Source organism: Xanthomonas sp. NCPPB 3959, assembly GCF_056675575.1.
Genome location: NZ_JBWWVR010000005.1, coordinates 1 through 57671, shown reverse-complemented (window position 1 = coordinate 57671; position 57671 = coordinate 1). Strand labels below are relative to the sequence as shown.

Below are 57671 nucleotides of genomic sequence, written 5' to 3'. Positions count from 1 at the left end.
AGCCATCCAGATCATCGACCTTGATCGCCACATTGCGGCACTTGGCCTCGGTGGCGGTGCCGGCATTGCCCGGCGCCACGAGGACCTCGCTCACGCGCGCGGACTGCGCGATCTTCCAGGCCAGGGCGTGTTCACGGCCGCCGGAGCCGATGACAAGGATTTTCATGTGAGTGCCGAGATTGGGGAGTCGTGATTGGGGATTTGTTGAAGCAAGGCGGAGACCGGAAACAGGAGAGACCAGAGCGACGTTGCCACTCCCGAATCCCCACTCCCGAATCCCGGCACGTCAGTGCCTGAAATGCCGCACGCCGGTAAACACCATCGCGATGCCATGCTCGTCGGCGGCGGCGATCACTTCGCCGTCGCGCATCGAGCCGCCGGGCTGGATCACCGCCTTGATGCCGGCAGCGGCGGCGGCGTCGATGCCGTCGCGGAACGGGAAGAATGCATCCGAGGCCATCACCGAGCCGGCCACCGTGAGCTTGGCTTCCTCGGCCTTGAGCGCGGCGATCTTGGCGCTGACCACGCGGCTCATCTGCCCGGCGCCCACACCGATGGTGCGGCTGTCCTTGGCATAGACAATGGCGTTGGATTTGACGTACTTGGCCACGCGCCAGGCGAACAGCAGATCGCCCAGCTCGGCCTCGCTGGGCGCGCGCTGGGTGACCACGCTCAGTTCGCCCAGCGACATGCCGCGGTTGTCGGACGATTGCATCAGCAGGCCCGAGCCGATGCGCTTGGTGTCGTAGTTGTTGAGGCCGTTGCCGTGCGGGATCTTGAGCACGCGCACATTGGCTTTTTTGGTTGCGTACTCGAGCGCGCCGGGCTCGTAGTCCGGCGCGATCAGCACCTCGACGAACTGGCGATCCAGGATGGCTTTCGCCGTCGCTGCATCGAGGGTCTTGTTGAAGGCCAGGATGCCGCCGAAGGCGCTGGTCGGGTCGGTCGCATAGGCCAGCTCATAGGCATCGCCGCAGGCCGCGCCCACCGCCACGCCGCAGGGGTTGGCGTGTTTGACGATCACGCAAGCCGGCGCATCGAACTGGCGCACGCATTCCCATGCCGCATCCGCATCCGCCAGGTTGTTGTAGCTCAGCTCCTTGCCCTGCAACTGCTGGAAGGTGGCCAAGGTGCCCGGCACCGGATACAGGTCGCGGTAGAACGCGCCGGACTGGTGCGGGTTTTCGCCGTAGCGCAGGTCCATCACCTTGATGAAATTGGAATTGATCTGCGCCGGGAACGGGCTGCGCGTAGGCACACTTTCGGCGCTATCGGCCACTGCCGAGAGATAGTTGCTGATCGCCGCGTCGTACTGCGCCACGCGGTTGAACGCAGCCACCGACAACGCAAAGCGCTTGGCCGCCGACAATTGACCGTCGTTGGCATCGAGTTCGGCCAGCAACTCGGCGTACTGCGCCGGGTCGGTGGCCACCGCCACGCGGGCGAAGTTCTTCGCCGCCGAGCGCAGCATTGCCGGGCCGCCGATGTCGATGTTTTCCACCGCATCGGCCAGTGTGCAATCGGCCTTGGCGGTCACCGACTCGAACGGATACAGGTTCAGCACCAGCAGGTCGATCGGCACGATGCCGTGTGCGGCCATCACCGCTTCATCGATGCCGGCGCGGCCGAGCAGGCCGCCGTGCACCAGCGGGTGCAGGGTCTTGACGCGGCCGTCCATCATCTCCGGGAAACCGGTCAGATCGGCGACGTCGGTGACCGGCAAACCGGCCTCGCGGATCGCCTTGGCGGTGCCGCCGGTGGACAGCAGCGCGACGTGACGCGCCACCAGCGCGCGGGCCAGGTCGATCAGGCCGGTCTTGTCGGAAACGGAGAGCAGGGCCCGGCGCACGGGCAGGAAATCAGAGGCCATCGGTGGGGGATGTCATTGCGGGGCAGCCGATATTGTAGGCCGCGACAGCGCGCGATGGGCTCAACACCTTCGCGATCGCCTTGATCTGCGTGCTGGCGGCGAGCTTCCAGGCGCTGCTACACGGACGCAGGGTTGGTGGGCGCTAGAGCGCAACGGGCATCTGGCGACAGCAGGTGACGACCACGTGCCGCTCGGTCGAGTTGTTCGGTCGCCAGACATGATCACGCAGGCGTCGGCGAAGCGATCGCTCCACCCAAGGCTGTCTGGCACTCGGCGAGATACCGGCAATCGAACGGCCACCTGCGGTGGTGTCGTGTGCTGACTGCAGCTGATGTCAGTCATGGCAGCGCGCTGACGGCTTGCCGTAAATGCGGCAGCCGCCGCGCATGACCGACCCGGCAGGGACGAAGTGCGCGCTGATGCAGGAGATAAAGTCCGCGTCACAAACGCCAAATGACGGAGCGCACATCCGAAAAGCGACATTCGACCATCGGGTTTAAATTGATTTAGTGAGCCAATTCACCAATAAATCAGGCGTTAATCACGAAAATATGCCGCTGTAAAAAATCAGTGGGCTGCTGGGTTACTCGAAAGCGAGCGATTCGCCGAATGACATAATCAACACCAGTTCGCATATTTAGAAAAAAAGTTGGAAATCTCGGCGCAATGTGCGTTTCGCGCTTCGGTATCGGAAACATGTTTTCTGCTGCGGCGACATCTGCCACGTGCTGCTGAATCACGATCTGGACTCGCTGATCTGTTGAGTTCCCTAACGTTCAAAGGCAACGACGCTGTCGGCGAGGCGTCCACCACTACTTGCTGCAAGGGCTGCCGCGCAGGAGCCAGCCTTGCCCTCACCCCTAGCTGCGTCTTGCCGTCACGGCGATCCATGACCCTGCGATTCAAGCAAGACACCCCAGCGCACTTCGCGCCCTAGGGCGCTCCCGAAGGACCACCATTGCCGTTCCGACGCAGTCCTTGCCAGCGGGAGGATGCGTTTCGCCCGCATGGGCGACGCTCCCATCTTTCTATCGGCGATGGCATGAACCTGACTTGCGCGGCTGTTTTAGAAAATTCAGATGAGATTATCTTATGAATCGTGAAAAAGTTTTGGCATTACGCACATGCACAAACAACATGTCCGATCATTGCGGATTGATCTGGCCGAAAAGCGGTCCGGTCGAATGCAGGCATTGGCAGCCTAGCGTCAAGCAGGAAAATGGCTTGACCGGTTTGTTGTGGGGGCAGGGAACCAATGCGCATCTGAACATGCATGCCGATGCGCACTGGGTGGTGTGCATGGTGGAGACCGCCGATATCATCTGGTTGGGCGAAGAGGGAATGATCAAGTTCCCCAAGGCCGACGTGGTCTACGCCGGTAACCGTGCGGGCGCGATGAGCTGCATCGCCGCCGGCATCGAGCAACACGCGCCACCCAAACCCGACTTGCCTGTCGACACCGTCATGGCTGCGGAATTCACGCCCAAGGCACCGCACGCGCAGTTCACCGCGCCGGCTGTTGAAAGCGGTCCGCATTCCACCGCGCCACTTCCATCACCGCCTAACGGCACCGACCCACAAGCCGCGCAGCTGTCAAATGCGATCCTTCGCACACGCGAAATCGCCACCTATGGCAGCACGCTCACCGGCGCCGATCAGAGTCAGCTGATCGCAGGCTATGGAAGTACCGAGACCGCGGGTAACGGCAGTGAGTTGATCGCCGGCTATGGCAGCACCGGCGTGGCCGGATCCGACAGCACCATCGTGGCCGGCTATGGCAGTTCCCAGACCGCCGGCGGGGGCAGCACGCTCACTGCCGGCTATGGCAGCACCCAGACCGCTCGCCAGGGCAGCGAGCTGACGGCAGGTTACGGCAGTACCGAAACTGCCGGTGCCGACAGCTCGCTGATCGCCGGCTATGGCAGCACGCAAACCTCCGGCGGCGACAGCTCGTTGACTGCCGGCTACGGCAGCACCCAAACCGCGCAGAACGGCAGCGACCTCACCGCAGGCTACGGCAGCACCAGCACGGCGGGCACCGATAGCTCGCTGATCGCCGGCTACGGCAGCACCCAGACCTCGGGTGGAGAAAGCTCACTCACTGCCGGCTATGGCAGCACGCAGACAGCGCAGGACGGCAGTGACCTCACCGCCGGCTACGGCAGCACGGGCACCGCCGGTGCCGATAGCTCCCTGATCGCCGGTTATGGCAGTACGCAGACATCGGGCAACGACAGCTCGCTGACGGCAGGCTATGGCAGCACGCAAACCGCCCGTACCGGCAGCGACCTCACTGCGGGTTACGGCAGCACCTCCACCGCCGGTGCCGACAGCACGCTGATCGCCGGCTATGGCAGCACCCAGACCTCCGGCGGGGACAGTTCGCTCACTGCAGGCTACGGCAGTACGCAAACCGCGCGCAAAGGCAGCGATCTGACCGCCGGCTATGGCAGCACCGCAACCGCCGGTGCAGATAGCACCTTGATTGCCGGTTATGGCAGCACCCAGACCTCCGGTGGCGACAGTTCGCTGACCGCCGGCTACGGCAGCACGCAGACCGCCCGCAAAGGCAGCGATCTGACCGCCGGCTACGGCAGTACCTCGACGGCCGGTGGTGACAGCACCTTGATTGCCGGTTACGGCAGCACGCAAACCTCTGGTGGCGACAGTTCGCTGACTGCCGGCTACGGCAGCACGCAGACCGCCCGCAAAGGCAGCGATCTGACCGCCGGCTACGGCAGTACCTCGACGGCCGGTGGTGACAGCACCTTGATTGCCGGTTACGGCAGCACGCAAACCTCTGGTGGCGACAGTTCGCTGACCGCCGGCTACGGCAGCACGCAGACCGCACGCAGCGGCAGCGACCTGACAACCGGCTATGGCAGCACCTCCACTGCCGGCGCCGACAGCACCTTGGTTGCAGGCTACGGCAGCACGCAAACCGCTGGTGGCGAAAGTTCGCTCACCGCCGGCTATGGCAGCACGCAAACCGCACGCAAGGGCAGCGATCTCACCACCGGCTACGGCAGCACCTCCACAGCCGGCGCCGACAGCACCTTGATCGCCGGTTATGGCAGCACGCAGACCTCCGGCGGCGAAAGCTCGCTGACTGCCGGTTATGGAAGCACCCAGACGGCGCGCAGCGGTAGTGACCTGACCACCGGCTACGGCAGTACCTCCACGGCCGGCGCCGACAGTACCTTGATTGCCGGTTACGGCAGCACCCAGACATCGGGCGGCGACAGCTCGCTCACTGCGGGCTACGGCAGCACGCAAACCGCGCGCAAGGGCAGCGACCTCACCACTGGCTACGGCAGCACCTCCACGGCGGGCGCCGACAGCACCTTGATTGCAGGGTACGGAAGTACCCAGACCTCCGGCGGGGAAAGTTCGCTCACTGCAGGCTATGGCAGCACGCAAACGGCGCGCAAAGGCAGCGACCTCACCACCGGCTATGGCAGCACGTCGACCGCCGGTGCCGACAGCACGCTGATCGCCGGTTATGGCAGCACCCAGACCTCCGGGGGCGACAGCTCGCTCACTGCCGGCTACGGCAGCACGCAAACCGCACGTAAGGGCAGTGACCTCACCACCGGCTATGGCAGCACGTCGACTGCCGGTGCCGACAGCACGCTGATCGCCGGCTATGGCAGCACCCAGACCTCCGGGGGCGACAGCTCGCTCACTGCCGGCTATGGCAGTACGCAAACTGCACGTAAGGGCAGTGACCTCACCGCCGGTTACGGCAGCACCTCAACCGCGGGTTCTGACAGTTCGCTGATCGCCGGCTATGGCAGCACGCAGACGGCCGGCTTCAAAAGCATCCTGACCACCGGCTACGGCAGCACCCAGACCGCGCAAGAAGGCAGCATGCTCACTGCCGGCTATGGCAGTTCGTCCACTGCCGGCTCCGACAGCTCGCTGATCGCCGGCTACGGCAGCACCCAGACCGCCGGCTTCAAAAGCATTCTCACCGCCGGCTACGGCAGCACCCAGACCGCGCAGGAGCGCAGCACGCTCACCACCGGTTACGGCAGTACATCGACCGCCGGCCACGACAGTACGCTGATTGCCGGCTATGGCAGTACCCAGACCGCCGGTTACAAGAGCATTCTCACCACCGGCTATGGCAGCACCCAGACCGCGCAGGAAAGCAGTTCGCTAATCGCCGGCTACGGCAGTACGTCCACCGCCAGCTTCCAGAGTTCGTTGATTGCCGGCTATGGCAGCACGCAGACGGCCGGCTACGAAAGTACCTTGACCGCTGGCTACGGCAGCACCCAGACGGCGCAGGAAATCAGTTGGCTCACCACCGGCTACGGCAGCACGCAAACGGCCGGCCATGGCAGCATCCTGACCGCCGGTTACGGCAGCAATTCCACCGCAGGTTACGAAAGCACCCTGATCGCGGGGTATGGCAGCACCCAGACCGCCGGTTACGAAAGCACCCTGACCGCCGGTTATGGCAGCACCCTGACCGCGCTGGAAAACAGCTCGCTGACCGCCGGCTACGGCAGTACCGAAATCGCCGGGTTTTCCAGCACGCTGATCGCCGGCTACGGCAGCAGCCAGACCGCCGGTGGCGACAGCACGCTGACCGCTGGCTACGGCAGCACTCTGATGGCGCTGGACAACAGCACGCTGACGGCAGGCTACGGCAGCACCGAGACCGCAGGACAGGACAGCTCGCTGATCGCCGGTTATGGCAGCACCTTGACCAGTGGCGTGCGCAGCTATCTGACCGCTGGCTATGGCAGCAACCAGATCGCAAGCTACGGAAGCTCGTTGATCGCAGGACACGAAAGTACCCAGATTGCCGGTCATCGCAGCATGTTGATCGCCGGCAAGCTGAGTTCGCAGACGGCGGGCTCGCGCAGCACGCTGATCGCCGGCAGGGGCAGCATCCAGACCGCAGGCGACCGCAGCAAGCTGATCGCCGGCGCCGACAGCACCCAGATCGCCGGCGATCGCAGCAAGTTGCTGGCCGGCAGCAACAGCTTCCTCACCGCCGGGGACCGCAGCAAACTCACCGCAGGCGACGATTGCACGCTGATGGCAGGCGACCGCAGCAAGTTGACCGCCGGCAAGAACAGCATCCTGACCGCGGGCGCCAACAGCCGATTGATCGGTAGCCTGGGCTCCACCCTCACCGGTGGCGAAGACTCGGTGCTGATCTTCCGATGCTGGGACGGCAAGCGCTATACCAACATCATTGCCAAGACCGGCGAGGAGGGCGTCGAGGCCGACACCGCCTATCAGGTCGACGACGACAAGAACGTGGTCGAAAAATTCGACGATCCGTTCGACACGATCGACACCATCGTGCTCGAGCATGGCGGCGGGCCGGCGTCTGCAGCCGATCACGCGCCTGATGCGCATGCACCCCACTGAGCAAGCAACGCACGCAGGCGATCTGCGGCGTTGATCAGCGGCTGCGGCCAACTGCCCGATGAGCGGCAGTTGGCCTGATCTGCTCAAACACGCATTGCGGTGACCCCGATGACTGCCGCCCGCCTGGCGTCGCCAGTCCCTGGAGCGGGTCACGAAGAGTGAAACGCGCATGTCGGCCCTGGATCCGCATCGGCAGAGCGAGGCATCCAGAAGACGCTCCATGCATCAGCGCGCAGAGCGGCTTGGCTCCGTCAACCACGGCAGTGGAGCGCACTGAACAGCCAGCGACGCAGCACCGCGCTTACGATTCCCTAATCCCTAATCCCGGCGTTAGGTCAGCCCGTATTCTTTCAGCTTCTTGCGCAACGTCGCCCGATGGATGCCCAGCATCGCCGCGGCGCGGCTCTGGTTGCCTTCACAGTGGTTGAGCACTTCGACGAACAACGGGATCTCCATCTCGCGCAGCACGATTTCATACACATCATCGGCGTCGCTGCCGTCCAGGTCGCGCAGATAACGGCGGACGGACTGGGCCACGTGTTCGCGCAGCGGCGACTTCGGGGCGCCACGACTGGTGTCAGGACGAGCGGGGGCTGCGTTCAAAGGAGGTTTCCCAGTGTCACGAAGCCGGGATGCGTGGCCGGCGAGGGGGAGTGAGTCTAGCGCGTGACCTCATCGCTCGCCACGCCCGTGTGGCCATCGGTGGCCGGTCGCGTCCGTTCAACGGAAATCGAAACTGAAGGCGGCGGTGCTGGCGGCCGGTTCGCGCACGCGAAACGCCACCTGCACCGCCTGGCCTGGCGCGAGCGTGTCCTGCGCGCCCGGGCGTTGGCCCAGATACTCCTGCGGCGCCAGCACGCGCGTGCCGATCACCCGGCCGTCGGCATCCGACAGCGACAGCTGCAGCCACGGCCAGGCCTGCGCCCAACGCGCGTCGTTGCGGAAGCTGGCCTGGATCTGCAGCACGCCGGGGTTGGTGGGCAGCGGCCGCACGTCGCGGTTGAGCAGGGTCAGCGCGGCCGGTTCGCGCCAGGCCGGTAACGTGCACCGCAGCACCTCGCAGGCCGCGCCGACCAGCGGCCGCCAGCGCGCGTCCGCGGCCAGGTGCGCGCGGTCGGCGATGACGATCTGCAGCGCTAACAAACCGACCAAGCCGATCAACAGCGCCCATTGCCGCCCGCTGGCGCGCAGACGCGGCCGGGTGAAGCCGCGGCGGGCGAAGGCGGGCGCGGGTTGGGCTGCGGCTGGGAGTGGTTGGAAGTGTGCGGCGGTGGTGGTGCCGGCGTGGCCCGCATTGCTGAGGGTTGCCTTGGTGGCTGGTTGCGGAGCGGTCTCGGATGCCGGGGCGGCGGCGGTGTCGGGTGTGGTATCGCGATCGACATCGAAATTGAGATGTTGATCGGCATCGGCATCGGCATCGAGATCGGTCTCCCGGCCTGCGTCCGCGATGCTGCCGACAACTGCGCCAGTCGAATGCGTGCCGGCGTAACTAGAGATCGCATCGCGGTTGTCATCAGCGCCGAGCGTTGTGTCTTCCTCGGTATCGCCGGGGACGTCGCGCGTGCTGGAGGTGTTCCACCCCAATCGATCCGGATTGGCGTTGCCTGCTGCAGTTTGGCGGTCATCGCTGCGTGGGGTGGTGGTGGCCGCGCGTGCCGTGTCGGCGCGCGGCGCTGTCACCAGCGGCGCCACCGGCGGTGGAACGACCGCGGCCTGCGGCGCGGCGGCCGGCTCTGCCAATGGCGCGGGCGGCAACTGGCGCGTCGGTACCGGCAGCGGCTGCTCGGGCGGCTCGGCAGGTGGCACGGCCGGCGTGGGAATCAGCGATGGGGCAGCCGGCGTCGCACGCAGGAACGTGGCCAGGGGGCGGCGCGGTGGCGGAGTCTCGGACATCGGCAGACGTGCAGCGGGAAGACCCCTATTCAACCACGCGCACGCCAATGGGCGAACCGGAGTGCTTCAGCAGGTGTGCCTTGCATGAAGCGCGCGCGGCAGTGGCGTTGACTGCATCTTCGCAACACCTCTGGCTGCGGCGGACACGCGCCAAGGCGCGGCAGCAGCAGACCAGGCGGGCTCAGAGCGAGCTCCCAATGCGAATCTCGAATCGCAGCGTCAACACTCAGCGGTCCTTGTCGGCATGGCTTGCCTGGTCAAACGCAGACAAGCAAGCTCGTCCCGATTCCCGATTCCCGATTCCCGATTCCCGATTCCCGATTCCCGAATCACCGCCGCCGACGCGTCTTGGTCTCGGCCAGCAATAGATCGAGCAAGCCACTGCGCTGACGCGGTGCCAGCGTATCGAAGCGCGACAGCAGTACGCGCTGCTGGTCGTCCAGGCGACGGTATTGGGCGGGTTCTTCGGCGATCGCCGAGACCGGCGGGCCGAATGTCCGCTCGCCGCGCCCGGTGGCCAGGTATTCGAACGCCATGCCACTGCGCTTGGCCAGGCCGATCAGATTCTCCACCGAAGGCGCGGTGCCTTCGGCCATTTCCCATTGAGCGACGGCGCTGCGGGTGACCCCCAGTTCGCCGGCCAGGGCTTCCTGGGTCAGCTTGGTGAAGCTGCGGGCTTCGCGTACTCGCTCGTACAGCTTGCTCACACGGCACCGATGAATGGCAGACAGGGCCGGGAGATATAGCTCTAGCAGCGCCGGGGGATAGTTCGTATAACTTTCATATCGCCATATGTTTGCGATACTGTCTACGTGTCGATGACGACGACATCACAGCGAACTCAAGGAAGGTGTTCATGGTCGAGCCAGCCGCTCCCAAATCCGATCCAGCGCGACGGGATTCAGCACCGTCGGCACCACCTGAGGTGGCGCCCTGGCCTGCGCATTCGCCATTGGATCCCGCTGTTGCGCACTTTCGCGGCGCGCCGTGTTACCAGATCTGGCAGCGCGGTGCGCACTGGACGGCAGTGCGCGAAGGCGTGCATTGGTCGGCCGGACTGGCGCCGCGCGCGTGGGCGCTGCGCTACCGGCAATGGCGGTTGCTGGCGCTGGGCCTGTCGATCGTGGGCCTGGCTGGCGGCCTGGCCATGATCGGTGCACAGGCGTGGGTATCGTCCATTGCCTGGGCGGTGGTGTTGCTGGCCGACGCATTACTCCGCGTGCGCGTGGCCAGACACGCCGGGCGCTGGCGCAACGAAGCGCTGCAGCGCGATGGTTGGCAGGCCGTGACCCGGTTGCGCGCGATCAGCGTTGCCGACGCGTTGACCACCGCGCAGATCCGCGCCGGCCGGCCCCCGCGGTAAACCCGGGATGCGTCAGGCGCGGCGGATGCCGTCGATGCGCATCCAGTCTTCGTCGCGTTCGCAGCGCAGTTGCTCGAACCACGGCGCGTAGCGTTGCAGCAGCTCGTCTTCCTGGCCGTGCAGGATGCCTGACAGTGCGATCCGTCCGCCGGGTGCCACGCGCGCGGCCAGGGTCTCGGCCAGGGTATCCAGCGCCGAGGCCAGGATATTGGCGACCACCACCGGGTAGGTCTGCACCGGCTCGTCCTGTGGCAGATACACCGCCAACTGCGCTTGCACGGCGTTGCGCTCGGCATTGTCGGCGGTGGCAAGGACCGCCTGCGGGTCGTAGTCCACGCCCACCGCGCTGGCGGCACCCAGCTTCAGCGCGGCGACGGCCAGAATGCCCGAGCCGCAGCCGAAATCGAGCACGCGGCGGCCCTGCAGTTCGCCGCTGCCGGCCAGGCTGTCCAGCCAGCGCAGACACAGCGCGGTGGTCTGGTGCGTGCCCGAGCCGAAGGCCAGGCCCGGATCCAGCCGCACCACCGCAGCGTCGGGCGCTTGCGCGGCCTCGGGCAGGTCGTGATTCCAGGGCACGATGAAGGTGCGCGCGCCGAACTGCATTGGCTTGAACTGATCCATCCAGGCGCGTTCCCAATCGGTGTCTTCGACCGTGCGGAATCCGACCTGGCTCCAGTCCAGCCCGGGATCGAACGCCTCCAGTGCAGCGAGCAGCACCAGCGCATCGCTGTCGCCGTCGAACAGCGCGTTCAGCACAATCGTGTTCCACATCGGCGTTTCGCCAACGCCGGGTTCGAGAATGGCGCGCTCGTTGCTGGTATCGGCATTGGCGTCGAGCAGGGTCACCGCCAGCGCGCCGATATCGTCCAGCGCATTCTGGTAACGGGGCTGGGTGGCATCGGAGCAGGGCAGGGTCAGTTCAAGAAACGGCATCGTGGCAGTTGGGCAATTCGAAAGCGTGCATCGTAGACCATTCGTGCAGGCGGGCTCTTGCGCGAAGCTGCGGAAGGGGCGGTCTGGGCAATCGGTGCGCAATGACGATGCGGAGGTTGAAGATCGATGTCGAGACGTGGCAGCGGCATCGACGAGGCAGCGCATCAAGCGCCGGTGGTGCGGTGCTCGGCGCTTCAGTGCATTCGGCGGCGCGTGTCCTGCTGCAGGGCGTGCCGCACGCTTGCGTCTCGGCAACCAAATCGCCACGGCGCGTCACTCACTTCAAACTCGCGCGCAGACCATCATTCCATGCATTGCCCTTCCCGCAGTTTGCGCAGGCAGCGCCCGCTTGCGCACCGCGGCGTGCGAAAGGCGGGTGCTAGACTCCGCGCCGTCGCTGCGGGGCTTTCCCGCGCCAGGGTCGCTGCCGTTCATGCCGCTTGCTCGTGCCCGCCATCTTTGGTTGTTGCTCGCACCTGCTGCGCTGGCAGCGGCAGCGTGGTGGCATGTGCGTGCGCAACCGACCGAGTCGCCCGCTGCAGCGATAGCGGCCCCGGCAAGCAGCACGCAGGCAAGCTTGTTTGCGCCAGCGCTACACGCGCCTGCCGAACGCAGCACCGCCTTGCAGTTGCCCTATCGCGATACCGTGGATGCGCAAACGGATCTGTATCGCTACGCGCAGCAATTGCAGCAGCAGGTGCGTGCCGGCGATGCGCAGGCCGGTTGGCGCTTGAGCCGGGTCTACGACTACTGCGCGCCGTACGCGGCCAGCCCGGCCGGCTACGCTGCCGACAGCGAATGGATCGCCGCGCAACACACCCCCGGCGTGGTGGCGATGCACGCGGCACGCGAGCGCGTGGCGCAGCGTTGCGCAGGCTTTGCGCCCAGCGATGGCGTGAGCCCGCAGTTGGTTGCGCAGCAACGTCAGGCCGCCGCGCGCGCCGGCAACCTGGCTGCCGAGGCGGCATTGCTTGCGCTGGGCGAGCCCTTGCAGACATCGCCGACCTACAAGCGCGCGCTGGTGCAGCGCGTGCTGGTCTCGCGCGACCCGGAAGCCTATCTGGCGCTTGCCCCGGCCATGGGTGCGCGTGCCAGTGGCGACGACAGTCTGCAGGGCTATGTGGCCGGCGATCAGTTCGCCGAACTGGCCTGGCAGGTCGCTGCATGCCGGCTGGGCCTGGATTGCAGCGCCGAAAGCACCTTGGTTACCAGTTATTGCGCCAACGCGGGCATCTGCTCGCGCGATAGCGCACAGGATTTTGTGTCATTCGTATTCGACGCCGCGGTGCCGCGGCAGGGAGCAGACAGGGTGGATGAGATGGTCGATACACTGGTGTCCGAGCCGGGAGCGCAGTCATGAATTACCGTCGGTTGGCGCATGGCGCCAAGTTCTGGTTCTGGGTCGCGTTGTTCGTGGCGTATTCGGCAGCGGCCGTTGGCATCGTGATGATCGATACCGCCGATCACCGTTACCAGCCGCTGTCGGTCAAGTCGACCACGGTCACTGCCGACGAACAGCAGCGACGGCATGGCGCCAGCCAGGTGGCAGCGGTGTATCGCGCCAGCAGCGCGATGCCGTTTTCGGCATTGCCGGCCGGGGCGACCTTCCAGGTGGTGTGGCCGGATGGGTCCACCGAAACCATGACCGTGGTCGACCCGTCCTCGTCCAGCGGCATCGTGCCGGTGCCGGGTAGCCAGCAGCCGGCGGCGCCGCGGCGTGAGTGATGCGCGGTGTCTGTGCGTCAACAGCGTGAACTACGAAAAAGCCCGGTTTCCCGGGCTTTTTCGTTATCTGCGTGCGTCGATCAAACCAGCGCGATCGACTTGTTCTTGCGCTCGGCCAGACGCTTTTCCAGATAGTGGATGTTCTGCCCACCGGCCTGGAAGCCCTTGTCGCGCATGATGCGCTGCTGCAGCGGGATGTTGGTCTTGATGCCGTCCACCACCATCTCGCTCAGCGCCACGCGCATGCGCGCGATCGCGGTTTCGCGATCCGGGCCGTGCACGATCAACTTGCCGATCATCGAGTCGTAATTGGGCGGCACCTTGTAGCCGGCGTAGATGTGCGTATCCACGCGCACACCCGGGCCACCGGGCGGATGGAACGCGGTGATCAGACCCGGGTTGGGCATGAAGGTTTCCGGGTCCTCGGCATTGATGCGGCATTCGATCGCATGCCCGCGCAGCACGATGTCGCTCTGTTTGATGGTCAGCTTCTGCCCGGCGGCAATGCGCAATTGCTCGCAGACCAGATCGATGCCGGTAATGCGCTCGGTGACCGGATGCTCCACCTGGATGCGCGTGTTCATTTCGATGAAGTAAAAACGCCCGTCTTCGAACAGGAATTCGAAGGTGCCGGCGCCGCGGTAGCCGATGCGGATGCAGGCATCCACGCAGACCTTGCCGATCTCGTTGCGCAGTTCTTCGGTGATGCCCGGTGCCGGCGCTTCTTCCACCACTTTCTGGTGGCGGCGCTGCATCGAGCAATCGCGTTCGCCCAGATGGATCGCACCGCCCTGGCCATCGGCAAGCACCTGGATTTCCACGTGACGCGGATTTTCCAGGAACTTCTCCATGTAGACCTGATCGTTGCTGAAAGCGGCCTTGGCTTCGGACTTGGTGGTTTCGATGGCGGCCTTCAACGCGGCCTCCGAATGCACCACGCGCATGCCGCGCCCACCGCCGCCGCCGGCGGCCTTGATGATCACCGGGTAGCCGATCTCGCGCGCCACCTTGGTGTTGGCGACGATGTCATCGCCCAGCGGGCCGCCCGAACCGGGCACGCATGGCACACCGGCGGCCTTCATTGCGCGGATCGCTTCCACCTTGTCGCCCATCAGGCGAATGGTGTCGGCCCTGGGGCCGATGAAGATGAAGCCGGATTCTTCCACGCGCTCGGCAAAGTCGGCGTTTTCCGACAGGAAGCCGTAGCCGGGATGGATGGCCTGCGCATCGGTGACCTCGGCCGCGGCGATCAACGCCGGGATATTGAGGTAACTGTCGCTGGAGGCCGCCGGGCCGATACACACCGACTCGTCGGCCATGGCCACGTGCTTGAGGTTGCGGTCGACCGTGGAATGCACCGCGACCGTGCGGATGCCGAGCGTGTGGCACGCGCGCAGGATGCGCAGCGCGATTTCACCTCGGTTGGCGATGACGATTTTATCGAGCATGGGATTCGGGATTCGAGAGGGGGGATTCGTAGAGGGCGCCGGGCTCGCGCAGATGTCGCGATTCGTCCAGCGTGCGGATCAATGCATTGAGCCTGGCAAACGTGCGATTCAAGAGATCCAGAGTTGCCGTATCGGGCGAACCGAACTGCAGCCGTGTTGCGATCTGCAGCTGCGTGTCCAGTTCCGCCAGCGAACCCCGCGCTATCGACAGATAACGCAGGTAGTCAGCGGTAGAGCGCCGCGCGGCACCTTCGGCGATGTTGGAAGGCACGCTGATCGCCGCGCGCCGCATCTGTGCCGTCAGTCCGAAGCGTTCGGAATCAGGAAAGTCGTGGCTCAGACGGTAGATCGCTTCGACAAGCGACATCGCATCGCGCCATACCATCAGGCGCTCATGCGGTCGCTCTTGCGAATCCCGAATCACGACTCTCCAATCCCCGCCGTTCAGCCGATCACAAACAACGGCTGATCGAATTCCACTGGCTGACCGGTCTCGCCGAGGATGGCCACGATGGTGCCGGAGACGTCGGCTTCGATCGGGTTGAACATCTTCATCGCCTCGATGATCGCCAGCGTTTCGCCGGCCTTGACCTGCTGGCCGACGGTGACGAAGGCCGGCTTGTCCGGGGCCGGCGAGATGTAGAACGTGCCAACCATCGGCGCGCGCAGCACGTGGCCTTCCGGCAAGGCGGGGCCCTGCTTGGCACCGCCGGTGGAGGCTTCGGTGGGCGACTGCATCGGCATTGCGGCTGCGGCCGGGGCCTGCGCGAGCGGAGCGGGTGCGTACTGCTGCACCGGCGCGCTGACCACGGTCGTGCCCTTGGGCACGCGCGCCAGACGCACGCTTTCTTCGCCTTCCTTGATCTCGATTTCGGCGAGATTGGATTCTTCGAGCAGGTCGATCAGTTTCTTGATTTTGCGGAGATCCATACGGGCCTCATGAGGTGAATCGGTGGGGAGTGCCGGCGGTTGCCGGCGGAATGGGGTCAGCGTGTCGACGCGGGCGCCGGCAATGCGGGTGTCATGCGTCGCGCTCCAGCCGCGCAATCACCGCTTCCAGCGCCAGCCGGTAGCTATCTGCGCCGAAGCCGCAGATCACCCCGTCGGCCTTGTCGCTGAGATAGCTGTGATGGCGGAACGGCTCGCGCGCATGCGGATTGGACAGATGGATTTCCACGAACGGCAAGCCCACGGCCAGCAGCGCATCGCGCAGCGCCACCGAGGTGTGGGTGAAGGCGGCCGGGTTGATCAGGATGTAGGCGGTGCCGTCTTCGCGCGCGGCGTGGATGCGCTCCACCAGCACGTGCTCGGCGTTGGACTGCAGGCAGGCCAGCGTGTGCCCGGCCGCCTGCGCGCGGTCCACCAGGGCCGCATCGATCTGCGCCAGTGTGGTGCGCCCGTAGACCTCCGGCTCGCGGGTGCCGAGCAGGTTGAGGTTGGGGCCATGCAACAGCAGCAGGTGGGCCATGACATCCGGGAGAGCGGAAAGGTCGGAAGTCTGCGCGATGTGGCCGATGCTGTCCAGATAGGCGAAGTTAGGCTTGTTTTAAACGAATGATTGAAATTTCCGGCTCATCTGCCCTGGAGCGCGCACGCGGAGCCTTATGTGGTGGCATTTTCGCGGCAGGCACTTGAACGTTGCCCGTCGACTGGTGCCATGCGGCCGTCTGCTCAATCGTCGTTGGCTTGTTTAGTTTGCCGCGCACCTTGTGGGCTGGCAGCAGCGGGCAGGGAGATCAGCGACGTTGTGTGCGCGGAGTGTGTCTCACCTCAGCTCCTGAGCGGCAACTGGGCTGCATGTTGTCTCGGTGCTCAGCCGCGCGCCGCAGCTCCGCTGGTCAACGCGCGGATGCTGCCGGCGTCGGCCTGGTGGATGGGATTGCATACCAGCAGGATCAGATCGGTGCGGCCCTCCACTGCAAAGGAGGAATACTCCATCTCCATCTCGCCAAGGATCGGGTGGCGCAGATGCTTGATGCCATCGCTGGGGTCGTTGACCTCACCGGCTTCCCACAAGCGGGCGAAGTCTTCGCTGCGGCTGCGCAACTCTTCCACCAGCGGGGCGATGGCGGCGTTGGCGCCTGCGCGCGCTGCATCGGCGCGGAACACGGTGACCAGCGATCTGGCCACGCCTTCCCAATCCAGATTCATCACCCGCGATGCGGGGCTCAGGAACATCAGCCGCAACACATTGCGTTCGCTGGGCGGCAACGTTGCGTAGTCGGTGAGCACCGCTGCGGCCGCCGCGTTCCAGGCGACCACGTCCCAGCTCACCGTGCGGATGAAAGCCGGGCTGGTTTCCATCGCATCGAGCACGCGTTGCAGCCGTGGGGTGACGCCGGCGGGCGGGTGATAGCGCACGTCGGGCAGGCGCCCCAGCCCGAGCAGAAACAAGTGCTCGCGTTCGGCATCGGTGAGCAGCAAGGCCTTGGCGATGCGGTTCAACACGCCTGCCGAGGGCGCGCCGCCGCGGCCCTGTTCCAGCCAGCTGTACCAGGTGGCGCTGATGTTGGCGCGCTGCGCCACTTCTTCCCGGCGCAGGCCGGGGGTGCGCCGCCGGCCGCCGGGATAGCCCAGCGCGGCAGGGTCCAGGCGTTCGCGCCGCTCGCGCAGGTAGCTACCAAGAGTGGCGTCGGCCATGGTCCGATCCTGTTACTTGCTATACCGGGATAATCTCACGACTGTAAGGGTATCTCTGGCGTCGATAGCATTTCGGTTCCTCATGAATTGGTGGATCCACATGCATGTATTCGTCACAGGTGCCACCGGTTGGGTCGGCACAGCGGTGGTTGATGAGTTGCTGCAGCACGGGCATCGCGTGCTCAGTCTGTCGCGGTCGCCCGAAAAAGCGCAGACGTTGAAGGCGAAAGGCGCCGATGTGTTGCATGCAACGCTGGACGATCTGGACAGCCTGCGCGCGGCCGCCCGCGCTGCCGATGGCGTGATCCATCTGGCCTTCAATCACGATTTTTCCCGCTATACCGAAAATGCCGCGCAGGATCGCCTGGTGATCGACACGCTGGGCGACGCGTTGCAAGACAGCGACAAGCCGTTGCTGGTGACCTCCACCTTGTCGGCACTGCGTGCGTTCGGTCGGGTCGCCAGCGAAGCCGATCTGCCTGCGTCGGATCCGTCCTATCCGCGCCGTTCGGAAGAGGCCACGCGCCTGCTCGGCGAGCGCGGTGTCCGCGCGGCCACCATCCGCTTGCCGTCCTCGGTCCACGGCGTTGGCGAAACCCATGGCTTTGTGCCGATGCTGATCGACCTGGCGCGCGAGAAGGGCGTATCGGCCTACATCGGAGAAGGCGCCAATCGCTGGCCGGCGGTGCATGTTGCCGACGCGGCCCGGCTGTATCGGCTGGCGCTGGAAGGTGCGACGCGTCAGGCCGCTTACCATGCCGTTGCCGACAGCGGGGTGCAATTTCGCGAGATCGCCGAAGCGATCGGGCACAAGCTGGGCTTGCCGGTGGAGTCGCGCGATGCCGCGCATTTTGGCTGGTTCGCAGGCTTCGCCAGCGAAGATGTGCCCGCCTCCAGCGAGGCAACGCGGCAGCAGTTGGGGTGGCAGCCGAGCGGTCTGGGGTTACTGGCCGATATCGCGCAACCGGCGTATTACGCGGGCCGCTGAGTCGACACCGCAATCGCTGTGCGGCCGCAGATTGCGTGCGGCCGCGCAGCGATCAAGGCTGGCAGAGAGTGTGCGTGTGTGAGTGCGAAGGCATCCAGCACACCTGCGTGCCAGACGCGTTGGTCTCTGCGCTTGCGCAGCCTCTTATCGACTTGCGCACATCACCTCATGCGGCAGCGCAAGCACTCCACACCAAACCCAGCGCTCACACAGCGCGTGGCGATGCGCTCACCGCGCAGCGCGCAGCAAAGCATCCTCGGTGATCGCGTTGGTCAGCACGGTCGGCAATACCGCCGGTGGTGTGCCGGGCCCGTAGACCACGTACAACGGCACACCGACCGCCTGGTGCTGGTCGAGAAAGGCGCTGATCTTGGGGTCGACGTTGGTCCAGTCGCCTTTCATGTAGACCGCATCGACCCGGCGCAATGCATCGCGGAACTCGGCGCTGCTCAGCACGTTCTTTTCGTTGGCCTTGCAGGTCACGCACCAGTCGGCGGTCATGTTGACGAACACCACGCGGTTGTCGGCGCGCAGGCGGTCGAGCAATTGCGGCGAGAACGTCACCACGCCTTCGGCGGCGGTGGCGGCCGGCAAGCTGAGGCGGGTGACCGCAATCACCGGCACGATGGCCAGCAGCAGCATCACCGCAGCCAGGCCCATGCCGATGCGATTGCTCTTCCAGCGGCTGCGCTCGAAGCAGAACAGGCCCAGCGCCAACAACGTGGCGCCGACCAGCATCAGTGCCAGCGCATCCACGCCGCGCTGCTTGCCCAGCACCCACAACAACCAGATCGCGGTGAGATACATCGGGAACGCCAGCACCTGCTTGAGCGTTTCCATCCACGCGCCGGGCGTGGGCAGGCGCCGCGCCAGCGAGGGAATGAAGCCGATCAGCAGGAACGGCAGCGCCAGGCCCAGGCCCAGCGCCAGAAACACCAGCATCGCTAGCAGCGCAGGTGCTGTGAACGCATACGCCAAGGCGGTGCCCATGAACGGGGCGATGCAGGGGCTGGCGACCACGCAGGCCAGCACGCCGGTGAAGAAGTCGCCCAGCGGGCCATTGCGCGATGCCAGCGACTGGCCGATGCCGCCCAGATTGCTGCCCAGCGTAAACACGCCCGACAGGCTCAGGCCCACCGCAAACATCAGATACGCCAGCGCGGCGACAAACCACGGCTGCTGCAGCTGGAAGCCCCAGCCGGCCGCTTGCCCGGCCGCACGCAGGCCGATCACCAGCCCGCCGATGGCGGCGAACGACACCAGCACGCCCAGCGAATACCAGATGGCATGGCTGCGCGCGTGGCTGCGGCTCTCGCCGCTGTGCGCCAGCCCCAGCACCTTCAGCGACAGGATCGGCAGCACGCACGGCATCAGGTTCAAGATCAACCCGCCGAGCAGGGCCAGCACCAGCATGGCCAGCAGGCCTTTTTCGGTATGCGGCGGCTGGGTGCGTTGCGGGTTGCCGGCCGAGGCGTCGGCAGCCGGGGCTGTGCTGGCGTCGGGCCTTGCGGCAGGCGCCGGTTCGCTGGGCGTCTGCCCGGCGGCCAGCGGCGAAATCATCAGCGGCGCGGTCTGCGCCTGGTTTTGCGGCGACACCGTGCCGGGCGGCAACTCCAGCGCGACGCGGCGGGTCATTGGCGGATAGCAGATGCCGTCGGTCTGGCAGCCCTGGAAGGTCGCTACCAACGTCACTTTTGCCGGATCTGCGTGATCGCGCAGCAGCGGCAGGGTGACTTCGGCCTGGTCGAAATACACCACCACATCGCCGAAATGCTCGTCGCGATGCGCTTTGCCCTGCGGCCAGCGCGGCAGCCCGGTGCGCACGCCGCCGGCGCCTTCCAGTGCCAGCGAGGTGCGGTCGCGGTAGATGTAATAGCCGGGCGCCGGGGTGAAGCGCAGCAACAGGCTGTTGCCGTCGCCGACGATGGCTTCGAAGGTGAAGGCCTGCTCGGCCGGCAGCGGCAGTGCGTCCACGCCGGCTGCCTGGCCGGGGCTGCCGAACAGGCGCGGGGCGGCGGCCGGGGCACGCGGCACCAGCGACCCCAAGTTTTCGCGCTGTGCGGCAGGCGCAGCGGCGGCGGGCGAGGGTGAGGCTGCCGAAGCATCGGGCAGGCTCACGCGCAGTTCGCGACGCTGCGGCGGGTAGCACACGCCGGCATCGGCGCAGCCCTGGTACTGCACCTGCAACACGGCGGTGCGCAGCGCAGGCTCGGCCTTGCCGGCCAGCTTGGCCTGCAGCTGCTTGCGGTAGGTCTGCACCTGGCCGAAGAACTCGTCGTGCTTGCTCTGCCCTTCCGGCAGCGCCAGTTCACCGGCGGCAAAGCCTTGCCCGGCTTTGACGCTGATGCGGTGGCGATACAGGTAATAGCCCGGCGCGATCTTCCAGCTCAGCGCGATGCTGTCGCGGCTATCGGCCGTGGCGCTCAGCGTGAATGCCTGATCCACCGGCAGCAGGTCGGCCTCGGTGACGGCGGCCTGCGCGGGCAATGGCGCCAGCAGCGCCAGCGGGGCTGCGAACAACGGTACGGCCAGCAATGCGCAGCGGGCGATCCAGCGGGACAGAGACTTCATGGACGTCAGGATTCCTTGCGGGTTTCGGCCCGGACCCAATCGAGATATGCCGGCAGCCCGGCGCTGGCTTGGACCGCAACCGCCTCCGGCAGTTCATACGGATGCAGTGCCTGCAGCCGCGCAATGGCGTCGGGCAGGCGGTCTTCCCAGGTCTTGATCAACAGCTGCACTTCCTGACTGCGCTCGATCGTCCCATTCCAGCGGTACAGCGACTGCACGCCGGGCACCTGGGTGACGCAGGCGGCCAAGCGCTCGTTGAGCAGCGCGTGCGCAATGCGATCGGCGCTGTCGGCATCCGGGCAGGTACTGAACAACACATGGAGGGAAGAGGCGCTCACGTAGCTGCGCAGTGTAATCCTCCGCTTACGCGGGATCGACCGCACGTTCCGGAACGCGGCGTTGACTTCGCGCAATACAGCTTTCGACAATCGATGCGGGCAGCGTCTTGGCAGTCGGGCGCTGATGACCGGCAAGGTTCGGTGCGATGACCGACTGCGCGGGACCGCCACCACTGCGGTGGTCCAGGGCGCGAATGGAACGTCGGCCAGGATAATGTCGCCAGGCCGGCATTCGAGCGGCATCCGAAGCCGATTGGACGGTAAGCCACATGCACCGGCCCGACGCACCGGGCGCCGGGCCAGGATGGATCAATGTGCCTCGGCCCGACGCCTCAAGCGCCGGGCCGGGATGGATCAATTGGCCAGTTGGCAGCTTGCCGGCTTGGCCGAGGTGAACAGGCTCGATGTCGCCCATTCGGGGTGATCCACGAACGGATTGCGATTGCCCTGGAAGCTGAAGACCACCTGGTTGCGCGCACGTTCGGCATCGTCCGGCGGGTCGGCCTGGTGCCAGGCCAGCAGCGTGGACAACAGCCCCATGTAGGCCGGAGAGGCAGAGGTCTGCACGATCTTGCTGCGGTCGTCGGTGAGCTCCAGGTCCGGCTCGGATTGCCCGGTGGCCGCGTCGGTGCCGCCCTCGTAGCGGATCGCCATGTACATCACCGCGCGTGCCATGTCGCCCTTGCGCTTGTCCCACACTTCGAAGGTGCCACCGTTGCCGTCGGGCGTGCGCACCCAGTTGGAATTACCCGGATAGCGCCCGCTGCCGCCGCCACTGCCGTCGTTGACCTCGGTCACCCGCTCGCCGCAGCTGCTGGTGCAGGTGGCGTAGGGCTTGTTGCCGCGGTCGGCGTTGAAGCCGGTGTCGGTCAGATACAGCATGTGGGTGTCGGTGTAGGGCGCATACGGCAGGCCCTTGTCGCCGCTGGCGCTGCCGAAGCCCAGCGAGTTGGGCCAGGTGTGCTCGCGGTTGTAGGTCAGCCCGCTACCGGTGCCGGCGCGGTCACTGCCCTTGGCGTAGCTGCGGTTGCGGTAGGCGTCCAGGATCCGGCCGCTGTTGTTGGGGTCCTCGTCGGCCATTTCCAGGATGGTCCAGGTGCTGGTGCCCGAGCCGCTATATGGGTAGACCGTGTGGCCCTTGATTACGGTGTGCAGCGAGCAGCGCAGCTGGCTGGCATTGGCGGTGTTCACCCGCGAGTAGTAGCCGGTGCCGCCGCCGCTGGCCGTGGCCACGGTGAAGGCGATGGACTGGTTGGCGGCCGGGCTCAGCCCGCTGGCGTCGCGGATGGCGCTGGCGGTGATCGCCAGGGTGCAGCGCTCGCCGCCCACCAGGGCAGTGTTGGTGGACAGGCTGAAGCGGGTACCGCTGGTCGGGTAGCTCAGCGCCACCGTGCCGGAGCTGGCGCAGCTCAGCGCGAAGGCGCCGCTGCTCAGCGTCACCGCCTCGCTGAAGCCCACGCTCAGATCGCCGGCCGCCGGGAAGTTGGTGGCGCCCTGGGTCGGGGTGGTGCTGGTGATCGAAGGCGCAGCGCCGGTTTCGCCGCCACCGCCGCTGCCGTTGAAGGTCTGGCCGCGATTGCACGCGCCAAACGTCTGCGCCGACGAGCCGGCCCAGCTGAAATTCGCCGCGCTGCTGCCGGTGCCGGTGAGTTGCAGCGAACTGCCGACCGCGCTGCTGTTGCTCTCGCTGACCGGCAGGTTCTGGCTGGTGACGCCGGCTGCCGGACCACCGCTGCCGGTGATGGCGCCTTCGTAGCTGAGAAACTGCGCCAGCTGACCGCTCGGGTCCACCAGCGCCACACCGTCGTTGGGCCCGTTCTGCACGCCGTTGCTGGCATAGCTGACCGTGGCCACGCGCACCTGGCTGCCGCAGCTGACCAAGCTGCCGGCCGGCACCGCCGTGTTGGCGTAGACCGTGGCCGCGCTCGGCGCGCTGCCGTTGTACAGATAGATGCGGTAGCCGCTCAGCGATTCGCCGGCGGTGGCCACCACTTCCACGGCTTCGCCGCTGTCGCCGGAGGCGCCCGCGTCGTCGTAATGCAGTTCGTTGATGAACACCGCGGCGTGGGCGGTGGGGACGGCCAGTGCGAACGCACAGGCCAGGGGAAGCACGCAGCTCAGGGACACAGCACGGGACGGCAACCTCATCGACAGCTCCTTGTGATCGGGGAATGCGTTGCCGACTGTAAAACGTGTGCATGACAATCGGTGGAACCTGGTTCCAATTCTAGAGCGACCGACAAAACTACTGCGCGTCTGCCAGGCGGGCGCGGCCGGTGCTCGGAATCCTCATGTACCACTCGTACACTGCGGTTCCTCCGCGCCGTCCGCGCCCACCTGACAACCGCTCGCTACGTTTTGTCGGCCGCTCTTGGTCCCTCGCGGGGATGCGCTTGTCGAAATTTTTTTGCCCCCAGCCCTTGAAAGCCGCCGGCGCAGCACAATCTTTGGCCCGCACCCGCTCTGTCGGGTTTTTTCCGCGCGCTGTGCTGGCAGTCGTCACATACGAGTGCTAACATCGCCGATAATTTCCAGACCAATCAATCACTTAAGAGGGTCTTTCTCTATGAGCATCAAGCCGCTTCACGACCGCGTTGTAGTCAAGCCGATCGAAGCCGACGAAGTTTCCGCCGGCGGGATCGTGATTCCGGATTCGGCCAAGGAAAAGTCCACCAAGGGTGAAGTCGTCGCCATTGGCGCCGGCAAGCCCCTGGACAACGGCAGCCTGCGCGCGCCGGTGGTCAAGGTCGGCGACAAGGTCATCTACGGCCAGTACGCCGGCAGCAGCTACAAGGCCGAGGGCATCGAGTACAAGGTGCTGCGCGAAGACGACATCCTGGCGGTCATCGGCTGATCAGGCGCTATGCGCCGGGAATCGGGAGTTGGGAATCGGGAATGGGCAAAGCGGCTAACGCCCTTCGCCATCCCACCCCGCCCCGATTCACGCTGTTGATCTACCGATTCCCCATTCCCTATTCCCCATTTCCGGAGTTACATACAAATGGCTGCTAAAGACATTCGTTTCGGTGAAGACGCACGTACCCGTATGGTCCGTGGCGTCAACGTTCTCGCCAATGCCGTCAAGGCAACCCTGGGCCCGAAGGGCCGCAACGTCGTGCTCGAAAAGAGCTTCGGCGCGCCGACCATTACCAAGGACGGCGTCTCCGTCGCCAAGGAAATCGAACTGGCTGACAAGTTCGAGAACATGGGCGCGCAGATGGTGAAGGAAGTCGCGTCGCGCACCAACGACAACGCCGGCGACGGCACCACCACCGCCACCGTGCTGGCCCAGGCCCTGATCCGCGAAGGCGCCAAGGCTGTGGCCGCCGGCATGAACCCGATGGACCTCAAGCGCGGTATCGACCAGGCCGTCAAGGCCGCCGTCATCGAGCTGAAGAACATCTCCAAGCCCACCACCGACGACAAGGCGATTGCCCAGGTCGGCACCATCTCGGCCAACTCGGACGAATCGATCGGCAACATCATTGCCGAAGCGATGCAGAAGGTCGGCAAGGAAGGCGTGATCACCGTTGAAGAAGGCTCGGGCCTGGAAAACGAGCTGGACGTGGTCGAGGGCATGCAGTTCGATCGCGGCTACCTCTCCCCGTACTTCATCAACAACCAGCAGAGCCAGTCGGCCGATCTGGACGACCCGTTCATCCTGCTGCACGACAAGAAGATCTCCAACGTGCGCGACCTGCTGCCCGTGCTGGAAGGCGTGGCCAAGGCCGGCAAGCCGCTGCTGATCGTCGCTGAAGAAGTCGAAGGCGAAGCGCTGGCGACCCTGGTGGTCAACACCATCCGTGGCATCGTCAAGGTCGTGGCCGTCAAGGCACCGGGCTTCGGCGACCGTCGCAAGGCGATGCTGGAAGACATGGCCGTGCTGACCGGCGGCACCGTGATTTCCGAGGAAGTGGGTCTGGCGCTGGAGAAGGCCACGATCAAGGACCTGGGCCGCGCGAAGAAGGTGCAGGTCTCCAAGGAGAACACCACCATCATCGACGGCGCCGGCGACTCGGCCACGATCGAAGCCCGCGTTGGCCAGATCAAGACCCAGATCGAAGACACCTCGTCCGATTACGACCGCGAGAAGCTGCAGGAACGCGTGGCCAAGCTGGCCGGCGGCGTTGCAGTGATCAAGGTCGGCGCTTCGACCGAAATCGAAATGAAGGAAAAGAAGGCCCGCGTCGAAGACGCCCTGCACGCCACCCGTGCAGCCGTCGAAGAAGGCGTGGTCCCGGGCGGCGGTGTGGCCCTGGTGCGTGCGCTGGTGGCCGTCGGTAACCTGACCGGTGCCAACGAAGACCAGACCCACGGCATCCAGATCGCCCTGCGCGCCATGGAAGCCCCGCTGCGCGAAATCGTGGCCAATGCCGGCGAAGAGCCGTCCGTGATCCTGAACAAGGTCAAGGAAGGCACCGGCAACTACGGTTACAACGCGGCCAACGGCGAGTTCGGCGACATGGTCGAGTTCGGCATCCTGGACCCGACCAAGGTCACCCGTTCGGCGCTGCAGAACGCAGCTTCGATCGCCGGCCTGATGATCACCACCGAAGCCATGGTGGCCGATGCCCCGAAGAAGGACGAGCCGGCAATGCCCGGCGGCGGTGGCGGCATGGGCGGCATGGGCGGTATGGATTTCTGATCCAGCCCCATCGGTTGTTGCATCAAAAAAAAAGGACCCCGCCGAAAGGCGGGGTTTTTTTTTATGGGCGTCGACAGGTGGGGAGGTCGATGCGTCGCTGAAATCACGACATGGGCTGCACGCGCTGTTGTAGGAGTCCGCTTGCGCCGGTGAGGGCTAGCCGATCGCGTTGGACGTGCCGTGGTGGTCTTCCGGGTACGAACGAGGCTTGCTTGCGCCGCTGCAGACGCATCGGCATGCTCGGCTGGATGCGGTGTTGTGTCGTAAAACTGATGCCGCTTTCTGCGCTGCGTATGTGCGCGCACTTGCGCACGCAGTCCAGCCATTCCTCAGGAGAACGCCGATGCGCCGTTTGACCGCTCAGGATTTCCACCCCGATCTGCTCGCGCTGTACGACGGCTATGTGCACGGCAAACTCAGCCGGCGCGATTTTCTCGACCGCGCTGCGGCGTTCGCGGTGGCCGGGTTAAGTGCGGCGGCGATCCTGGAATCGCTGAGCCCCAACTACGCGCTCGCCACGCAAGTGGAGTTCACCGACCCGGACATCGTGGCCGAGTACATCACCTATCCCTCGCCCAATGGCCATGGCCAGGTGCGCGGTTATCTGGTGCGGCCGGCCAAGGTCACCGGCGCGGTGCCGGGCGTGGTGGTGGCGCACGAAAACCGCGGTTTGAATCCGTATATCGAAGATGTCGCGCGGCGCGTGGCCAAGGCCGGCTTTGTCGCGCTGGCACCGGATGGCCTGAGTTCGGTCGGCGGGTATCCCGGCAACGACGAAAAGGGCCGCGCGCTGCAGGCGCAGGTCGACCCGACCAAGCTGATGAACGACTTCTTCGCCGCAGTGGAATTTTTGATGAGCCGCGAACGCACCACCGGCAAGGTCGGCATTACCGGCTTCTGCTACGGCGGCGGTGTGGCCAATGCGGCGGCGGTGGCGTATCCCGAGCTGGCCGCGGCGGTGCCGTTCTATGGACGTCAGCCCACCGACGCCGAGGTCGCCCGCATCCGTGCGCCACTGCTGCTGCATTACGCCGCAGAGGACGAGCGCGTCAATGCCGGCTGGCCGGCGTACGAGACCGCGCTCAAGGCGCAGCACAAGGTCTATCAGGCGTATGTGTATCCGGGAACCAATCATGGTTTCCATAACGATTCCACGCCGCGTTACGACAAGGCGGCAGCAACCCTGGCCTGGGATCGCACCATCGCGTGGTTCAAGCGTTATCTGGCCTAAGTGCCGCTGCCGATCGGCGCGTTCGATTTGCGGGCGCAAGCGTAACGTCCGTGTCGCGGCGGCAAGGAGCGCGATCTGGATCACACTTGCATGACAGGGTGTTGACACCGATGTCATCACAGCCCTAGCGTCGCTGGGCAGGCGCTTGCGCCGAACGGTCGGGGGGCCATCGGACAGGGGGCGGCGATGCGGTGCATCGCTCGCAGGCGTCGTTGCAGTGGAACGCCACGCCGGCCATGCCGGCCTCTCCCGGGGATCTTATGAACTGCCGCAGTCATCGCCTTGCCTTGTCGATTTCCTTGTCGCTCGCCCTGTCCATCGCCGCGCAATCGGCCACTGCCCAGCAGACCGAGCCGGATCAACCACGCGCTACCTCCACCCTGGACGCAGTCAGCGTCACCGGCTCGCGCATCAAGCGCGCGCAGGTCGAAGGCGCGCAGCCGGTGGTCACCATCTCCGCGCAACAGATCCAGCAGGAAGGCTTCGCCACCGTCTACGACGTGCTCAACAGCATGAACCAGCAGGGCTCGGTGGAAGCCGATACGCAATGGGGCTCGCACACGCCCAACGCCTCGCCGATCAATCTGCGCGACCTGGGGCCGGGCCGCACTTTGCTGCTGGTCAACGGGCACCGCGTGGCCGATTACCCGCTGCCGTATGGCGGCGAGAGCAACTTTTCCAACTACAGCAATATTCCCTCCGCCGCAGTGGAGCGCATTGAGATTTTGACCGGCGGCGCCTCGGCAATCTACGGCTCGGACGCGGTGGCCGGCGTGGTCAACGTGATCCTCAAGCGCGACTACCAGGGCGATCAGGTGCGGCTGCGCGGAGGCACGGCGACCGAAGGTGGGCGCGATAGTTTCGACGTGTCCTGGGCGGGTGGGCGCACCGGCGAAAACTGGAGCCTGACCTACGCGCTGCAGGCCACCCGGCGCGATCCGTTGAGTGGGCGCGATCGGCCTGAAATGGACGATTCCGACGACATGTCCTATTCCAACTGGACCGGCCAGAATCGCCTCTACGGCTTCAACCCGTTCACCGGTTTAAGCCTGGTCGATGCCAACACCAACGAGCGCCTGGCGCCACCTGCCGGCACCTGCGCGCGCTTTGGCGGCGAGTTCGTCGATGCGCAGCGGCTGAGCTACGACCAGAACACCGGCGCGCTCACCAATGCCGGCAACTATTGCGGCGTGGCGCGCGATTACGGCGATTGGGGTCTGGTCACCGGCAGCGAGGATTATTCGGCGTATCTCTACGGCACGTGGAAGTTCGGCGAGCACACCGAAGCCTGGGCCACGCTGTCGGCCAACCGCAGCATCGGTCGCTGGACCTACGACCCGCCATACGCGTATCTGGGCCCGTTCCAGGACGCCGCCACCGGCCGCTCGCTGTATGCAATCCGCCAGCTCACCCGCCGCGAAGCCGGTGGTTGGGACCGGCTAGCCAACTACAACAAGGAGCAGTCCTGGGACCTCAGTGCCGGCCTGCGCGGGGTCTGGGCAGACCGCTTCGATTGGGAGCTGAGCGTCGGTCGCTCGCGTTACACGGTGGACGAATATGTGCGCACGGTGGATACCGCGCGCGCGACCGATTATTTTCTCGGCAGCCCCACCGGCACCGCCGCCGATGGCACGTCCATCTATGCCATCAACGAAGCACGGCTATATGCGCCACTGTCGTCGAGCGAGTACGACGACCTGGTCGCCAAATCGCATAACTCGGCCTATTCGTGGGTGAATCAAGCCAGTTTCAGTTTGAGCGGCGACGTGGTGCAGGGCTGGGCCGGGCCTATCCGCTTTGCCACCGTGGCCGAAGTGGCCAAGCAGGGCTACCAGCTGTCGCCGGATCCGTGCGCCAATGAGTGCTATCCGGTCGATGTGGTGGACAGTGGGGGCGGCGAGCGCCTGCGCAGCTCGGCCGGCCTGGAATTCCAGATCCCGTTGCTGTCCACGCTGAGCGCGAATGTGGCCGGTCGCTACGACCGCTATGGCAATTACCGGTCTTCGGCCGCCATCCCCACCGATGTCGGCACGCAGAGCGACACCACCTGGAGTGCAGGTCTGGAATGGCGCCCGGTCGAGAGCCTGTTGTTGCGCAGCACGCTGGCCACCAGCTTTCGCGCGCCGGACATGCATTACGTGCTCGGCGAACCCAGCTCCACCAACCAGACCGTGATCGATCAATACCGCTGTATTTCCTCGGGCGCGTCTCTCACCGGCGGCTGCAATGACGAGAACAGCAACATCTTCTACACCGTGGATGTAAATCGCCGCGGCACCCCGGATCTACGCTCGGAAACCGGCCGCTCGTTTACCGGCGGGGTGGTGTGGGACATCGCGCAAGGTCTGTCGTTGAGCGTGGATTACTACCGCATCGAACTGGAGGAAATGATCAAGGATCTGGACCGCGACGAGATCCTCTCGGCCGAAGCCGGCTGCCGCACCGGCACCACCATCAGCGGCGGCGCCTGGAACAACCCGGGCGGCGCCGGCTATTGCGACACCATCAGCTCGCGGGTGGTGCGCAATGCCGACGGCACCATCGCCAGCATCGAGCGCGGCCCGATCAATCTGGCGCAGATGGAAACCTCCGGCATTGATGCCTCGCTGAAATACCGCCTTGCCACCGCCGGTTGGGGCAACTTTCAGTTGTCGCTGGACTACAACACGCTGATCGCCTATCGCGAACAGATCTACCGCACCGACAGCGACGAAAACCGCCGCGACGAACGCGTACGTAGCCGCGTGCGCGGCAGCGTGCATTGGGACAACGGCGGCGCCTGGGACTGGACGGTGTACTTCCGCCGGCTCGGCTCCATGCGTGCGGTCAACTGGGGCACCTGCGCACGCTTCGAAGACGGCTACCAGCCCAGTGCCGCCGATGAGTGCGTGGTCACCGATACCGCCAACGTGCATCTAGGCGAGACCAGCAAGCGTTACTTCGGCCGCGTGGGCCCGGCGATCTACTGGAACCTCAGCACTGGTTACAAGATCACCGACCATGCCAAGGTCAACGTCTACGTCAACAACGTGTTCAACGAAGTAGGCTATGAAAACAAGGAGCGCTTCTACGGCTACGGCTTCTACAACACCACCTTGTTCAACCCGATCGGCCGCGAAGTGGCGGCGGAATATGTGTTTACGTTTTGATTGAACTTGGCGGCCGCATCGCACGTCACGGATTAGCGCCGTGGCGTGTGGTGCAGTGTGGAGGTGGGTGCGATACATGCAGACATGCTTGCTGAAACGATATATGAAACGATTTTTTGCCCAGGGATGATTCTCATGTGGCTGATTTATATGAAATTTACGCGATTTTTAGGGCGCCTGAGCGCTGAGTCATGAAACGATACTCGCAGGGTGCACGGCATAGAGAGCGCTTGCGGAAATACAAGGGCCGGGCTGGTTTAAACGTCTCTGTCCGCAGTGATGCTTCGACATCAGATTGGCCCGGTCGAGATCGAAGTCGAGGCTTGCGAAAAGCGTGTCCAGCTGCATCGAGCGCAACCGAATCAGCCGCTTGTTCGGCATGCTGAGCGTTCGAGTCGAACCCGATCGCATGCATCTTAGGACTATGCAAATCGCGGCAATGTCATCAGGTCCATGAAGCCTTTGGGGGGCGTTACATTTGCGCGGAAACGGTCAGCGCGGGTCTAACAGCAGCCGGCATGCACCTGCCCGATGACATCGCTGCAACGTTCCGTTGCCGATGAAACAGTGGCAACGGCGAAATGTGCGTGGTATCAATGCATCCCATGAACGCACCCCGCAGCCAGTTTTATTTTTGGTACTACGGTTTTCCGATGCCGCTGGCGGAGGACGGATTGCGCTCATCCTGAAGAAATCTTCAGCAGCATTCCCGAAAAGCCGCCAGCGCACACTGGCGGCTTTTTTGTTGCCGCCTCGCCTGGCTCCCTGATGCAACACCGCCCACCGAGACACTGTTATGCCGCCTGTGACCGATGACCTGCGTATCCGCAAGATCGAAGCCCTTGCACCGCCTTCGCAGCTGCTGTCGCTGCTGCCTTGCGACGACCGCGCCTCCGAGACCGTGACCAACTCGCGCGCTGCCCTGCACGAGATTCTGCATGGCCGCGACGACCGCCTGGCAGTGGTGATCGGGCCCTGCTCGATCCATGACCCGGTTGCGGCGATGGACTACGCGCACCGCCTGCGCCCGCTGCGCGAGCAGTTTGGCGACGCGCTGGAGATCGTGATGCGGGTGTACTTCGAAAAGCCGCGCACCACCATCGGCTGGAAGGGTCTGATCAACGACCCGGACCTGGATGGCAGCTTCCAGATCAACAAGGGTCTGCGCGTGGCGCGCGGCCTGCTGCGCGACATCAACAACCTCGGCCTGCCGGCTGGCGTTGAATTCCTCGACATCATCTCGCCGCAGTACATCGCCGACCTGGTGGCCTGGGGCGCGATCGGCGCGCGCACCACCGAAAGCCAGGTGCATCGCGAAATGGCCTCCGGCTTGTCGTGCCCGGTGGGCTTCAAGAACGGTACCGGTGGCGACGTCAAGATTGCGGTGGACGCGGTGGGAGCGGCCTCGCATCCGCACCATTTCCTGGCCGTGACCAAGGATGGCCACACTGCGGTGGCAGCGACGGCCGGTAATCCGGATTGCCACGTGATCCTGCGCGGCGGCAAGCAGCCCAACTTCGACGCGGCCAATGTGGAAGCGGCCAGCCAGGTGCTCACTAAATCCGGCTTGCCGGCGCGCCTGATGATCGACGCCAGCCACGCCAACAGCGGCAAGAATCCCGAAAACCAGCCCAAGGTCATCGACGACATCGCCAGGCAGCTGGAAGGTGGCGAGACACGCATCGTCGGCGTCATGGTGGAGAGTCATCTGGTTGGCGGACGTCAGGAACTGGTGCCGGGCTGCGCACTGACTTACGGCCAGAGCATCACTGACGGCTGCCTGGATTGGGACGCTTCGGTGCAGGTGCTGGAGCGCTTGGCGACGGCGGTGCGTGCACGTCGTGCGAGGCGCGTTGCCGAAGCTGCGTGATTGCCCAGAGCCCCTCTCCCGCCGGGAGAGGGGTTGGGGTGAGGGTACGGGGTGAAGCCATACTTGGAATGAGATGCCATGAGGCTTCGCCCGTACCCTCATCCGGCGCTACGCGCCACCTTCTCCCGACGGGAAAAGGGGTCAAAGCCCCTGTTCCCTCGGGGGTAAGCTAGTCACTTATAGCGAGACCAGACTCTAATACGACGAAATCCCCCGGGCACAAGCCGGGGTCTATCGTCCTGACCTCCCTCAGTGGCAGGGCTAGTCGTGAGGGCTGCTCTCTTTGTATCAGCTGCTCCAGGACGGCACCTGCTACTTTCTCGTTGTTGATTTTCAACGAGGTGGAATGGCGCGACGATGCTCACGCCTTCCTCCAGTCCTGTGACGAACGTCAATTATTAGGATGTCGGTGTCTTGCGCGGTTGCTGTCTTCATAGGTTTTTGTAGTAACGTTACTACATTGGGATGATTTCGGAGCCATGCTATGACCATCACAACCCTATCCAGTCGCGAGCTGAACCAGGACGTGACGCGAGCAAAGAAGGCCACGAAGGCCGGTCCGGTGTTCATCACGGATCGCGGCAAGCCTGCGCACGTACTGTTGAGCTTCGAGGACTATCAGCGGCTGACGAAGCAGCGGCGCAACATTGCCGATGCGCTGGCGATGCCGCGCGTCGCGGAGATCGAGTTCGATCCACCACGCGTGACGATTGGAGCCCGGCCGGCAGAGCTGGAATGATGTACGTGCTCGATACCAACGTGTTGTCGGAGCTGCGTAAAGTAAGCCTCGGCAAGGTCGATGCGAATGTGGCGGCGTGGGCGGAACGTGTTGATGCCGCCGACCTCTTCGTGTCAGTCATCACCATCATGGAGCTTGAGCTTGGCGTTCTGTCGATTGAACGGAAGGACGCCCCCCAGGGGGCCATATTGCGCTCCTGGCTTGAGCAGCATGTATTACCCGAATTCTCCGGGCGAACATTGCCTATAGATACCGCTGTGGCGCAACGCTGCGCCCGGTTGCATGTACCAGACAAACGCGGCGAGCGCGACGCGCTTATCGCAGCGACTGCACTAGTACACGGCATGGCAGTGGTCACGCGCAAAGCGGCCGATTTCAAACCGACGGGAGTGACCATCGTCAACCCGTGGGAGCCTTCGCCATGAACGACTGCAGGTTCAAGATTGTTTCCGATAGTGGTACTCGAGCGGTACAGAGTTGAGTATTGCCTGCCTTCTCCCCCGACTACAAGGAAGAAAATTGGCTCGACAGGTACATGAGTTCAGGCTGCCTGCAGCGGCAGTGCGATTAGTCAATCTCGATTACTACCGCGATGGCGCAGGCTAGTAAGCGATCGTCAACCGAGCGGTGCTCATTCGCCTGTCCCTTGCGAACGAATCAGACTTTCCTCTCGGAGAGGCCAAGTGGAACTAGTTGCCATGAGCGGCTGAAAAAACGTATCAAGCGGCCTGGCAATGAGCGCTATAGCGTTAATCGATGGTGGTTTTAAAACAAGAACGTCGGGCTGGCGCAGGGAGCCGGCCCGACGGATTGGACACCACCCAGTGATGACCCGTCGCGCCCAGCGGCAGGAGGGGAGAGAGCCGTCCTGCCGCCGAATGCGAGCGGGCAGGAACGTTATCCGTGACGATGCGATGTCGCCGCATGTCGGCGGCAGCAATGAAGTTTGAGTTGCGTTAACGGCGACCATTTCGCATGACGCGCGGCACCGAGCGTTCGAGCGCGCATTACCTGCAAGGAAACATTTGGCACGCTCGTCATCGCATAAGCGCATAGCGGCCGGTGCAAGTGTGCAGTCGCGCGATAAGGCGCTGCCATCGGACGTGTTGAGCATGGCGCTATCGCTAAACCGCTATTCCGCCCAAACACGCGTGCCTGCGGGCGGCGCGATCGGTGTCCCGCTGCGACCCGACGTGCATCCGCCAAATGCTGCGCACTCTGCCCGGCACGACGATCAGGTGCACAGAGCGCGGCATGATCGGGCAGCTGCAACGCGCGTGATCATCCCAGCATGTCGCCTGTCTCCAACCAGCGTTGATGCCACGAAAGCGCCTCGGTCAACAGATGCGGGGTGTGCTTGCCGTAGCTGTCGCGATTTGCACGCGCTACATAATCTTCCAGTGCATCGCGATAACGCGGATGCACGCAGTGATCGAGCAACTGGCGCGCGCGTTGTTTGGGCGTGAGTCCGCGCAGATCGGCCAGACCTTGTTCGGTGACGATCACCGAGACGTCGTGTTCGGTGTGATCGACATGGCTGACCATCGGCACAATTGACGAGATGCTGCCGGCCTTGGCGATGCTGGGGCTCAAAAAGATCGAGAGAAATCCGTTGCGCGCAAAATCGCCGGAGCCGCCGATGCCGTTCATGATGCGGCTGCCCATCACATGGGTGGAATTGACGTTGCCGTACAGGTCGGCCTCGATCATGCCGTTCATGCCGATGCAGCCAAGCCGGCGCACCAGTTCCGGATGGTTGGAGATCTCCTGCGTGCGCATGACGATGCGTTGCCGATAGAAATCGATATTGCGCTTGAACTCCTCGTTGCCTTCCGGGCTGAGCGCAAACCCGGTGCACGAGGCATAACGCAGCACGCCATCGCGCAGCAGCGCGAGCATGCCGTCCTGGATCACTTCGGTGAACGCTTCCAACTCACGAAAGCCGCTGCGTGCCAGCCCCGCCAGCACTGCATTGGGAATATTGCCCACGCCCGATTGCAGCGGCAGCAGACTGGCCGGCAAGCGGCCCTTGCTCACTTCATGGCGCAGGAACTCGATCAGGTGTTCGGCGATGCGTTCGCTGCTTGCATCGGCAGCGGCAAACGGGCTGTTGCGGTCCGGGCCATGCGTGCGCACCACCGCCACGATCTTGTCCGGATCGCAGCGCAGGCTGGGCTCGCCGATGCGGTCGTCGCCATGCAGCAGCGGGATCGGTTTGCGATGCGGCGGTAGCGCGGTGCCGTAATAGACGTCGTGCATGCCATCCAGGCCGGCCGGCTGCCAATCGTTGACCTCGATGATCACTTTCTTGGCCAGGTCCAGCCAGGTCTTGTTGTTGCCGATCGAGGTCGACGGCACCAGGCTGCCATCGGCGCGGATCGCCGAGACTTCCACCACCGCGGTGTCGATCTGCCCGTAGAAACCGAACCACACGTGCTGGGCGACATGGCTGAGATGGATGTCGATGTAATCCAGGGTGCCGGCGTTGATGCGTTGGCGTGCATCCGGGTCGGACTGGAACGGCATGCGCATGGCGATGCCCTCGGCCTTGGCCAGCGCGCCATCGAGTTCCGGTGCGGTGGAGGCGCCGGTCATCAACTTGATCTGGAACGGTTGGCCCTGCAGATGCGCCGCTTCGATGCGCTGCGCCAGCGCCATCGGCACCGCCTTGGGGTAGCCGGAGCCGGTGAAGCCGCTCATCGCCACGGTCTCGCCGGGCTGGATCAAGGCGGCAGCGGCCTCGGCAGAAACCAGGCGTTCGCGCAGCGGCGCGTGCAGGATGCGTTCGTCGGACATGGGCAGCACAGCGGAAACGGGAGAAGCGCAATTATCGCCGCTGCACACATCGATCGGGGCGCGACCTTGGTGGAATGAGCGAGCGCGACACCGGCCATGCGCATGTTCACGCCTCGCCGCCAGCACAACCGCGATAGTGACGGCAGACTCATCACTGCCTGCGCCCATGCCCACACTTCGCGATCGCTTCCAGCGCTGGCCCCGGCCGTGGCGCATTGCGGTGGTCGTGCTGGTGGCGCTGTATGCGCTGTATCTGCTGGCCGGCAACCTGTTTCTCAATACGCCGCTGTTCGATGCCGTCACCAATCGGCAGCCGCATAAATTCACCATGCAGACCGGCCCGGCACTCACCGTGTTTCCGGGCCAGGTGATGGCCTGGAACGTGCGCATGCGCGGGCAGGCCAACCGCACCGTGTACGTGTTGCATGCCGATCGCGCCAACGCGCGCGTCGCCTTGCTGCCGCTGTTCCGGCGCGAGGTGCGCTTGCCTTGGTTGCACGCCACCGGCCTGAGCGCGGAAGTTGAAACCTCCGATAAACCCATTCCGCCACCGCCACGTGGCGATCAGGGCTGGACGCTGCGCTTCGATGCGATCACCAGCAACAGCATCCGCAGTGCGCGCCTGGGCAAGTTGCTGATTGCCGGGCAAGGCCACGCCACTGTCGGCTTTCTCAAGCAGCTCAAAGGCGGCCCGTCGGAGCTGTTTGCTTCCGAGGCGGGCTTTACCGATGCGGTGGTCAGCTACGACGGCGTGCAGGTGTTCAATGGCGCGCAGCTGGACACGCAATTCCAGTTTCCACGCCATTACCGCGATGAGGCACCTGGCCTGCGCAAGCTCGGCATCACCCACGCGCGCCTGCAGCTGAAGGCCAGCACGGTGGCGTTGAAGATCGATACCGGCGCGCCACACGTGGACATCCGCAGCGGGCCCTCGGCGGCGCGGGTGGAGGCAGACATCACGCTGGATCGCGGCGCCCTGCAGCCGGGCAGCCATGCGGTCTGGCGCCTGCCGTTGCTGGCGGGCGTTGGCGCGACCGACCGCGGCATGCTGGCGTTGCAACTGGATGTGGCGCGCGATATCCGCGTGCAGGCGCGGCTGCCGCGCGATGAAAAGACCGGCAGCGAGCTGCATGCCGACCTGCGCCTCGCCGGCCGCGGCATTCCTTTCCAGGATCCGTCGCAGGTGTTGCCGCGTTTGTCCGGGCAGGTACGTGGGCGTTGGAAGTTCGAATCCCTGAACTGGATTGCCGAGTTGTTCGTGCGCAAACCGTGGTTTCAGCTCGAAGGCGGTGGCCTGGTCGAGGCCGATCTGCGGCTGGCGCAAGGCCGGCTCGCCAGTGGCAGCAGCCTGGAGATTCCGCGGGTGGAAGCCGTGGCGCAGGTGTTCGATACACGCCTGGCCGGTGTCGCCACCGCACACGGACGCATCGATGATGCCGCCACGCCGCAGGCGCATCTGGAGGTCAGCATTCCCACGTTCAAGGCCGCGCCGCGCGATGCGCCCAAACAGATCCTGCTGGACGGCCGCGATCTGCAGCTGGCCATGCATGGCGACGCCGAACTGGCGCGCCTGCGCGACACGCTCAAGGCGCAGCTGCGTTTCAGCGATGCGCGCGTGCCCGATCTCACCGTCTATAACCGCTATCTGCCAGGCAACAACGTGCGCCTGCTCGGCGGCAGCGGAAGCCTGACCGGCGATGTAGCGCTCAATGCCTCCGGCGAGGTCGGTAGCGGTCACGCGAATCTGCGCGGGCAGGGCGCACACCTTGCACTGGCCGGCGTGCAGATGCGCGGCGATGCCGAGTTGCAGGCGCAGCTGCAGCGCGCCGATTTCAAGAACAAGTTCTTCGACCTCAGCGGCACGCGCGTGCGCTTGCGCAATATGCGCGTAGGCGACGACAGCACGGATGCCAACTGGTGGGGCGAGATGCAGGTCGGCGCCGGCACCATCCAGGCCAGTGCGCCGTTCCAGGTGGATGCCGATGCGGCGATTCGCATGCGCGATGTTGCGCCGCTGCTGTCGGTGTTTGCGCAACGCGCCGATTACCCGCGTTGGGTTTTGGGCTTGCTGGATTCGGGCGAGCTAGATGCCACCGGCCGGGTGCGTTGGCGCAAGCAGCAGGTGCTGATCGACGACCTGCATGCGGAGAACGCGCGCCTGTCGCTGCGTGCGCGCTTGGCCTTGAACGAGGAGCAGCGGCGCGGCGATCTGTATCTGCGCTGGGGCGTGCTGGGCGCCGGGATCGAACTCGATGGCAAACAACGCCAGTGGCATCTGGCTGGCGCACGCGAGTGGTACGACGCGCAGCCGGGGCTGTTGCCGGCGGTGTCGAAGGCGAAGTAAGCGGTACGTTGTTTCAGGTCTCGCGTCATGCGGCCAGCTTCGCCGTCGTCGCAGAAGCAGTGCGCGCACTGCCGCGCGTGTAGCACATCGAATGCGCACGGGCAGCCTGCTGGTGCCCAGCCGTAATCGCCGCTGCGCGCCGCACTCACGGCCTGCTTGGCACACTGCGCCACGCCGCGTGCGCGGTCTTCAGGAGCCTGCCGTCATGACGATGCCTGTTCGCGCCCGCTGGCGTGGTTTGCCCCGTGTGGTGCGTTGGCCTGTGCTGGCGCTGGTTGCGCTGTATGCAAGCTATTTGCTGTTAGGCAATCTGTTGCTCAACACACCGCTTGGGCCGGCAGCGCTCAACCGCAAGCCGGACAAATTCAGCATGCACTGGGGCCCTGCAGTGACCTGGTGGCCGGGGCGTCTGGTGCTGTGGAATGTGGACCTGCAAGGCCACTCGACACGTAATAGCTGGAACGTCAGCGCGCAGCGCATGAGCGGGCAGGTGCGGCTGTTGCCGTTATTGCATCGGCAGTTGCTGGTGCCGGAGTTGCATGCATCCGGCGTGCGCGGTGGGATGCAGGCGGCTGCGCCGACACCCGGTGCTGCCGCGACGCAAGCGCCGGCTACAACGCCGAGCACGCAGGTTGCCGCTGCCCCGGTGACTGGCGCAGTCGGCACGCCAACGCCAACGCAAGACAAGACATCTACATCAACGAGCAACGCAAAGGTCTCAGCCGGCACGCAGCCGCCCACGCAGATGACTGGCGCGCGCACCAGCACGCCGCAATTCGCCCAGGTCGCCCAGGTCGCCCAGGTCTCTGAACCCCCCGCCAGCACCCTGCCGACCGCTCCGGCCTGGACCCTGCAATTCGACCGCATCGTCGCCGATCAAGTGCAGGCCTTGACGCTGCGCCAGCTGCACATCGAAGGCGATGGCCAACTGCAGCTGGGCGTGTTCAAGCAATTGCGCGGCGGTCCGATGGAACTGTTTCCCTCGCGCGCGACCTTCGACAATGCGCGGATGCGCTGGGATAACAGCGAAGTGCTGCGCAACGGCCAGCTGCGCATCGAAGCCAGCATCGCGCGGCATGCGCCCGAGCAAGCGCGTGGGCTTGCGCTGCTGCAACTCACCGACGCGCTGGTAGCGGTACATGGCGACACTGCCGCACTGGATGTCACACGCAATGCGCAGGGCCGCCACACGGTCGCCACGCGCGCCGGCAAAGGTCGCGCAGATGGCGAGTTGCGCTGGAGGCGGGGCGCCTTGCAACCCGGCAGCCAACTGCAATGGCGCGCGCCGTTGCACGACAGCACGCGCACGCCGGCTGCCTTGCTTGGCGAACTGACAGCGCAACTGCAAGTCGATCAGGACATGCGCTTGCAAGTGCGCATGCCCGAGCCGGCCGATGCCGGGCTGACACTGGATGCGGATCTGCGCGTGCAAGGCCGGCAGCTGCCGCTGCAATCCATGCGCAGCCTGTTGCCGCGCACCTCCGGGCATGCGCGGTTGCATTGGCAACTGGCATCGCTGAGCTGGATTCCGGCGCTGTTTCCGGATGTGGATTGGTTGACGCTGGAAGGCGACGGCCTGGTGGATGCCGATCTGCGGATCGATCGCGGCCAGCTTGGTGCCGGCAGCCGTCTGCAGGTACCGCACGTGCGTGCGCATGTCGGCGTGATGGGGCATGCGATCGATGGGCAGGCCAGTGCCGATCTGCGTGTGGACGCCGATGCAAACGGGCAGTTGCTGCCTGCCCTTGTATTGCAGATGCAGCAGTTTTCGATTGCGCACAGCGATGCGCCTGGGCGCCCGTTCGTACAGGGCCGCAATCTGCGTCTGGATCTGCAGACCCGCGCCGACGCACGCAATCTGGCGACGTTGCGCGATGCCACGCGCGCGCATCTGGTGTTCGCCAACGCGCGCGTACCGGATCTGCGCGCTTACAACCGTTATTTGCCGCAGCAACAACTGCGTTTCGATGGCGGCAACGGTGTGCTCAGTGGCGATCTGCAGATCGAACCCGGTGGGCGTATCGGCAAGGGCGGGCTGCGCATCGGTGCGCGTGCGGCGCGGCTGCAGTTCGCCGGCCTCGCACTGCGTGGCGATGTGGACGTGGATCTGCGTCTGCAGCGCGGCGATCTGCGTGCAGAGAATTTCCGCCTCGATGCCAGCTCCATCCAGTTGCGCAATATCGGATTCACCGGCCCGGATGGACAGCGGCGCGATGGCTGGTGGGCGCGCATCGCGCTGGAAGACACGCGCATGCAATGGCGCAAGCCGATCGGTGTGGATGGGCGCGTGCGCATCCAGGTGCGCGATCTGGCATTCCTGATGTCGCTGTACGCGCGCGATCGCTCGATTCCGAACTGGATGCTGCGGCTGGTGGATGCGGGGCAGGCGCAAGTGACCGGTCGCGTGCATTGGCAGGACGAGACCGTCATCGTCGATCGGCTGCAGGCACGCAACGAACGCTTTCAGGTGGATGCACGATTGCGTTTGCAGGGCACCCAACGCAGCGGCAGCCTGCTTGCCCGCTGGGGGATGCTGAGCGCGGCGGTTGGCCTGCGCGGCAACACGCCGGAATGGCATCTGCTGCGCGCACCTGAGTGGTATCAGGCCCAGCCCGATCTGCTGCGCTGAGGGCGCTGCGCGGCAAGGTGATGTGAAGGAAAAGCGCCAGTTCTGTACTGCCAAGTATTGTTTTGCAGTGCAGCGTGCAAGTGGCGTTCGGGGCGCGCACTATGATCCTGCATCCCGACGTGGGGGAGGGAGCAAAGCCCGCTGGCAGTTCGCTGCAAGCGGGCTTTTTTATTGCCTGAGGTTTGGCGAGTCAAGTCATCGTCACCTCCGCTCGGCGGAGAAACGCCTTAAGTCAGCCAGCTGGCCCAGGTCAGCCGTGCCTCGTAACGGGGCAGCATCGACCCGCAACCGGAAGCCAGTGAGATAGGGCGGCCCGGAGAGCGCGCCTGCACGCGCCGCCGGCATCCGATAGAATGAGATCAATTCTCATTTATCGCCGGACGCCTCGCGGTCCGGGCTCAGCCGTTCAGGAGGTCATCGTGTCGGTCACGCAAGGCGCGCTTCATCAACAGGTGGAGCGCCTGTACACCGACCACCATGGCTGGCTGCAGGGCTGGCTGCGGCGCAAGCTGGGCGATGCGTTCGTAGCCGCCGATCTGGCGCAGGACACCTTCATCAGCGTGATCAATGCCGGTGCGGCCGCCGAGATCCGCGAGCCACGGCCGTTCCTGGCCACCATCGCGCGCCGGCTGATGGCGCACCGGCAGCGCCGCAAGCTGCTGGAAACCAGTTACCTGGAAATGCTGACGGCGCTGCCGGAAGAAGTGGCGCCGTCGCCGGAGCTGCAACTGCTGGCGCTGGAAGCGGTGCAGCAGCTGGACCAGGCGCTGGACGGCCTGCCGCCCAAGGTGAAAGAGGCCTTTTTGCTGGCCCATCTGCAGGAGCTGAGCTACGCGCAGATCGCGCAGCGGCTGGGGGTGTCCAGCAGCTCGGTGAAGCAATACCTCACGCGTGCCAACCGGCATTGCCTGTTCGCACTCTCGGCATGAGTCGCGCAGATGGGTGATGCCGCGTCCCGCAGCGCGCAGTCCCTTGGCGCCCAGCGGCCACTGCTGGCCGGCGGACAACCGATCAGTGCGCAGGTCGCCGATGCGGCAGCCGAGTGGCTGACGCTGCTGATGTCCGGCAGCGCCAGCCACGCGCAGCTGCAGCAATGGCAGCAGTGGCGCGATGCGCATCCGGATCATGCGCGGGCGTGGGCGCATATCGAATCGGTGACCGGGCGGTTGAAGACGCTGACGCCGCAGGCGGCGTATCGCAGTCTGTCGCCGTATGCCGGCAACAACGGCCAGGCATCGCCGGGGCGGCGCAAGGCGCTGAATCTGCTGCTGTGGGGCGGGGTGGCCGGGGCCACCGGCGTGCTGGTCTCGCGCACCGAACCCTGGCAGCGCGCTACCGCCGACTACGCCACCGCAACGGGGCAGCGCCGCGACCTGCAGCTGCAGGACGGCAGCCGCATCACGCTCAATACGCGCAGCGCCATCGATGTGCGTTTCGATGCGCAACAACGGCTGCTGCAGTTGCTGGCCGGCGAAATCCTGGTGACCACCGCGCACGCATTGGGCGCCGGCCACGATGCGCGGCCGTTCGTGGTGCGCACCGCCCAAGGCGATATCCGTGCGCTGGGCACGCGCTTTTGCGTGCGCCAGGACGAGGGCGACACGCAGGTGAGCGTGCTGGAAAGCGCGGTGGAGGTGCGCCCGCTTGCGGTCGCGCAGGCCGGCGGGCGCGTGCATGCGGGAGAGCAGTGTCGTTTTACCGCCGAGGCGCTCGGCGCCATCGCCCCAGTCGATGCGCAGGTGGCGGCCTGGGTACACGGCCAGTTGATCGCCGACGAATTGCGGCTGGATGCCTTCATCGCCGAACTGGGGCGGTATCGCCCCGGCCTCCTGCGCTGCGACCCGCAGGTGGGCGCGCTGCGCGTCTCCGGCGTCTTTCCGCTGGACGACACCGAACGCATCCTGGCGATGCTGCCCAGCGTGCTGCCTGTGCGGGTGAGCCGGCGCAGCCGGTATTGGGTGACGGTGCAAGCGGCCGGGCAGGGCTGAGGCGCTGCCAGCCGGCACGTTGCCAAAAAAAGTTTGCACCCGGGCTGCCCGATCGCCGCAGTTGCGGCACCTCCACAATGACGGTGTCAGTGCGACACCAACATCTTGTGGAAACAGCATGTCGATCACTGCCCGCCGCGGCCAACGTTTTTCTTCTTCGTTTCAGCGTATCGCTTCTGTACGGGCAGCACAGCGGCCCATCAGCACGGCAGTTGCGATTGCGCTGTGCAGTCTGGCGCTGTGTGCAGGCATGCCCGATGCAATGGCGCAAAACGCAGCCGCCACGCAGGATGTGCGGCAGAGTTATCGCATTCCCGCCGGCCCGCTGGCACCGGCGCTGCGCAACCTGGCCGGTTCGGCCAACCTGTTGCTGAGCTTCACCGCCGCGCAGACCGACGGCAAGACCACCGCCGGGCTGGATGGCCGCTACACCGCACCGGCTGCGTTGGCGGCGTTGTTGGCCGGTAGCGGCTTGCAGGCGGTGCCGTTGGAGACCGGCGGCTATGTATTGCGCGCCGCGCCGCGGGTGAGTGCGACCAGGAGCGAGGTGGATGCGTGGCTGCTGCCGACCGTCAAGGTAACCGCGCAGGCCAACCGCAGTGCGGCCACCAGCGGCACCGGCAGCTATACCGCGCGTGCGGTGAGCATCGGCCGCGGCGAGCAATCGCTCAAGGACATCCCGCAGTCGATCAGCGTGGTCACCCGCCAGTTGATGGACGAGCAGAACATCACCTCGGTCTACGACGCGCTGGCCAGCACCACCGGCATCACCATCGTGCAGAGCCCACAGGGCGGCAAGTACATCTATTCGCGCGGGTTCGACATCACCACGGTGCAGTACGACGGCGTGCCGCTCAATCGCGGCATGTACGGCCGGGCCAGCAATTACAGCGCCAACATGGGCATCTACGATCGCGCCGAGGTGTTGCGCGGTGCGGCTGGCCTGCTGCAGGGCGCGGGCAATCCCGGTGGCGCGGTGAATCTGGTGCGCAAGCGCCCGCTGGACGTGCCAGGCGTGAGCGTGATGGTGCAGGGCGGCACGTGGGATCGCTACGGCGCGCTGATCGATGGCAGCGCCAACCTCACTGCCGATGGCGCGTTGCGCGCGCGCGGGGTGATCGACTATCAGGACCAGGGCTCGTTTGTGGATGGCGTCAAGCGCCGCACGCCTACCTACTACGGCACGCTCGATTACGCGTTCTCGCCGCAGACCCAGCTCAGCCTGGGCGTGAGCTACGAACAGGTCGAAGGCCGGCCGTTCTTCGGCGGCTTGCCTAGCTTCACCGATGGCCGCGATATCGGCCTGCCACGCGAGACCAATCTGGGCGCGCAGTGGAACCGGCAGTCCTCGTCCAATCGCGGGCTGTATCTGGACCTCGACCATCGCTTCAATGACGATTGGGTGTTCAAGCTCAGTGCGGTGCAGGTGCGCGAGCTGCACGATCTGAAATACGCCAGCTCCAGCCGTGCGATCAATCCGGCCAACGGCACCGGCGCCTTGTTGGCGGCACGCACCATCTCCGATACGGATGCGTTCGGCTTCGATGCCAATGTGATCGGGCATTTCAACGCACTGGGCCGCCGGCATGAGCTGGTACTGGGCAGTAACTTCGCCGAGAACACGGTCGACACCGTCTACGGCACCAAGAACAACTTCCAGACCTTCAACGTGTTCGATCTGCAACGCAATGTGCGGGCGATCAGCGATGACGAAATTTTTGCCAATGCGCGCGAGGCACGGCATGGCACCTCGCGCGAGTTCGGCCTGTACGGCGCGTTGCGCTGGCAGTTGAGCGACCCGCTCAAAGCCATCGTCGGCACCCGTGTGAGTTGGCACGACACCCAGTGGAACACCACTACCACCGGGCTGTCGCCGTCGCAATCGATCGAGCACACCCGCGAGACCGGGCAGGTCACGCCGTATGCCGGTCTGTTGTACGCGCTTAGCCCGACCTGGTCGGCCTATGCCAGCTATGCGGACATCTTTCAGCCACAGAACGCGCAGACCGAAGCCGGCGACATGCTCAAGCCGATGACCGGGGCCAACTACGAGCTGGGCATCAAGGGCGAGTGGCTGGATGGCCGCATCAACACCGCCTTTGCGTTGTTTCAGATCGAGCAGAAGAACCGCGCGCAGGCCGACCTGACCACCAGCCCCACCTGCCGCAACAACGACTTCTGCTACATCGACAGCGGCAAGGTGCGCAGCCGCGGCTTCGATGCCGAAGTGAGCGGTGAAGTGCTGCGCGACTGGAACGTGTTTGCCGGTTACACCTTCAACCGTACGACGTATCTGCAGGATGTCACCAGCCAGGGACAGGCCTTCAACAGCTATACGCCCAAGCATTTGCTGCGTGTGTGGACGACGTATCGGTTGCCGGGCGTGTTGCAGGATGTGACCGTTGGGGGCGGTGTCAGTGCGCAAAGTGCGGCGTATCGGCAGATCGGCACCGCAATCGCGCCGATCGAAGGACGTGCGGTGTGGAATGCATTGGCGCGCTATCAGGTCAACCGGCAGTGGTCGCTGGCGGTCAACCTCAACAACGTGTTCGACAAGCAGTACTACAACACGCTGTCCAGCTTCGTTAACGGCCGCTATTACGGCGAACCACGCAATGTGATGGTGACCCTGCGCGGCGCACTGTAATGCATGCATCGGCAATGAGATGGTGCTTGGCGATGGCCGCATGAAGGAGGGGTTTCGCCAAAGCATGGCGTGGCTGCATACCTGGTGCGGCCTCACCTGCGGCTGGTTGCTGTGCGCGATTTTCTTGACCGGCACGCTCAGCGTGTTTCGCGACCCGATCACCCGCTGGATGCAGGCCACGCCTGCCTTGCCGAGTGCGAGCACGCACGCGGCGTTGCCGGAACAAGCGCTGGTACCGCGTGCATTGGCACAGCTGCGTCAGCTAGCGCCGCAGGCACGCCTGTGGCGGATCACCTTGCCTGCGTATCCAGGTGAGGCGCTGACGCTGTTCTGGCGTACGCCGGATGGCCAGGGCCAGGCTTCACTGGATCCCGGTAGCGGCGAAGTCTTGCCGTCGCCGTGGGGGCGGCAGACCGAAGGCGGCCGGCATTTCATGAGCTTCCACTACACCTTGCACGGCGGCATCCCCGGCTATTGGCTGGTGGGCTGGGTGTCGATGTGCGGGCTGATCGCTTTGGTGTCCGGGGTGATCGTGCACAAGCGAATCTTCCTGGATTTTTTCACCTTCCGCCCGGGCAAGGGCCAGCGCTCGTGGCTGGACGCGCACAACGCCACCGCGGTGCTGACGCTGCCGTTTCTGCTGATGATCGTCTACACCGGGCTGGCATATTTCTACACCAGCTACATGCCCGCGCCGTTGCAGGCGGTATATGGCAGCGATGAGGACGCGTACAAGCGGTATGCCGATGATCTGTTGCCGGCGTCGCCTGTTGCAGGTGCAGACGACACTGCGCTGAACAGCGTGCCTGCCTATCTGCCGGAGTTGGTGCAGCGCGCTGCGGTACTCAACGGCGCGCCTGCGCTAACGCTGGTGATCGAGCGCCCCGATCAACCCGGCAGCAAGCTGCGCGTGATTGCGCCTGTGGCCGACACCGGCAGCTCGCGGCGTCTGCTCAATCCACCCGGCAGCGTGGTGTTCGATGCGAATAGCGGCGCGGTGCTGGAGCGGCATGCAGATGCCTCACGTACCGACGTGCGCGCGCAGGATGTGGAAGAGGTCATCAAGACCTTGCACGTGGCCGGTTTTGGCGGCTGGACCAGCAAGTGGCTGTATTTCATCTGCGGCCTGGCCGGCACCTTGATGATGGCGACCGGCACGCTGCTGTTTTCGATCAAGCGGCGTCGGCGCAGCGAGCAGGAGTTCGGTGCGGCCACCGGCGGCATCTATCGTGTGGTGGAAGCGCTCAATGTCGCCGCGCTTGCGGGAACCGCATTGGCGAGCGTTGCGTATTTCTATGCAAACCGCTTGGTGCCGGCTGCGCAGGCCGAGCGCGTGCAGATCGAAATCCATGCATTCCTGTGGGTGTGGATGGCCACGCTGCTGCATGCGCTGCTGCGCCCGCCTGCACGTGCATGGGTGGAGCAATTGGCAATGACCGCGCTGCTGTGCCTTGGTTTGCCGCTGCTCAATGCGCTGACGACCAGGCAACACGTTGGCGTGTATCTGGCTGCCGGCGATCTGCAGCGCGCCGGGGTCGAGCTGGTCTCGCTCGCGTTTGGTGTGGCGTTTGCGTACGGCTCGTATCGTGCGCATCGCAGTGCCATGCGGCCTGCACCGGTGCGTGCCAAACGGGGCGCCACTGCCGCGAGGGATGCGTTGTGAATCGTGCCTCCAGCACTGCATCGGTAACGCGTGATCGCTGGTCGGTCGCCGGTCGCGTGCTGGCCGCCAGTGTCGGTGGCTATGCACTGACCTCCACCGGCTGCAGCGTGCTGGCGCAGCTGCTGACCCGGTTTGCCGGCGTCTTGCCTGCGGTGGCGGTACTGAGCACAACGTTACTCAGCTTCGTCATCTACACCGTCGTGGTGTTATGGATGTTCCGCGCGCGCAATGCGTCGCGCATGTGGTTGTGGCTGGGCATGTGCCTGGGAGTGCTGGCTGGCGCTAACTGGCTACTGCGGAGCACGCCATGGGTGGGCTGATCACTGCGCTGCTGGGCACGACGCTGTGCCATGCCGGGATGCTGGCGTTGGCCGTGGCGATGCATCGCCATTACGAGCAGCTGACCGGTTGCCGCACTGCACCAGTCACACAGCGATGGCTGCTGCGCTCGATCGGTACCTGCCTGTTGTTTGCTGCGCTTGTGCTGTGCGTACTCGGTTGGGGCGGCACGGTGGGAACGATGTTGTGGTTGGGGTTTCTCAGCGTGGGCGCGCTGTTGGTGGCGCTGGGCCTGGCGTACGCGCCGCGCTGGAGCGCATGGCTGGCGTTGCTGCTGGGCTGCGTGGCGTGTGTAGTGATTGGCTGGCGCGCGCAGTAGGTGGTGCGGCGTTCGCTGACCAGTGAAGTGAGGTCGGCAATGGCAGTGACGTTGCTTGGATCGAAACGCGCCGACACTCTCCACTGGTCCTTGCCCGCTCACCGTCGCGGGACCTTACGCGGCATGGATGCCGCGTAAGAGCCTACACGGACGTACTTGCGGCGTGTCCCGCGATGGTGAGCGGGCAAGGGCCCTGCAGCAAAGCCGCAGATCAACCGCTCTGCACTTGACGCATCCACATCGTTCAAACGCCTCTCAAGACGACCGAGAGCTTGAGCTTCAGTGTCGTCTGGATGTTTCAAAGCCGCGTTGGTCGATGGCGCGGTGCCCTCACCGCTCGCGGGACACGCCGTGAATCCGTCCGTGGAGGCTCAGTGGCGGCATCCATGCCGCCACATGGTCCCGCAATCGGCGAGGACACCGCACCAGAGAGTGAGTCGGTTGCTTTGTTGAAAGCCTGCCCATTGCTCTGCCTGCATTGAGATGCTGACCGAACGCGCCCTTATCCAAACAACGCACGTCATGCACTGCTTGCAACCATGCACTCCGACCAACTCGACTGGTCCTTGTCCGCCCACCGTCGCGGGACCTTACGCGGCATGGATGCCGCGTAAGAGCCTACATGGACGTACTTGCGGCGTGTCCCGCGATGGTGGGCGGGCAAGGGCCCTGCACGGAAGCCACAGAGCACATGTGTTGCAGTTGTGTTGGCTGCTCTAAACACAGCCGGATCAATCGCAGACACGTGCCGCCATCGCGCAGGGATGCCAGAATCCATGCATGTCGCCGCCCATCGTCTCCGTGTCTCCTGCGCTCACCGCTCTGATCGAGCGGGCCGTAGCGCGCGTCCGTCATGCGCTGCCTGCCGACCAGTCCTGGCCGGGCGATGACGTCGACCAGCGGCTCGCAAGAGTCGCGCTCGCCAGCGAGTTTGCACTCGATACCCTGGCGCGCCAGCCGGCGTTGCTGCAGCACCTGGCGCAGCCCGATCCGCCGCCGTTGCCACTGCCGTTGCTCGATCCCGCACAGCCCCAGGCCTGGCCGGCGCAGTTGCGGCGCTACCGCAGCGCGGAATCCACACGGCTGGTGTGGCGCGATGTGCTCGATCTGGACCGCGTGGACGACACCCTGGCCGGCGCAACCCGGCTGGCCGAAACCTGCCTGCAATGCGGGCTGCAGGCACTGGAGCAGCAATTCCGTGACCGCCACGGCCAGGTGCTTGCCGAAGACGGCAGCGTGCAGCGGCTGGTGGTGTTCGGGCTCGGCAAGCTCGGTGGTGGCGAGCTGAATTTTTCCTCGGATGTGGACCTGGTCTACGCATATCCGCAGAGCGGCCAATCCGATGGCGCCCGCCCGCTGGCCGCCGAGGAATATTTTGCACGTCTGGGCCAGCAGCTGGCCAAGCTGCTCGACGAAACCACTGCCGATGGTTTCAGCCATCGCGTGGATCTGCGTCTGCGCCCGTTCGGCACAGCCGGGCGGGTGGCCTTGTCTTTCACCGGCATGGACCACTACTTTCAGCGCGAAGGCCGCGATTGGGAGCGTTATGCCTGGCTCAAGGCGCGTGCGGTGGCCGGCGATATCGCCGCCGGCGAAGCCTGGCTGGAAACCCTGCGCCCGTTCGTCTACCGGCGCTATCTGGACTTCACTGCACTGGATGGCTTGCGTGACATGAAGGCGGCGATCACCGCCGAAGTGGCGCGGCACGATCGGCTGGACGACATCAAGCGCGGGCCGGGCGGCATCCGCGAGATCGAGTTCCTGGCGCAATCGCTGCAGCTGATTCGCGGCGGGCGCGAGCCGACCCTGCGCGAGCGCCGCCTGTTGCCTGCATTGCGGGCGCTGGTCGCCGCAGGTCAGATGGATGCCGACAATGGCGATGCCTTGATCGAGGCGTATCGCTTTCTACGCCGGCTCGAAAATCGTCTGCAGATGTTGCGCGATGCACAGACTCACGCTTTGCCGCAGGCAGCGCTGGATCGCGAACGCATTGCGTTGGGCCTGGGCTATGCGGATTGGTCGGCATTGCTGCAGGCACTGGCCCCGCAACGTGCGCGCGTGGCCGCCGAATTTGCCGAGCTACTGGCACCGCGCGTCCATGCCACCGCGCCCGACGCGCTTGCCGATTATTGGCGCGCGTTACCGGAAGGCGATGCCGCGCCGTTGGCAGGCATCGGCTTGCACGATCCAGCCGGCGCGCATCAGGTGCTGGCCGATTTTGCGCAGTCCTCCGGCGTGCGTGCGCTCTCCGATACTGCAGGCGCGCGACTCGACCGCGTGATGCCGGCGCTGCTGCATGCGGCCACCCGCGCCAGCCAGCCCGATGCCGCCGTGCGCCGCATGCTCGGACTGTTGCAGGCCACCTTGCGCCGCACCAGCTATCTGGCGCTGCTGGACGAACAACCCAGCGCGCTCGCACGCCTGGTCGATGTGCTCTCGCGCAGCGCCTTGCTGGCCGAGCGCCTGGCGGCGCATCCGTTGTTGCTGGACGAATTGCTCGACACCCGCATCAGCGGTCCGTTGCCCGACCGCGCCGCATTGCATACCGCATGCGCCGATACCTTGCAGATCGACGATACCGAAGCGGCCTTGCGCGAACTCAACGAGCGCCGGCTCGCGTTGAGTTTTCGTATCGCACTGGCCACGCTCGATGGTCGCCAGCAACCCGTGGACAGTACCCAGCAACTGGCCTGGCTTGCCGAGGCGGTGGTGCAGACGGTGTTGCAGCTGGCACGCCGCGAATTGGTCGCCGCGCATGGGCAGGTGCCCGGTGGCGCGTTCGCCATCATCGGCTATGGCAGTCTGGGCGGCCTGGAGCTGGGCTTCGGCTCGGATCTGGATCTGGTGTTTCTCTACGATCACCCACGCGAGGTGGAAGCCTCCGATGGCAAGCGACCGCTGGAAGCCGGGCGCTGGTTTGCGCGGCTTGCGCAGAAGGTGATGACATTGCTGGGCGCCGAAACCGGCGCCGGCCGTCTCTACGACATCGATGTGCGGCTGCGCCCGGACGGCGGCAAGGGCGCGTTGGTGTCCTCGCTCGCCAGCTATCGCGAGTACCAGCGCGATCGTGCCTGGACCTGGGAGCATCAGGCGCTGGTGCGCGCACGTGCGGTGGCTGGCGATGCCGCGCTTTGCGAAGCGTTCGTGCAGGTGCGTCGCGAGACGCTGACACGCGTGCGCGACCCCGCTCTGCTGCACGAGGACGTGCGCAAGATGCGTGCGCGCATGCGCAGCGAACTGGATCGCAGCGATGCCGGGCGACTGGATCTCAAGCAAGGCGCAGGCGGGTTGGTCGATCTGGAATTCCTGTTGCAGGCCGGCGTGCTCGGCCAGGCCGCCCAGCATCCGGCGTTGCTGTTGGCCTGCGCCACGCCCGCATTGATCGACGCGCTGGTGCACGTGCAGTGGCTACCGGCCGAGAGTGCAGCGCCGCTGCATCACGCCCACGCCACGTTGGTGGAGGCGGGCCTGAGTTGCACGTTGGACCGTCGGCCACGTTTGATCGCGCCGACGCCTGCCATCGCGCAAGCCACGCGCGAGATCTTTGGACGGGCGCGGACGCAGGGTCTGGAGTTTCCGCTCGGCAAGGCTGGCTTTCCGGAATGAGATGGGCGGCGCTTGAACCGTTGGTCGTCTGCACGCGCATGCGCAGCAGATGCCGGCGGAGCGTTCCCGCGCGACGGTGATGCTGCAGTTTGCGGATGCAGCGGTGGCGTTACGGCTGTGGCATCGGTGATTGGGGCGCGATCGCGCGTTCGATGGTGGCGGTGAAGCTGGAAGCCCGCGTCAGGGCCGGCTGATTCGACACGATGCGCCCCAGCCGCACCAGATCGCGCGACGGCGAGTATGGGCGGTAAAACACCGCAAGATTGCCCCAGGGCACGTAATACATCAGATCCCAGATCTGCGCGTTTCCCGCTGTGCCGGCGCCGCTCAAATCCAGCTTGCCGGGCAGGTAACCGATCTTTTCGGTGGCGTGGAAATCCTCGAACTTGACCGTCATCGGCAAGCGCGACAGCAAGTCGCGCGTGGCCGAATTGTTCACCAGCTCCGCCTCGACAGTGTCAGCACCAATCCGGATCGTGATATGCATGGAGGAAGGTTTTGTTGGTGGGGAAGTGGGTGCGGCCTGCACTGGCGCGGTGGCAGCGGAGCAGGCAGTGGCCAGCAGTGCGCCTGCTAGCGACAGACCGCGGAGGCAGCGGAAGGTTGGTGGGCTCTGCATCTGTTCCGCCTCGTTGACTCAATGCAAGTGCTTGCGGAAGAACGCCGTCAGCGTATCGAACGGGATCAGATCGACGCGATCGTACAGATCCACATGCCCTGTGCCCGGCACGATCACCAGTTGCTTGGGCTGCCCGGCAAGGCGGTAGGCTTCTTCGCTGAACTCTTTGGAGTGCGCCTGGTCGCCGGTGATGAACAGCATGGGGCGCGGAGAAATCGTTTCGATATCGTTGAACGGGTAGAAGTTCATGAACTTGACGTTGCTGGTCAAGGTCGGGCGCGTGGTGCGCAGTGGCGATTGGCCTTTGGGTGTGTACTCGCCGCGCGGGGTGCGATAGAAATCGTAGAACTCGCGCTCGATGGCGTTCGAGTGCGGGGTCAGTTCCAGCACGGTGCCACCGGTATAGGCGGTCTCGCCGCCGGCGAATTCCACATCGCGCTGCCTGGCTGCCTGAGCAACGACCTGCTTGCGTTGCTCAAGCGACTGCCCGTGACGCAGCCCATTGCGATTTGCTGCGCCCATGTCGTACATGCTGACCGTGGCGATCGCCTTCATGCGCGGATCGATCTTGGCCGCGCTGATGACGAAGCTGCCGCTGCCGCAGATGCCGATCGCCCCGATCCTGTCGCGATCGACCAGGGGCTGGGCACTGAGAAAATCCACTGCTGCGCTGAAGTCTTCGGCATAGAGATCGGGCGACACCGCATTGCGTGGTTGGCCTTCGCTGGCGCCCCAGAACGAAAGATCCAGCGATAGCGTAACGAAGCCCTGCTCGGCCATCTTGGTCGCATACAGATTGGCGCTTTGCTCCTTCACCGCGCCCATCGGGTGCCCCACCACGATGGCCGGGTGCTTGATGGCCGGGTCCAGGCCGTTGGGCACGAACAGATTGCCGGCCACCGTCATCTGGTACTGATTCTTGAAGGTGACCTTCTGCACGGTGACGCGCGGGCTGGTATAAAAATTATTGGCGCCGTTGGACATGTCTGCTCCGATTGCAGTGAAAGAAATCAATAGCCCCAAAAGCACGATGAGCTTTTTCATTGGACGATCCGTTGTGGTGTGATGTTCAGGAGGGGCGCAGCCAATGGATCTGCGCCTGCACGTGAAGTGCAGCGCGGCTCGATCGCAGTGCTGTTCAATCAACGTGTCCATGTTTGAACGTGGCCCACCGCATGGTCTTGCGCGCGGGCAGCGTGCATCGTTACGCGTTGAGAAAGCTGCACGCCTCGGTAGTGCGGTGATTGGCAACGTCCGCGTGCGCCAGCCATCATTTCAGCGGCATCCATGCCGTCCACTGATAGCGCAGTGACGCAAGCCAGTCGATGCGTATCAGGTACAGCGAAGGGGTGAACGATCAGAAAAAACCAGGCATCACGCGGCCGATAAAGACCGTTGCAGTGCCGAGGTGCAAACTCTAATCGCAATCTGCCGCCGCAGTATTGCTGCCAACGGCATGGCGCCATGCATGCAACTCATGAGTCGCAACGACGGATGGCTGGCTGCACGTCCACGGGCAAGGATCCCGCGAGCGCGTCAGACCTTCGCGCGCGGCGCACTCCGCCACAGCAGTGCGCGGAACGGTCCGAGCAGAAACACGCCCATGCCCAGCTTCACCGCCAGATCGCCGGCCGCCCAGCTGATCCACGGCAGGCCGACGCCAGCAAAGGCGATGCTCCAGAAGATCGCCGTATCCAGCGTGGCGCTGCAGGTGGTCGCCACGATCGGCGCCCGCCACCAGTTGCCATTGCGCAGACGATCGAACACGCTGATATCCAGCAACTGCGCGGCGATAAACGCGGTGCATGACGCGACCGCGATCCGTGGCGTTGCCAGCCAGATCGACAACACTACCGCGAGCGCAAAGCCGCACCAGGCCACCTTGCGCGCTGCGCGGGGGCCGAAGCGGCGATTGATCAGGTTGCTCACCAGAAACGCCAGCGGATACGAAAACGCGCCCAAGGTCAGCCAATCGTTGATCGGGTACTGCACCAGAATATTGGACAACAGCACCACCGCGCCCATGGCCAGCACCGCCCACGTCAAGGCACGTGCGGTGAGCGGAGCGAACAGCGTGGGGGATGTGGTGGACATGGCGGGCGGCAGTGAGCGATCAGCGCGAATTATCCGCGCGTTGGCGCATGCGGGCCAGTGCGCGCGCGGGCCGCCAGTGTCTGCACCGGTACCACGGCGTGGCTGTTCGGCAGACAGTGGCCGACACGCGCGCGCGCACCGCGCTTAACACTGTGTCCGGAGACGTGAGGCGTCAGCGACGCCCCATCGCGGCCGAAAGCTTTTGTACGCAGCGTTCCAGCATCACCAGATCTTGCTGCTGTTCTGTGCAGCGGCTTCTGCGGTCGGCACGAATGCCAACGCCTGGCCTTGTGGCGACTGCACGGTCCAGCCTGTGCCGGCCGGGCTCGGTTGAAAGGTCACCGTCTCGCCAACGTGGAAGCCGGCAGTCGGGTCGTCCTGGCGCGCCGGCCAGCGCAGCAGGGCGGTGTTGTCGGCTTGCGCTGGATCCTGCAAGTGCACTTCGCAGCCGCCATCGGTGGTTTTCTCCACCGACTTCACTCGCATCGGCGGCAACGGCCCGGCGGAGGCTTTGTTCGATGCATCGCCGAGCGCTTCCGAGCCCCTGCCCACACTGTGGCCGACAGCGATCGACACGAACACAGGTGCAGACACCACCAGAATCGCCGACATCATCGAGGCATCGCCGCGCGTGATCGTGGTCAAGCCTGCGTGGGCCCGCATCGGTTGACCAAACGCGATGGCCAGCAATAGGCCAAGGCCGGCAGATCGAAGAGAGATGTTCATGGAGACGCTCCGTGCGTGGTGATGCTGTGTGGAATGGAATGATCCTGCTGCAGCACCTGGTGTTGCTGCAGGAAATCGAACACCGACTCGACCGTGATCACCGAATAATTGCCGGAGATACGCTCACTGGCAGGATGGTCGGTGACGGCGGCATTGGCGACGAAGAAGCGTGCGCCGATGCGCTTGCTCAGATCGAGATGCAGGCGCGTGGGCTGGTAGCCGTTACGTTTGAGCCAGGCTTGCGCGCTGCGCCGATCCTGCACCGGCGCCGGTGTCGCAGAAGGTGCATCGGTCGCCGCCAGCGCTGCTGCCAGCACTTCGAGCACCCATTGATTGGAGTTCTGATACTCGGTGGAAAACGGATAGGCAATCATGCTGTAGCGCGCTTCGTGCAGCGTGTGTGCCAGCGGGGCCGGATCCTGCAACAGCGTGTGTAGCTGCTGCTGCAATGCAGGCGCCAGCACGCCGACGCGCAGATCCGCATTGAGTGCGCTTTCGCCGATGAAGTTGCTCAGGCCTTCGCGATACAGCTCGGAGCTGTCCGACTTGCAGTGATTGAGCAGGTGCTTCACCCGCCAGGTGCCGTCGTCCTCGCGCAGCGCGAAGGCCAGGTGGCTGTGTTTCAAGCCGTAGCGGCTGAGATCCTGGCCGCCGCGTGCCAGCAGCACCACCTGCGCACCATCCACTGCATCCAGCGCCTGTTGGGTGGATTTGGCCATGTCGAACATTGCCGCCAGCGTGGCCGGTGTCGGGTAATGCGGTGTGCACACCGGCGCGGCAACGGCGGGCAGTGCGGCACTCAGGCACAGGAGCAACAGTGTTGTTGCAGGCCAGGTGCGTTGTTTGTCTTCCATCTGCATGCGGGTGCATCGTCCTTGTGTCTGCCCCGTGTCACTCACGGCCGCGCCATCATACGTGCAGGCGCTCACGTACCAGGGTGGCAATGCGTTGGGTTTCGCGCAATGGTTCAAGGTGCGGCTGCGCTGCGAACACAGCGCTTGCCTCGCATAGACGGCCGTGCGCTTGCAGTGCCCGAACATATGTCTCAACCCGCCCTTGTGCCTGATCGGCAAATGCTGCGGCCACCGGTACGCGCGTGGCGCAGGCTTCGGAGAGCAGGTTGACCGAGTCGGCGCTGGCCACGATCGCATCGGCCCAGCCCAGCAGGCCGGCGTATGGATTTGGCCCATCGCGCGTGTCGCACCACAGCAGGCCTGGCAGATCTGCGCACAGCTTGCGCAGCGTCGCCATTGCCTCCGGCGGAGTGCGTCGCGACGTGGTCACCAGCAGGCTGCCACCGACCGCGTGCAGCTGCTCGCGTAACTGCGCACACAGTGCCGCCAAGGCCGCAGTCGTCCACGGCACGTGTGCGGTGGGGCCGCCGATCAGCAGCGCCACGCGCGGGCCGGGCAGGGTGCCGAGCGTGGGGAACACGGCGCGGCCGGCGGCCAGCCAGGCATCGTCCACCGGGTGCAGGCTGCCGAGCAAGGTGATCACGTTCGCGCCACGCAGCGCATCGTGCTCGGGCACGATCAGCAGATCCCAATGGCGCCGGTCCAGGCGCGGGTCCAGGACTTGTACCACCCGGCTACCGCGCGCGCGCAACAGCCGGGTGGCCAGCGCGGCCTGGCGTCCGCAGCCGATTGCCAGCGCCGGTGGCTGTTGCAATTGCCGGGCGAATCCGGGTCCGAATGCGGCCTGGGCGCCCGGCAGCAGGCGCGGCGCAACCCAGCGCCAGGGCGCGCGGGCCTGCAGATGCAGCGCGGTGACCAGCTCCGGCTGCAGCGCACGCGCCAGCGCCTCGGCCTGGCGTGCGTTGCCGGCGCGGCCATCGCTGACCGCCCAGGTCAGCGCCATCGTTTCGAATCCGACATAGATTTGTTTCAGATTGAGCGTGTGTTGCAGCAATCGCGTCACTCTACACTGCGGGTCTTCACACCTGGGCCGGTGCCGCACTCTACTGTCGCCCATTCCTTTGCCTTCCGGAGTCTCCATGTCCGACCTGCTCGACGCTGCCGTGCTGGATCAGCTGTTCCGCACAGCCCGCACGCAAAACGCCTTTCTCGACACGCCTGTCAGCGAAGACCAGCTGCGCCAGCTTTACGAGTTGGTGAAGTGGGGGCCGACTGCCGCCAACGGTTCGCCGGCACGTTTCGTGTTCGTGACCAGCCCGGAAGGCAAGCAGAAGCTCAAGCCAGCGCTGTCCGACGCCAATGCCGCCAAGACGCTGGGCGCGCCGGTCACGGTGATCGTCGGTTATGACGAGCAATTCCACGAAAAGCTGCCCTACCTGTTCCCGCATGCCGATGCCAAGAGCTGGTTCGAAGGTTCGCGCGACATGCGCGTGTCCGGTGCGTTCCGTAACAGCTCGCTGCAGGGCGCTTATCTGATCCTGGCCGCACGTGCGCTGGGCCTGGATGCCGGCCCGATGTCCGGTTTCGACAATGCCAAGGTGGATGCGGCGTTCTTTGCCGGCACCCCGATCAAATCCAACTTTCTGGTCAATCTCGGCTACGGTGACCCGGCCGCGCTGTTCCCGCGGCTGCCGCGCCTGAGTTTTGACGAAGCCGCACGCATCGAATAAGCGTGCGTCCCCCCTTTCCTGCAGTCCTCGTCCGTCTGCGTTCTGTCCCATCCGCGTTGATCCAACGCGTCTCTCATCTCAAGGAGTTTCAATGAAGACCACCCACAAACTGCTGCTGCCGCTCGCCCTGACCCTGGCTATCGCCGCCTGCTCCAAGCCGACCGACAACGCCGCCGCACCGGCCGCCGAAACCCCGGCTGCCACCGCACCGGCCGATGCCGCTGCTGCCCCGGCCCCTGCTGCCGCCGAGTCGACCGCTTCGACCGCGCCGGCCGTGACAGTGGCCTCGGGCACCTACACCCTGGACCCGAGCCACACCGACGTGCTGGCGCAGTGGAGCCACTTCGGCTTCTCCAACCCGACCGCGCATTTCGGCAATGTCGACGGCACCCTGGTGTACGACGCGGCCGACGTGACCAAGTCCACCGTGCAGGTCACCCTGCCGCTGTCCGGCTTGAACAGCTTCACCGCCAAGTTCGACGAACACCTCAAGAGCGGTGACTTCTTCGACGCGGCCAAGTTC

At 65.0% G+C, this 57671-nt stretch carries 44 protein-coding genes, 1 other RNA gene and 2 pseudogenes (1 of these 47 running past the window's edge); 26 read left to right on the top strand and 21 right to left on the bottom strand.

Annotated elements, in window-relative coordinates:
• Together purD and purH are read right to left on the bottom strand one after the other, a co-directional pair.
• Window positions 1-166, bottom strand: partial view of a phosphoribosylamine--glycine ligase gene (gene purD / locus AC1KVG_RS07630; protein ID WP_481094006.1) — the beginning only. The gene continues 1130 nt to the left of window position 1, outside the view; only the first 166 of its 1296 coding nucleotides appear in the window; it begins with the start codon at window positions 164-166; its stop codon lies beyond the left edge, outside the window.
• Between the two features lie 120 nt (window positions 167-286).
• Window positions 287-1870 (bottom strand): bifunctional phosphoribosylaminoimidazolecarboxamide formyltransferase/IMP cyclohydrolase, encoded by a 1584-nt coding sequence (gene purH, locus AC1KVG_RS07625; RefSeq protein WP_481094005.1) that lies wholly within the window; start codon window positions 1868-1870, stop codon window positions 287-289.
• A gap of 1092 nt (window positions 1871-2962) precedes the next feature.
• Between purH and AC1KVG_RS07620 the strand changes: the two genes are divergently transcribed.
• Window positions 2963-7261: a beta strand repeat-containing protein gene (locus tag AC1KVG_RS07620; RefSeq protein WP_481094004.1), complete on the top strand. Its 4299-nt coding sequence runs from the start codon at window positions 2963-2965 to the stop codon at window positions 7259-7261.
• A 330-nt stretch (window positions 7262-7591) separates the two neighbouring features.
• Here AC1KVG_RS07620 and fis read toward each other — a convergent pair whose 3' ends face one another.
• The 3 genes from fis to AC1KVG_RS07605 form a co-directional block, all read right to left on the bottom strand.
• Window positions 7592-7864: a DNA-binding transcriptional regulator Fis gene (fis, locus tag AC1KVG_RS07615; protein WP_043908547.1), complete on the bottom strand. Its 273-nt coding sequence runs from the start codon at window positions 7862-7864 to the stop codon at window positions 7592-7594.
• Between the two features lie 117 nt (window positions 7865-7981).
• Window positions 7982-9154 (bottom strand): DUF3426 domain-containing protein, encoded by a 1173-nt coding sequence (locus AC1KVG_RS07610; protein ID WP_481094003.1) that lies wholly within the window; start codon window positions 9152-9154, stop codon window positions 7982-7984.
• A 329-nt stretch (window positions 9155-9483) separates the two neighbouring features.
• Window positions 9484-9861: a helix-turn-helix domain-containing protein gene (locus tag AC1KVG_RS07605; protein WP_006451532.1), complete on the bottom strand. Its 378-nt coding sequence runs from the start codon at window positions 9859-9861 to the stop codon at window positions 9484-9486.
• A 143-nt stretch (window positions 9862-10004) separates the two neighbouring features.
• Here AC1KVG_RS07605 and AC1KVG_RS07600 point away from each other — a divergent pair, with 143 nt between their 5' ends.
• Window positions 10005-10517 carry a hypothetical protein gene (locus tag AC1KVG_RS07600; RefSeq protein ID WP_481094002.1) on the top strand — a complete coding sequence of 171 codons (513 nt, stop codon included), beginning with the start codon at window positions 10005-10007 and terminating at the stop codon, window positions 10515-10517.
• 12 nt (window positions 10518-10529) lie between these two features.
• Here the strand turns inward: AC1KVG_RS07600 and prmA are convergent, their stop codons facing one another.
• The gene (gene prmA / locus AC1KVG_RS07595; protein WP_180315470.1) at window positions 10530-11450 is read right to left on the bottom strand and encodes a 50S ribosomal protein L11 methyltransferase; all 921 of its coding nucleotides are present in this window, start codon (window positions 11448-11450) and stop codon (window positions 10530-10532) included.
• Window positions 11451-11883: 433 nt separating this feature from the next.
• On the opposite strand from prmA, the gene AC1KVG_RS07590 reads away from it, so the two are divergent.
• Both AC1KVG_RS07590 and AC1KVG_RS07585 read left to right on the top strand, forming a co-directional pair.
• Entirely contained in the window at window positions 11884-12810 is a 927-nt protein-coding gene (locus tag AC1KVG_RS07590; RefSeq protein WP_481094001.1) for a hypothetical protein, read from the top strand.
• Window positions 12807-13175 carry a hypothetical protein gene (locus AC1KVG_RS07585; RefSeq protein ID WP_006451536.1) on the top strand — a complete coding sequence of 123 codons (369 nt, stop codon included), beginning with the start codon at window positions 12807-12809 and terminating at the stop codon, window positions 13173-13175. Before AC1KVG_RS07590 ends, AC1KVG_RS07585 begins: the two co-directional genes overlap by 4 nt.
• A gap of 80 nt (window positions 13176-13255) precedes the next feature.
• On the opposite strand, the gene accC is transcribed toward AC1KVG_RS07585, so the two are convergent.
• The 5 genes from accC to AC1KVG_RS07560 form a co-directional block, all read right to left on the bottom strand.
• On the bottom strand, window positions 13256-14623 hold the full coding sequence (accC, locus tag AC1KVG_RS07580) for an acetyl-CoA carboxylase biotin carboxylase subunit (protein WP_006451537.1): 1368 nt from the start codon (window positions 14621-14623) through the stop codon (window positions 13256-13258).
• Entirely contained in the window at window positions 14613-14990 is a 378-nt protein-coding gene (locus tag AC1KVG_RS07575) for a four helix bundle protein (protein ID WP_481094000.1), read from the bottom strand. Before AC1KVG_RS07575 ends, accC begins: the two co-directional genes overlap by 11 nt.
• 77 nt (window positions 14991-15067) lie before the next feature.
• Window positions 15068-15553: an acetyl-CoA carboxylase biotin carboxyl carrier protein gene (gene accB, locus AC1KVG_RS07570; protein WP_006451539.1), complete on the bottom strand. Its 486-nt coding sequence runs from the start codon at window positions 15551-15553 to the stop codon at window positions 15068-15070.
• A gap of 91 nt (window positions 15554-15644) precedes the next feature.
• Window positions 15645-16091: a type II 3-dehydroquinate dehydratase gene (gene aroQ, locus AC1KVG_RS07565; protein ID WP_481093999.1), complete on the bottom strand. Its 447-nt coding sequence runs from the start codon at window positions 16089-16091 to the stop codon at window positions 15645-15647.
• A 344-nt stretch (window positions 16092-16435) separates the two neighbouring features.
• Entirely contained in the window at window positions 16436-17263 is an 828-nt protein-coding gene (locus AC1KVG_RS07560; RefSeq protein ID WP_481093998.1) for a helix-turn-helix transcriptional regulator, read from the bottom strand.
• Between the two features lie 100 nt (window positions 17264-17363).
• Between AC1KVG_RS07560 and AC1KVG_RS07555 the strand changes: the two genes are divergently transcribed.
• Window positions 17364-18251, top strand: coding sequence for an SDR family oxidoreductase (locus tag AC1KVG_RS07555; protein WP_481093997.1), 888 nt, complete (start codon window positions 17364-17366; stop codon window positions 18249-18251).
• 228 nt (window positions 18252-18479) lie between these two features.
• Here AC1KVG_RS07555 and AC1KVG_RS07550 read toward each other — a convergent pair whose 3' ends face one another.
• From AC1KVG_RS07550 to AC1KVG_RS07540, 3 genes are all read right to left on the bottom strand, one after another.
• Window positions 18480-20822, bottom strand: coding sequence for a protein-disulfide reductase DsbD family protein (locus AC1KVG_RS07550; protein WP_481093996.1), 2343 nt, complete (start codon window positions 20820-20822; stop codon window positions 18480-18482).
• Window positions 20823-20827: 5 nt separating this feature from the next.
• The gene (gene cutA / locus AC1KVG_RS07545; protein WP_168958067.1) at window positions 20828-21160 is read right to left on the bottom strand and encodes a divalent-cation tolerance protein CutA; all 333 of its coding nucleotides are present in this window, start codon (window positions 21158-21160) and stop codon (window positions 20828-20830) included.
• 354 nt (window positions 21161-21514) lie between these two features.
• Window positions 21515-23308, bottom strand: a complete 1794-nt coding sequence (locus AC1KVG_RS07540; RefSeq protein ID WP_481093995.1) for an endonuclease — start codon at window positions 23306-23308, stop codon at window positions 21515-21517.
• A 143-nt stretch (window positions 23309-23451) separates the two neighbouring features.
• Here AC1KVG_RS07540 and AC1KVG_RS07535 point away from each other — a divergent pair.
• The 9 genes from AC1KVG_RS07535 to AC1KVG_RS07495 all read left to right on the top strand — a co-directional run bounded on the left by AC1KVG_RS07535 (window position 23452) and on the right by AC1KVG_RS07495 (window position 33219).
• Window positions 23452-23527: non-coding RNA, sX9 sRNA (locus tag AC1KVG_RS07535), on the top strand.
• A 199-nt stretch (window positions 23528-23726) separates the two neighbouring features.
• Window positions 23727-24014 (top strand): co-chaperone GroES, encoded by a 288-nt coding sequence (locus AC1KVG_RS07530; RefSeq protein ID WP_006451546.1) that lies wholly within the window; start codon window positions 23727-23729, stop codon window positions 24012-24014.
• A 147-nt stretch (window positions 24015-24161) separates the two neighbouring features.
• The gene (groL, locus tag AC1KVG_RS07525; protein ID WP_023902681.1) at window positions 24162-25805 is read left to right on the top strand and encodes a chaperonin GroEL; all 1644 of its coding nucleotides are present in this window, start codon (window positions 24162-24164) and stop codon (window positions 25803-25805) included.
• Between the two features lie 343 nt (window positions 25806-26148).
• Window positions 26149-27036, top strand: a complete 888-nt coding sequence (gene yghX / locus AC1KVG_RS07520) for a YghX family hydrolase (protein WP_115037500.1) — start codon at window positions 26149-26151, stop codon at window positions 27034-27036.
• A 260-nt stretch (window positions 27037-27296) separates the two neighbouring features.
• Window positions 27297-30185, top strand: coding sequence for a TonB-dependent receptor plug domain-containing protein (locus AC1KVG_RS07515; RefSeq protein ID WP_481093994.1), 2889 nt, complete (start codon window positions 27297-27299; stop codon window positions 30183-30185).
• Between the two features lie 559 nt (window positions 30186-30744).
• Window positions 30745-30954 carry a hypothetical protein gene (locus AC1KVG_RS07510; protein ID WP_481093993.1) on the top strand — a complete coding sequence of 70 codons (210 nt, stop codon included), beginning with the start codon at window positions 30745-30747 and terminating at the stop codon, window positions 30952-30954.
• A gap of 27 nt (window positions 30955-30981) precedes the next feature.
• Complete coding sequence (locus AC1KVG_RS07505) at window positions 30982-32055, top strand: 3-deoxy-7-phosphoheptulonate synthase (protein WP_115037502.1); 1074 nt, start codon at window positions 30982-30984, stop codon at window positions 32053-32055.
• 484 nt (window positions 32056-32539) lie between these two features.
• Complete coding sequence (locus AC1KVG_RS07500) at window positions 32540-32794, top strand: type II toxin-antitoxin system Phd/YefM family antitoxin (protein WP_481093992.1); 255 nt, start codon at window positions 32540-32542, stop codon at window positions 32792-32794.
• Window positions 32794-33219 (top strand): PIN domain-containing protein, encoded by a 426-nt coding sequence (locus AC1KVG_RS07495; protein ID WP_481093991.1) that lies wholly within the window; start codon window positions 32794-32796, stop codon window positions 33217-33219. The genes AC1KVG_RS07500 and AC1KVG_RS07495 overlap by 1 nt, the downstream gene beginning before the upstream one ends.
• 856 nt (window positions 33220-34075) lie before the next feature.
• Here AC1KVG_RS07495 and AC1KVG_RS07490 read toward each other — a convergent pair.
• Window positions 34076-35590, bottom strand: coding sequence for an acetyl-CoA hydrolase/transferase family protein (locus tag AC1KVG_RS07490; RefSeq protein WP_006450969.1), 1515 nt, complete (start codon window positions 35588-35590; stop codon window positions 34076-34078).
• Between the two features lie 166 nt (window positions 35591-35756).
• Between AC1KVG_RS07490 and AC1KVG_RS07485 the strand changes: the two genes are divergently transcribed.
• From AC1KVG_RS07485 to glnE, 10 genes and pseudogenes are all read left to right on the top strand, one after another.
• On the top strand, window positions 35757-37934 hold the full coding sequence (locus AC1KVG_RS07485; RefSeq protein WP_481093990.1) for a translocation/assembly module TamB domain-containing protein: 2178 nt from the start codon (window positions 35757-35759) through the stop codon (window positions 37932-37934).
• A 205-nt stretch (window positions 37935-38139) separates the two neighbouring features.
• Window positions 38140-38554, top strand: a pseudogene (locus AC1KVG_RS07480) (hypothetical protein); the annotation flags it as partial.
• Between the two features lie 218 nt (window positions 38555-38772).
• A pseudogene (locus AC1KVG_RS07475) lies at window positions 38773-40563 on the top strand (hypothetical protein); the annotation flags it as partial.
• A 419-nt stretch (window positions 40564-40982) separates the two neighbouring features.
• The gene (locus tag AC1KVG_RS07470; RefSeq protein ID WP_481093989.1) at window positions 40983-41492 is read left to right on the top strand and encodes a sigma-70 family RNA polymerase sigma factor; all 510 of its coding nucleotides are present in this window, start codon (window positions 40983-40985) and stop codon (window positions 41490-41492) included.
• Between the two features lie 9 nt (window positions 41493-41501).
• Entirely contained in the window at window positions 41502-42551 is a 1050-nt protein-coding gene (locus AC1KVG_RS07465) for a FecR domain-containing protein (RefSeq protein ID WP_481093988.1), read from the top strand.
• Window positions 42552-42669: 118 nt separating this feature from the next.
• Window positions 42670-45198 carry a TonB-dependent siderophore receptor gene (locus AC1KVG_RS07460; RefSeq protein WP_481093987.1) on the top strand — a complete coding sequence of 843 codons (2529 nt, stop codon included), beginning with the start codon at window positions 42670-42672 and terminating at the stop codon, window positions 45196-45198.
• A gap of 40 nt (window positions 45199-45238) precedes the next feature.
• On the top strand, window positions 45239-46861 hold the full coding sequence (locus tag AC1KVG_RS07455) for a PepSY-associated TM helix domain-containing protein (RefSeq protein ID WP_481093986.1): 1623 nt from the start codon (window positions 45239-45241) through the stop codon (window positions 46859-46861).
• Window positions 46858-47181, top strand: a complete 324-nt coding sequence (locus tag AC1KVG_RS07450; protein WP_193726330.1) for a hypothetical protein — start codon at window positions 46858-46860, stop codon at window positions 47179-47181. The genes AC1KVG_RS07455 and AC1KVG_RS07450 overlap by 4 nt, the downstream gene beginning before the upstream one ends.
• Window positions 47169-47519: a DUF3325 domain-containing protein gene (locus AC1KVG_RS07445; protein WP_481093985.1), complete on the top strand. Its 351-nt coding sequence runs from the start codon at window positions 47169-47171 to the stop codon at window positions 47517-47519. The genes AC1KVG_RS07450 and AC1KVG_RS07445 overlap by 13 nt, the downstream gene beginning before the upstream one ends.
• A gap of 780 nt (window positions 47520-48299) precedes the next feature.
• Window positions 48300-51125: a bifunctional [glutamate--ammonia ligase]-adenylyl-L-tyrosine phosphorylase/[glutamate--ammonia-ligase] adenylyltransferase gene (glnE, locus tag AC1KVG_RS07440; protein ID WP_481093984.1), complete on the top strand. Its 2826-nt coding sequence runs from the start codon at window positions 48300-48302 to the stop codon at window positions 51123-51125.
• A gap of 109 nt (window positions 51126-51234) precedes the next feature.
• Here glnE and AC1KVG_RS07435 read toward each other — a convergent pair whose 3' ends face one another.
• The 6 genes from AC1KVG_RS07435 to AC1KVG_RS07410 form a co-directional block, all read right to left on the bottom strand.
• Window positions 51235-51612, bottom strand: a complete 378-nt coding sequence (locus AC1KVG_RS07435; protein WP_481093983.1) for a cyclophilin-like fold protein — start codon at window positions 51610-51612, stop codon at window positions 51235-51237.
• 150 nt (window positions 51613-51762) lie between these two features.
• Window positions 51763-52788 carry an alpha/beta hydrolase gene (locus AC1KVG_RS07430; RefSeq protein ID WP_481093982.1) on the bottom strand — a complete coding sequence of 342 codons (1026 nt, stop codon included), beginning with the start codon at window positions 52786-52788 and terminating at the stop codon, window positions 51763-51765.
• 492 nt (window positions 52789-53280) lie between these two features.
• Window positions 53281-53838 (bottom strand): VUT family protein, encoded by a 558-nt coding sequence (locus tag AC1KVG_RS07425; protein WP_481093981.1) that lies wholly within the window; start codon window positions 53836-53838, stop codon window positions 53281-53283.
• A 222-nt stretch (window positions 53839-54060) separates the two neighbouring features.
• Window positions 54061-54564: a hypothetical protein gene (locus tag AC1KVG_RS07420; RefSeq protein WP_481093980.1), complete on the bottom strand. Its 504-nt coding sequence runs from the start codon at window positions 54562-54564 to the stop codon at window positions 54061-54063.
• Window positions 54561-55418, bottom strand: a complete 858-nt coding sequence (locus tag AC1KVG_RS07415; protein ID WP_481094108.1) for a DUF2145 domain-containing protein — start codon at window positions 55416-55418, stop codon at window positions 54561-54563. Before AC1KVG_RS07415 ends, AC1KVG_RS07420 begins: the two co-directional genes overlap by 4 nt.
• Window positions 55419-55473: 55 nt before the next feature.
• The gene (locus AC1KVG_RS07410; protein ID WP_481094107.1) at window positions 55474-56421 is read right to left on the bottom strand and encodes a mitochondrial fission ELM1 family protein; all 948 of its coding nucleotides are present in this window, start codon (window positions 56419-56421) and stop codon (window positions 55474-55476) included.
• Window positions 56422-56557: 136 nt separating this feature from the next.
• On the opposite strand from AC1KVG_RS07410, the gene AC1KVG_RS07405 reads away from it, so the two are divergent.
• Both AC1KVG_RS07405 and AC1KVG_RS07400 read left to right on the top strand, forming a co-directional pair.
• Window positions 56558-57148, top strand: coding sequence for a malonic semialdehyde reductase (locus tag AC1KVG_RS07405; protein WP_481093979.1), 591 nt, complete (start codon window positions 56558-56560; stop codon window positions 57146-57148).
• A 91-nt stretch (window positions 57149-57239) separates the two neighbouring features.
• Window positions 57240-57671, top strand: a 432-nt coding sequence (locus tag AC1KVG_RS07400; protein WP_481093978.1) for a YceI family protein, incomplete at its 3' end; no start/stop codon positions are given.

Excerpts from the sequence above, each read along its gene's own strand:
- purH (WP_481094005.1), bottom strand. The coding sequence starts at position 1,870 with ATGGCCTCTGATTTCCTGCCCGTGCGCCGGGCCCTGCTCTCCGTTTCC.
- AC1KVG_RS07620 (WP_481094004.1), top strand. The coding sequence starts at position 2,963 with ATGAATCGTGAAAAAGTTTTGGCATTACGCACATGCACAAACAACATG.
- AC1KVG_RS07610 (WP_481094003.1), bottom strand. The coding sequence starts at position 9,154 with ATGTCCGAGACTCCGCCACCGCGCCGCCCCCTGGCCACGTTCCTGCGT.
- prmA (WP_180315470.1), bottom strand. The coding sequence starts at position 11,450 with ATGCCGTTTCTTGAACTGACCCTGCCCTGCTCCGATGCCACCCAGCCC.
- AC1KVG_RS07590 (WP_481094001.1), top strand. The coding sequence starts at position 11,884 with ATGCCGCTTGCTCGTGCCCGCCATCTTTGGTTGTTGCTCGCACCTGCT.
- AC1KVG_RS07585 (WP_006451536.1), top strand. The coding sequence starts at position 12,807 with ATGAATTACCGTCGGTTGGCGCATGGCGCCAAGTTCTGGTTCTGGGTC.
- accC (WP_006451537.1), bottom strand. The coding sequence starts at position 14,623 with ATGCTCGATAAAATCGTCATCGCCAACCGAGGTGAAATCGCGCTGCGC.
- AC1KVG_RS07575 (WP_481094000.1), bottom strand. The coding sequence starts at position 14,990 with ATGTCGCTTGTCGAAGCGATCTACCGTCTGAGCCACGACTTTCCTGAT.
- accB (WP_006451539.1), bottom strand. The coding sequence starts at position 15,553 with ATGGATCTCCGCAAAATCAAGAAACTGATCGACCTGCTCGAAGAATCC.
- aroQ (WP_481093999.1), bottom strand. The coding sequence starts at position 16,091 with ATGGCCCACCTGCTGCTGTTGCATGGCCCCAACCTCAACCTGCTCGGC.
- AC1KVG_RS07560 (WP_481093998.1), bottom strand. The coding sequence starts at position 17,263 with ATGGCCGACGCCACTCTTGGTAGCTACCTGCGCGAGCGGCGCGAACGC.
- AC1KVG_RS07555 (WP_481093997.1), top strand. The coding sequence starts at position 17,364 with ATGCATGTATTCGTCACAGGTGCCACCGGTTGGGTCGGCACAGCGGTG.
- AC1KVG_RS07550 (WP_481093996.1), bottom strand. The coding sequence starts at position 20,822 with ATGAAGTCTCTGTCCCGCTGGATCGCCCGCTGCGCATTGCTGGCCGTA.
- AC1KVG_RS07540 (WP_481093995.1), bottom strand. The coding sequence starts at position 23,308 with ATGAGGTTGCCGTCCCGTGCTGTGTCCCTGAGCTGCGTGCTTCCCCTG.
- AC1KVG_RS07530 (WP_006451546.1), top strand. The coding sequence starts at position 23,727 with ATGAGCATCAAGCCGCTTCACGACCGCGTTGTAGTCAAGCCGATCGAA.
- groL (WP_023902681.1), top strand. The coding sequence starts at position 24,162 with ATGGCTGCTAAAGACATTCGTTTCGGTGAAGACGCACGTACCCGTATG.
- yghX (WP_115037500.1), top strand. The coding sequence starts at position 26,149 with ATGCGCCGTTTGACCGCTCAGGATTTCCACCCCGATCTGCTCGCGCTG.
- AC1KVG_RS07515 (WP_481093994.1), top strand. The coding sequence starts at position 27,297 with ATGAACTGCCGCAGTCATCGCCTTGCCTTGTCGATTTCCTTGTCGCTC.
- AC1KVG_RS07510 (WP_481093993.1), top strand. The coding sequence starts at position 30,745 with ATGAAACAGTGGCAACGGCGAAATGTGCGTGGTATCAATGCATCCCAT.
- AC1KVG_RS07505 (WP_115037502.1), top strand. The coding sequence starts at position 30,982 with ATGCCGCCTGTGACCGATGACCTGCGTATCCGCAAGATCGAAGCCCTT.
- AC1KVG_RS07500 (WP_481093992.1), top strand. The coding sequence starts at position 32,540 with ATGACCATCACAACCCTATCCAGTCGCGAGCTGAACCAGGACGTGACG.
- AC1KVG_RS07495 (WP_481093991.1), top strand. The coding sequence starts at position 32,794 with ATGTACGTGCTCGATACCAACGTGTTGTCGGAGCTGCGTAAAGTAAGC.
- AC1KVG_RS07490 (WP_006450969.1), bottom strand. The coding sequence starts at position 35,590 with ATGTCCGACGAACGCATCCTGCACGCGCCGCTGCGCGAACGCCTGGTT.
- AC1KVG_RS07485 (WP_481093990.1), top strand. The coding sequence starts at position 35,757 with ATGCCCACACTTCGCGATCGCTTCCAGCGCTGGCCCCGGCCGTGGCGC.
- AC1KVG_RS07465 (WP_481093988.1), top strand. The coding sequence starts at position 41,502 with ATGGGTGATGCCGCGTCCCGCAGCGCGCAGTCCCTTGGCGCCCAGCGG.
- AC1KVG_RS07460 (WP_481093987.1), top strand. The coding sequence starts at position 42,670 with ATGTCGATCACTGCCCGCCGCGGCCAACGTTTTTCTTCTTCGTTTCAG.
- AC1KVG_RS07455 (WP_481093986.1), top strand. The coding sequence starts at position 45,239 with ATGAAGGAGGGGTTTCGCCAAAGCATGGCGTGGCTGCATACCTGGTGC.
- AC1KVG_RS07445 (WP_481093985.1), top strand. The coding sequence starts at position 47,169 with ATGGGTGGGCTGATCACTGCGCTGCTGGGCACGACGCTGTGCCATGCC.
- glnE (WP_481093984.1), top strand. The coding sequence starts at position 48,300 with ATGTCGCCGCCCATCGTCTCCGTGTCTCCTGCGCTCACCGCTCTGATC.
- AC1KVG_RS07435 (WP_481093983.1), bottom strand. The coding sequence starts at position 51,612 with ATGCATATCACGATCCGGATTGGTGCTGACACTGTCGAGGCGGAGCTG.
- AC1KVG_RS07430 (WP_481093982.1), bottom strand. The coding sequence starts at position 52,788 with ATGAAAAAGCTCATCGTGCTTTTGGGGCTATTGATTTCTTTCACTGCA.
- AC1KVG_RS07425 (WP_481093981.1), bottom strand. The coding sequence starts at position 53,838 with ATGTCCACCACATCCCCCACGCTGTTCGCTCCGCTCACCGCACGTGCC.
- AC1KVG_RS07420 (WP_481093980.1), bottom strand. The coding sequence starts at position 54,564 with ATGAACATCTCTCTTCGATCTGCCGGCCTTGGCCTATTGCTGGCCATC.
- AC1KVG_RS07415 (WP_481094108.1), bottom strand. The coding sequence starts at position 55,418 with ATGGAAGACAAACAACGCACCTGGCCTGCAACAACACTGTTGCTCCTG.
- AC1KVG_RS07410 (WP_481094107.1), bottom strand. The coding sequence starts at position 56,421 with ATGGCGCTGACCTGGGCGGTCAGCGATGGCCGCGCCGGCAACGCACGC.
- AC1KVG_RS07405 (WP_481093979.1), top strand. The coding sequence starts at position 56,558 with ATGTCCGACCTGCTCGACGCTGCCGTGCTGGATCAGCTGTTCCGCACA.